Below are 55,627 nucleotides of genomic sequence, written 5' to 3' on the forward strand. Positions count from 1 at the left end.
CCATTGGCGATCAACTCACTTGCGTGTTCGTCGACCACGGCCTGCTGCGCCTGAACGAGGGCGACATGGTGATGGACATGTTTGTCGGCAAGCTGCACGCCAAGGTGATCCGGGTGGATGCCAGCGATCAGTTCCTGGGGCACCTGGCCGGCGTGAGCGAGCCGGAAGCCAAGCGCAAGATCATTGGCCGCGAGTTTGTGGAAGTCTTCAAGTCCGAAGCGGCCAAGCTCAAGGCCGGCGGTGGCGTGGCCATCAAGGGCGCCAAATGGCTGGCCCAGGGCACGATTTACCCCGATGTGATCGAGTCCGGCGGCGCCAAAAGCAAAAAAGCCGTCACCATCAAGAGCCACCACAACGTGGGCGGCCTGCCCGAGCAGCTGGGTCTGAAGCTGCTGGAGCCCCTGCGTGAGCTGTTCAAGGACGAAGTGCGCGAGCTGGGCGAGGCGCTGGGCCTGCCGCACGACATGGTCTACCGCCATCCTTTCCCGGGCCCCGGTCTGGGCGTGCGGATTCTGGGTGAAGTGAAAAAAGAATACGCCGACCTGCTGCGCCGCGCCGATGCCATCTTCATCGAGGAGCTGCGCAACTTCAAGGACGAAGCCAGCGGCAAAACCTGGTACGACCTCACCAGCCAGGCTTTCACGGTTTTTCTGCCCGTGAAAAGCGTGGGCGTGATGGGCGATGGACGCACCTACGACTACGTGGTGGCCTTGCGCGCCGTGCAAACCAGCGACTTCATGACTGCCGACTGGGCCGAATTACCGTATGCGCTGCTCAAGAAGGTGTCGGGCCGCATCATCAACGAGGTGCGCGGTATCAACCGCGTCACTTACGACGTGAGCAGCAAGCCGCCAGCCACGATTGAGTGGGAGTAAGACGCGAAGCGAAGGGCGAGGGCCCCGCGCTAGCGGGATCGACCAGCGTAGCGGCTGGCGAGCCAATTGCCCTCGATGGGCAATTGGTGAGTGCGCGCAGCGAAGGGCGAGGATCGCGCGAGGCGTCAGCTCGGCGAAGCGAAGCCGTCGAGCGCGATCACAGGGTGCGCCGCCGCTGCTTGCTGCGCAACGCGGACGCTCTGGCGCCCCCCCGCGCAGCGGGATCGACCAGCGCAGCGACTGGCGACTTCATGACCGCCGACATCAACCAAAGCGCAATCGATCGAGTCCAGTGAGGGCGGCGTGTTGCAGGAGCATGATGGTCTTTCCATCCTGGATGGCTCCCGACGCCACCATCCGCAATGCGTCGTTCAAAGGCAACTCCACCACCTCGATATCCTCGCCCTCGCTTTCGCGGCCACCGCCTGTGGCAACGCGGTCCCGATCTTCGTACTCTGCAACGAAGAAGTGCAGCTTCTCGGTGACCGATCCAGGGCTCATGTAGGCCTCAAACAGTTTGCGCGGTGATCGCACGACGAACCCGGTTTCCTCCTCGGCCTCGCGGCGGATGCAGGTATGAGGGTCGTCGCCATCCAGCAACCCGGCGCAGGCTTCGATCAGTTGGCCGTCGGCGCATCCATTGACATAGGCCGGAAACCTGAATTGCCGGGTCAGCACGACCGAACCGCGTGCCACATTGAACAGCAGCAGCACGGCGCCGTTGCCCCGGTCGTAGGTCTCGCGATGCAGCAGTTGCCAGCGACCGTCTCGTCGCAAGTACTCAAAGCTTGTCTTCTTGAGGACAAACCAGTCGTCCGACAACAAGCGCTGCTCAACAATGCGAATGCGCTCGCTCGATCCAGCCGTCACAGCGTCGCTCACGGCGCCTCCAGCGCCGAGGCCCTGACGAACTGGGGAAGCTGGCTGACGTCGCTGTAGACGGGTAGGCCTAGTTCGCGGGCTCGCGACACGTCCAGATCGGCGCCGCGCGACTCGCCGGAGATGCGCAGCACGGCATCGCAGCGCTGCAGCAGCCGATGAGCAACGGGATACTGGTACGCACTGAACACCGAGTCACCGTGGGAACGGCCTCCGGCGGCGTGAATGATAGGCAGTGCCATCCACTCGCCCACCATCGGCAAGTGACCGCGCTCGTAAATCGGCAGGGCCTGGCTTTCCAGTCGAGCACGATTGGCTGCAATCTTTTCGGGGTCACCCCCCGTACCAGAGAGGTAGGGGCCGGCAATCAGTACGAGCAGCGGTCTCGTTGCGGCAAGGGATGTGATTTTTGGCATGGTCATATCGTGCAATATCGCGTAACATCATGCAATATCGTGAATTGTAAAACGTTCACTCATGAACCACAATCCCCCTGCATGGGCCGGTTTACCGAGGGTCGATAATCCGACGACCTCCGTTATGACTGTTGCTAGCCATCCTTTATTCAGACCATGCTGACCGTTCAGCGCAAGCAACTCATCCTGGCCCGCCTAAGCTCTGAAGGGCAAGTGATCGCCAAGGATCTGGCTCGCGAGTTCGAGACGTCAGAGGACACCATTCGTCGCGACCTGCGCGAGTTGGCGCAGTCCGGCAAGCTGCAGCGTGTCCATGGCGGCGCGCTGCCGTCCTCTTCGGCTGTGGGCGATTTGCGAGCGCGCGAGCAGGTATCCATCGAGGACAAGATCGAGCTAGGTCGCACGGGAGCAGCGATGATCCGGCCGGGCCAGGTCGTCATCCTCGATGGCGGCACCACCTCCATCCAGGTGGTGCGTCACTTGGCACCGAACCTGCGCGCCACTATCGTCACGCACAGCCCGAACGTTGCGGTGGAGGCCGCCGCCCACCTGCATGTCGACATCATCGTTCTAGGGGGAAGGCTGTTCCGTCATTCGATGGTCAACGTCGGTGCCGCGCTTATCGAAGCCGCCTCGCGCCTGCGGGCTGACCTCTATTTCATGGGCGTGACTGGCGTGCATCCTGACGCCGGACTGAGCACGGGGGACGCCGAGGAGGCTGCGGTGAAGCGTGCCCTGCATGAACGCGCTGCCGAAACAATCGTGCTGGCTTCGGCCGAGAAGCTTATGGCTGCATCGGCCTTCGCGATAGCCTCGCTGAATGAATTGAGCATGCTGGTCGTTCCGGCCAATACCCCCGAACGCATGTTGCGCACCTTTCGGGCGGCCGGCGTCAAGGTACGGCGAGCCTGATGGTCCAACGTTCGTATGTGGCCCGCACAGCGCTGACGATCCCGGCTGTTTGAAGCGGCCGGTTTTGGCCGATACTTCAGGCTATGTACCTTCCACCCCAATTCAAAGGCCAGACTCGCGAACACGCGGTTCCGCTCATCCAGGCCCATCCTTTCGCCAGCCTGATCAGTGTGGACAGCGCAGGTCTTCCTTACGTCACGCACCTGCCACTGCACCTGGAAGAGCGCGGCGATCAACTCGTGCTGCTGGGGCATGTGGCCAAACCCAATGCGCATTGGCGTTATCTGCAGGCGCGACCGCAAGCCGTGGCCACTTTCCTCGGGCCCCATGCCTATTTGTCGCCCAAGGTCTATCCCGACCTGGCGCGGGTGCCGAGCTGGAACTATCTGGCGGTGCACTGCACGGTTGAGGCGACGCTGATTGAAGATCCGCTGGCCAAAGACCGCCTGCTGAAAAAACTGATCGGCGACCACGAGCCGCCCTACGCCGAACAATGGCGGGGCTTGGGTGAGGAGTTTGCCCACAAGATGCTGGCCGGCATTGTGGGCTTTGAGCTGCTGGTCACGGATCTGCAATGCAAAATCAAGGTTAACCAGCACCGACCCGAATCGCATGCCGCCATGAAAGCCGTGTATGCGGCTGGCAATGAAAATGAGCAGGCGCTGGCGGGCTGGATGGATCGGCTGGGCATGACGTCGCCAGCGGGCGAGCGCAAGGAGAGCTGAGGTGCGCGCAGTTTTTGGCGTGTTGAGCCTGCTGATCGTGGCACTGGCGATCGGCGTGCTGGTAAAAAAGCAGCTTGCCGCCTCGTCAGCGCCCGCAGGGCTGCCGGCGGCTACCAGTGCGCCATCGAATTCTGGCTCCGGCGCCAGCCTTGGCCCGCAGCAGCAAAGCAACCAGGCCCAGCAGCAAATCAAGCAAACGCTGGAGGGCACCCTGCAGCAGGCCCGCCCCATGCCCGATGAAAAGTAAGTCAGTCAAATATGGCCCTGGCCCACGTTATAACTGCGTAGGTAGCTATTAAATTGATAGCAAATATGGATGACACCGACTTCATGCAACTGGCGCTGGCACAGGCCCGCGCGGCCATTGCCGTGGGCGAGGTCCCGGTCGGTGCCGTGGTGGTTCATCAGGGGCGGGTCATCGCCACCGGCCGCAATGCCCCGATCGACGGCCACGACCCGACCGCGCACGCGGAGATTGTGGCCCTGCGCGCCGCCGCCCAGGCGCTGGGCAATTACCGGCTCGACGACTGCGAGCTGTTTGTCACGCTGGAGCCCTGCGCCATGTGCAGCGGCGCCGTGCTGCATGCACGGCTCAAGCGCGTGGTGTTTGGCGCGGCTGATCCCAAAACCGGCGCCGCTGGCTCGGTCCTCAACCTGTTTGACCAGACGCAGCTGAACCACCAGACCCAGCTGCGGGGTGGGGTGCTGGCGCAGGAATGCAGCAGCTTGCTGCAGGATTTCTTTCGCCAGCGCCGGGCTGAGCAGCGTGAGGAAAGCCGGCTGGCCCATCCTTTGCGCGACGATGCCTTGCGCACGCCCGATGCCGCGTTCGAAGGCCTGCCGGGCTACCCGTGGCAGCCGAACTACCTGAGCGATTTGCCCGCGCTGGCCGGCTTGCGCATGCACTACCTCGACGAGGGTACTTCGACAGACTCAGTACGAACGGATCAGTTGACCTACCTCTGCCTGCATGGCAACCCGAGCTGGAGCTACCTGTATCGCAAGATGGTGCCGGTGTTTCTGGCCGCCGGGCACCGGGTGGTCGCACCCGACCTGATCGGCTTTGGCAAGAGCGACAAACCCAAAAAGGACAGCTTTCACAGCTTCAGCGGGCACCGCCGGATACTGCTCGAGCTGGTCGAGCGGCTCGATTTGCAAAACATCGTGCTGGTGGTGCAGGACTGGGGCGGCCTGCTGGGCCTGACGCTGCCCATGGCGGCGCCTGAACGCTACAAGGGCCTGTTGGTCATGAACACCATGCTGGGCACGGGCGATGCGCCTTTGCCGGCAGGCTTTCTGGCCTGGCGCGAGATGTGCGCGAAAAACCCGGAGTTCGATGTCGCCCGCCTGATCGCCCGCGGCAACCCGCAGCTGAGTGCGCAGGAGTGCGCCGCCTACAGCGCACCTTTTCCCGACAAGGGCCACCGCGCGGCGCTGCGCGCTTTTCCGCCCATGGTGCCGGCGTTTGAAGATTCGGACGGCGCGGCCCTCTCGCGCCAGGCGCGTGATTTCTGGCGTGAGCGCTGGGCTGGCCAGACCCTGATGGCGATTGGTGCGCAAGACCCGGTGCTGGGTCCGCCCGTCATGCAGGCGCTGCAAAAAACCATCAAAAATTGCCCCGAGCCCCTGGTGCTCGCGCAGGCCGGGCATTTTGTGCCCGAGCAGGGCGAGCCTATTGCCCAGCGCGCGGTGCATTTTTTCAAGTAACGGGGATGCGATACTCCCAGCCGTGAAAAAACATATCTACATTTACTCACCCTCCAGCGCTGTGCGCGACAAAGCCAGCTTCAAGCGCGGCCTGGCACGCCTCAAAGCCCTGGGACATGAAGTCGAAGTCGACGAGGCCGCTCTGGCCAGCCACCAGCGCTTTGCCGGAGACGACGAAACCCGGCTGGCGGCCATCCACCGCGCGGCCGCCAGCGGCGCCGATGTGGCGCTGATTTCGCGCGGCGGCTATGGGCTCACGCGCATCCTGCCCGAGATCAACTACAAGGCGGTGGCCAAAGCCATCAGCAAGGGCACCCAGTTTGTGGGCTTGAGCGACTTCACCGCGTTTCAAAGTGCCTTGCTGGCCAAAACCGGTGCGGTGACCTGGGCCGGCCCGGCGCTCGGTGAAGACTTTGGTGTGGAAGGCACGCCCGACGACATCATGGAAGCCTGTTTTGACGACCTGATCACCGGGCAGGGCGAGGGCGCCGGCTGGCAGCTGCCCAAAAACGCTATCAATTCAGTAGCTAACAGTCCAAATAAAACGGGGGCTACAGGCCATTTCAGCATCAAAAATGCCGTGCTGTGGGGCGGCAACCTGTCGGTACTGGCAAGCTTGGTTGGCACGCCTTATCTGCCGGCGGTCAAGGGCGGAATCCTGTTCCTGGAAGATGTGAACGAGCACCCTTACCGGGTGGAACGCATGCTGGCGCAACTGCTGCATGCCGGCGTGCTGGCACAGCAAAAGGCCGTGGTGCTGGGGCAGTTCACCAACTACAAGCTGGTGCCGCACGACAAGGGCTTCAAGCTGGCGGCGGTGGTGGCCTGGCTGCAAAGCCGGGTCAAGGCGCGAGTGCTGACCGGTTTGCCGTATGGCCATGTAGCCACCAAGGTGCTGCTGCCGGTGGGGGCCCCCATCGCACTGGCGGTGGAGGGCAGGGATGCTTTTCTGCTATGGGGCCACCAGCACTAAGAGCCTGTGGACTGAGCTTCAGGGCTTCAGGCCATCAGCTTGCTGGGCCGCGAGTTCAGGCCGGCGGGCAGCAAACCCGTGAACATGCGGCTCATGCGCTCAACCTTTTCGCGGGCCACGGTTTCGCCGTGGAGGGCGGCCAGCACCGCCATCACGTCACCGCGGGCGTACCACAGGCCTTGCACGTCCTGTGCGTAGCGAACGCGCCGGGTGATCCTGGGGTAGTTCTTTTCAGCGATCTCACCCAGCTCTTCGAGCATGGTCTGGCGGATTTCCTCGGTGCGGTCTTCCAGAATGGATGGCGTGACCTCACCTGAGCCAAGCAGGGCCATGAAACTGCTTCGTAAATTGGGTTTCAACCAGCGCATAGGGCTACAGGCTTTCTTTCGGGTATGGGCGAGAGTTCACGCGGGAGGACTTCTTCTGTTAGATTAAGACGCTGCCTTGGCTGAGGCAAGCAATTCGATGCAGTTTTTCGTGAAATGGTTAACGGAAAACAACAGTCAAATCAAGGGCTTAGTAACCAGATGTCATGTTAATTCTGCGTTTGAACGATGTTTAATTCTTTTGACTCCATTTTTAATCAACCGTTAGTCAAAAGTCGCCATATGCTCAAACACCATGCTGATATGACTTTTCCGGCTTTCTAACCGGCCCATGGTTTTGGGTTTGGCGCTCAGCAGTCTTGGCTTCTTTTCATTCCCACTTTCTCAATTTACCCAGCCTGGTGATTAGCCAGTCTCATGATCATGACCAACTATCCTTCGCACTACATCAACGGCCAGTGGGTTGCCGCGCAGTCTTCCGAAACCCTGCCCGTGCACGACTCCAGCACCGAAGCGCTCATGGCCACCGTGCCCTCGGGCACCGCGGCTGAAGCCGAAGCCGCCGTGCTGGCGGCCCGCGCCGCGTTTGACGGCTGGGCGGCACTGCCCGTGGAGACCCGCGCGGCTTACCTCGACAAGGTTGCTGCCGGGCTGAAGGCCAGAACCGAAGACATGGCAGTGGCCATTGCCCGCGAAGTCGGCATGCCGCTGAAGCTGGCGCGCATCGTGCAGGTCGGCGGGCCGACCTGGCAATGGAGCAACTTTGCCAAAGTGGCACGCCATTTTGAGTGGGAGAAAAAGGTCGGCAACTCCTTGGTGGTGCGCGAGCCGATTGGCGTGGTGGGCTGCATCACGCCGTGGAACTTTCCGCTCAGCCAGATCACCCTCAAGATTGCGCCCGCCATGGTGGCCGGTTGCACCGTGGTACTCAAACCCAGCGAAATTGCGCCGGTCAATGCCATGATCCTGGCCGAAATCATTCACGAGGCCGGCGTGCCGCCCGGCGTGTTCAACCTGGTCAACGGCGTGGGTCCGGTGGTCGGCGAGGTGCTGGCCACGCACCCTGAAGTCGACATGGTGAGCTTTACCGGTTCTACCCGTGCCGGCAAACGTGTCGGCGAGCTGGCCAGCCAGTCCGTCAAGCGCGTGGCGCTGGAGCTCGGGGGCAAGTCGGCCAGCGTGATTCTGGACGACGCCAATTTTGAAGCCGCCGTCAAAGGCACGGTGTCGGCCTGCATGCTCAACAGCGGCCAGACCTGCTCGGCCCACACCCGCATGCTGGTGCCGGCCAGCCGCTACGAAGAGGTCAAGGCGCTGGCGCAGGCAGCGATTGCCAAGTTCAGCATAGGTCCCAGCCTGGAGGAAAGCAGCAAGCTGGGCCCGCTGGTCAGTGCCGCCCAGCGCGATCGCGTGCTCGATTTCATCCGCACCGGCATTGCAGAAGGTGCCGATGTGATTGCCGGCGGCGCCGAGAAGCCGGCCATGGACAAGGGCTACTTTGTGCAGCCCACCATTTTGGGCATCAAGGCCACGGATACGCTGGCCCAGGAAGAAATCTTCGGGCCAGTGCTGGTCGTCATCACCTACCAAGACGAAGACGAAGCGGTGGCGATCGCCAACAGCACCATCTACGGCCTGGGCGGCGGCGTCTGGAGCGGCAGTGACGAGCGCGCGATGAAAGTGGCCCGCCGCCTTCGCACCGGGCAGGTTGACATCAATGGCGGGCCTTTCAACGGCAACGCGCCGTTTGGCGGCTACAAGCAATCGGGCAACGGGCGCGAAAACGGCGTGTACGGCTTCGAAGAGTTTCTGGAATTCAAGTCGCTCCAGCTCAAGCCCGCGGCGGTCTGAAGCCTGCACAAACATCGCCTGACGCCTGAAGCGGCTGGATGCCGCCCGGCATTGGCTTGAACCATGGTGACAAGCTACTTTTGAACTCATTTTTAACCCTTGAAAACAGGGTGACGTGTGATTTAATGACTGAAAAGATTTACACGCCAGAGAAAGTTCAATGACTGCAGTTACCGTCGTTTTTGCCGACCTGACAGGGAGTACCGGTGTTTTTGAGTCACTGGGCAACACCAAGGCGACCCAGGCCATCACCCGGCTGACTCACTGGATAGGCACGGTCTGCACGGCCCGTGGCGGGCGCGTGGTGAAGTACCTTGGTGACGGCGTGCTGATGGTGTTCCCCCAAAACAGCGCAGCCGTCGATGCGGCGACCGAAATGCAGCGCGTGCACAGCGAGCGCATCAGCAACTGGCCCGAAAAACTCCAGATGCGGCTGCAGATCGGACTGGCACGCGGCAAGGTGGTGGAGCAGGACGGCGACTGCTTTGGCGATGCCGTCAACGTGGCATCGCGCCTGAGTGACATCTCCGGACCTGACCAGATCTTTGCGACCGATGTGGTGATCCAGCATCTGCCGGATAACAACCAGGTGCGCTTTCGCAGCCTGGGCCCCATGGACATCCGCGGTCGCAGCGAGCTGTGCGTGGTCTACCGCATCGAATGGCAATCCGAGATGTTGTCCGAATTTCTGACGGTCCCGGCGGGTTTGACCACCATGAGCCACCAACCCGATTCGCTGCTTCACGGCATTGAGCTGTCGTGGCTGGACATTCACTCCTCCTTCGAATCGTCCCAACTACCGATTTTTCTGGGCCGGATCAACCAGGCGCAATTCCTGGTGAACGATCCACGGGTGTCGCGCTTGCACGCCAAAATCCTGTGGCATGCCGGCCAGTTCAGCATCGAAGACGTCAGCAGCTATGGCACCTGGGTCCGCTTTACGAGCAGCGATACCATCATTGCCCTGCGCCGCGAACAATGCGTCTTGTACGAGCCGGGTGAAATTGCGCTGGGCGCCCCTTTCGACGACCTCGCTGCACCGACAGTGAGCTTCAAGTTCACCGGCGATGCCGTTCAGCTGAGCCGGGGCACTTCGGAGCTTTAGGGTCTGATTTGATCTGGCTAAAACGGTTTTCCTGGACCTTGCTGTTGCTGGCGGTACTGCTGGCAGCAGGGGCGGGTATTTATGTGGCGCGCGCTTTTCCGGCGCTCGACGGTGAGCTTACAGTTCCCGGCCTGTCCAGCCGGGTCACGGTGGCGCGCGACAGCGCCGATGTGACTCATATCCAGGCGCAATCGCCGCGCGATGCCTGGTTTTCGCTGGGCTATGTCCATGCCCAGGAGCGTGGCTGGCAACTCGAATTCAACCGCCGCCTCATGCATGGCGAGCTGTCCGAAGCGTTTGGCGAGGCCACGCTGGAAACCGACAAGCTCCTGCGCACGCTGGGCGTGGTGCAGGCGGCCGAGCGCCAATGGCAAAGCCTGCCCGCCGAGGGCAAGCAGGCCATGCAGGCCTACAGCGACGGCATCAACGCGTTTTACGCGCACGGCGCGCAGGCCTTGCCGCCCGAGTTTCACCTGCTGGGTGTCAAGCCGGGCGGCAGCTCGGGCCGGCCCTGGTCGCCACAAGACAGCCTGGGCTGGTCCCTGATGATGGCGCTGGATCTGAGTGGCAACTGGGGCACCGAGTTTGCCCGCCTGTCCGCCGCCAAAGTGCTGGGCACCGGGCAGCTCTGGCAGCTGTTTCCGCCTTACCCTGGCGAGCCGCCGGCCTCCAAAACCGACTTTGCCAGGCTCTATGCGGACCTGGGGGTTTACCGGAGCAGCCCGACAGATGCTACTAAAACAATAGCTACTCATGAAACTAAAACAAGGGCTGGTGGCATTTTTTACCATCAAGAAAAGCCGGAAACAGCCGATGGGTTGAGCGCAGACATCCAGGCCTGGACGCGGGATCTCGGACTGGTAGAAGGCAAGGGCTCCAACAACTGGGTGGTGGCGGGCAGCCACACCCAAAGCGGCAAACCCCTGCTGGCCAATGACCCGCACCTGGCCTTGTCGGCCCCTGCCATCTGGTACTTTGCGCGGCTGCAGGCGCCGGCGGCTGCGGGCTCCACCGGGCCCGCGCTGGATGTGATAGGCGCGACCTTGCCCGGCCTGCCGTTTGTGGTGCTGGGCCGCACCGGCAAGGTGGCCTGGGGCTTTACCAACACCAACCCCGACGTGCAGGACCTGTACCTGGAGCGGATCAACCCGGACAACCCGCAGCAGTACAGGGTTCCGGCACCAGCAGGGAAAGCCGGGAAGATAGGGGAGTTGGCCTGGGCCGACTTCAGCACCCGCAGCGAGCTCATCAAGGTCAAAGGCAAGCCCGATGTGACGCTGGCCGTGCGTGAAACCCGGCACGGCCCGGTGCTCAGCGACGCGCAAAAGCCGCAGGCCGAGCTGCTGGACACCCGCAAATATGCGCTGGCGCTGCGCTGGAGCGCGCTCGACGCCGACAACCAGACGGTGCTGGCCGGCCTGCGAAGCAACCAGGCCCGGTCGGTCGACGAACTGCTGGCCGCGTTTGCCACCTACCACTCACCCATGCAAAACGTGGTGATGGCGGATGCAGACGGCAAAACCGCGTACAAAGCGGTGGGCAAAGCGCCATTGCGCCGCCCAGACAACGACATTCGGGGCATCGCCCCGTCACCGGGCTGGGATGCCCGCTACGACTGGGCCGGCTGGATTTCCTACGCGCAGACGCCGCAGACCGATGCGCCGGCCATTGCCGGCAAAGGCTGGCTGTCCACGGCCAACCAGCGCATCACGCCACCCGGCTACGCCTACTTCATGGGGCAGGACTGGTATGTGCCTTACCGTTATGACCGGATTGAACAGCTGCTGGCCGCCACCCCCAAACATGACCTGGCATCCATGCAAAAAATCCAGGCGGACCAGCTGTCAACGGCCACCGTCCGGCTGCTGCCCTTCTTGCAAAAGGCCTTGTCGGACCCGGCGGCAACCCATCCACTGGCCAGCGATGCCAAGGCTGTGCTGGCCGGCTTTGACGGCACCATGCGCGCCGACAGCGCCGCGCCGCTGATCTTTGCCGCGTGGGTCGATGAACTGACGCGCGGCGTGATCGGCGGCAAGCTGGGCGAAGCGCGCTTCAAGGCGCTGTATGGCAAGCGCCACTTTCGCAGCGCGATCGAAGACATCCTGGAGCGCAACGACACCGCCTGGTGCGGCAGCAGCGGCTGCGCCGTGCCCGCCGGTGCCGCACTGGACCGCGCGCTCACGCGCCTGCAGGCGCAGTACGGCGCGAAGGTCAGCACGTGGCAGTGGGGCCAGGCGCATTACGCCCTGTCGGCACACCGGCCTTTGTCCAACGTGCCGCTGCTGGCGCGGTTGTTTGATGTCACCGCACCCACCGGCGGCGATGCCTTCACGGTCAATGTCGGCCAGTACTGGCCCAACGACGGGAAAGCCCCGTTTGCCAACCGCCACGCCGCATCCCTGCGCACGCTGTACGACCTGAGCAATCTTGAGAATTCCCGCTTCATCTACCAGACCGGGCAGAGCGGCCTGGTGTTTTCCAGCCGCTACCGCGACATGCGTGACGACTGGGCTAATGTTCAGTACCGGCCCTTGCGCCTGAACCCATCCGGCATGGCGCATCAGTTGACGCTGCTGCCCTGACGCCGAACACGGCCTCTACGTCTTGACCAGATATCGAGTGGGGCTCCACCATGCGCATCATCCCAGTGCCGGCGTCGTTGCGGAACTCCCAAGCTCACGGCGCCAGCGCCCGGTCCAGCGATGCCAGGAACTGCTCCGGAGCCTGGTACCCGATCACGCGGAAGGCCACCTCCCGGCCCTGCTTGTCGAAGAACACGATGCCCGGTGGGCCGAACAACGAGAACCGCTGCAGCAGCGCGCGATGGTCCTGGGTGTTGGCGGTGACGTCGGCGCGCAGCAGGACTGCATCCTTCAAGCGGGTCTGAACCCTCGGATCGGCGAAGGTAACGCGATCCATCTCCTTGCACGACACGCACCACTCGGCCCAGAAATCCAGCATCACGAACTGGCCCCGGGCCGCCGCCAGCCGGCTGTCCAGTTCGGCCAGGCTGTTCACGGGCTGGAACGTGAGTTCCCGTCGGTCTATGTTGGCGGTGCCACGGAAGCCGGCCAGCGGCTGCAGGATGTCCCGGTGCCCCGCCAAAGCGCCGACCAGCAACGCGATGCCTGTCACCAGTGCGAGTATGCCGACGCCCTTGAACAGCCGCCTGTGGCCCGGCGCGTCCGTCGGCAACGGGTCGAGGGCACGCAGGTAGATGGCCGATACAACCAGCAATGCCGCCCACAGCAGTTGCTGGACGAGAACGGGAATCACCGGTGAGACGAGATAAATCGCCACCGCCAGCATCACCACGCCGAAGAGCCGCTTGACCGACTCCATCCAGGCGCCGGCCTTCGGCAGCAGAGTGCCGGCCGTGGCGCCGACGATGAGCAGCGGAACACCCATGCCGATGGCCAGCGCGAACAAGGCCACGCCGCCCAGAGCGACATCGCGCGTCTGACTGATGTACAACAACGCGCCCGCCAGCGGGGCGGCGACACAGGGCCCGACGATCACCGCCGACAGCACCCCCATCAGAAACACGCCGGCCACCCGGCCGCCCTTGAGCCGGCTGCCCGCACGGGCCAGCCGGCTTTGCAGGAGTGTGGGCAACTGCAGTTCGTACAGGCCGAACATCGACAGTGCCAGCAGCACGAAGATCGCGGCGAAACCGCCCAGTACCCAGGGGTTTTGCAGGTAAGCGGACAACAGCGTGCCCGCGAGTCCCGCCGCCACGCCGGCCAGCGCATAGGTGATCGCCATCCCCAGCACGTAGACCGACGACAGGCCGAGGGCGTGGCGTCGCGTCATGTGCTGTCCCTGTCCGGCGATGATGCCGGACAGGATGGGGATCATCGGCAGCATGCAGGGCGTGAACGCCAGCAGCAGACCGAAGCCGAAGAAGGCTGCGACCAGCGCCCAAACACTGCCGCGCATGAACAGCTGGCGAATAGGCCCGTCGTCCGACAGACCGCCGGTCGGCAAGGCCGATGCATCGGCCACAGGCACCGGCGAAGGTTCAGCGGGCGAGGCCGTGCCGGGTAGCGCCACGGTGAGCGTCTTCTCGATCGGCGGGTAGCAAACGCCCAGCGGTTCATTGCAGCCTTGGTATGAGGTGCGCAACTGGATCTGGTTCTCTTGCCCATCCGATCGCTTCAGGTCGATGATTGCCTCGAACGGGCGGCGGAACACTTCAACCGTCCCGAACGTGGGATCGGCCTTGGGCTCCCCCTTGGGCAGCGTCACCTTGGCGATGGCGACCGTCGGTGGTTGGACAACGCTGAAGCTGATACGGTCGCGGTAGAGGTAGTAGTTCGGCGCCGGCGTCAATTCGGCGATCAGCCTGTTCGCATCGCTCGCTCGCACCGCGATCTGGAACGCCTGGTCCGGGGGCAGCAATTCGGGCTCCGAGCCGGAGCCCCCCAGCCACTTCCTGATCGAGTCGAGCGGTTCCGACGCAGCGGCCGAGAACCCGGGTTGCGGCGACACAGCGGGCGCGGGCGGGCCGGATTGGGCATAGGCCGCGGCAGCCGCGGCAAGCAGCAGTCCAAGGATGCACCGTGCGGCGCGGGCCGAGGTGCAACGCGACAATCCTGTTGTCATCGTTTTGCCGCTCTCTGCAGCTGCGTTTCCAACTCGGCGCGAGAGACGGCGCCGATCACTCGGCGCCCGTCCTCGAGAATCGTCGTTGGTGTGCCGGTGATACGGTGTCGCTTCGCGAAGTCGGCGATCTTCGCAATCGGGTTGTCGCAGTTCGCCGAAGCAGTGGGTGCAAGGCCGGTGTGCATAGCCTCGTTCCACGCCTTGGCCCGGTCTTTCGCGCACCAGATCGCCCTGGACTTGGCCACAGCATCGGGGTGGAGCTGCTCGATGGGATACAGGAAGACATACACCGTCAGGTTGTCCATACCCGCAAGCGTCTGCTCGAGCGCCTTGCAGAACGGACAGTCCGGATCCTCGAAAATGGCGATCCTGCGCGCACCGGTGCCCTTGACCCGCTTGAAGGCCCAATCGAGGGGGAGACTGTTGAAGGGGATCGCATTGATCTGTTCGAGCCGGACTTCGGTGAGGTTGCGGTTCGCTTTGGCGTCGATCAGCGGGCCGCCGAGGAGGTACCGGCCGTCCTCCGTGATGTAGAAGACCTGGCCGTCGATCGCGGCCTCGAGCACGCCCGGAACCGGTGTTTTCGTGATGCCCTGGATCGGGCTTTTCGGGAAGGCGCGCTGCAAGGTGGCGCGCACCGCGGCGTCGTCGCCGCGGGCCGCCATTGCCACCGTCGCCGCCGCGATGACCATCAGCAGACGCGCCATCATGGGCTACTCCTTGACGAGGTAGTTGCGCATCAAGCCGGAGTCTTCATGTTCCAGCATGTGGCAGTGGTAGGGGAACAGCCCGGGGTAGTCGGCGAAGCCCAGCAGGATGCGCACATGCTCCCCGGGCATCACCAGCACCGTGTCCTTCCACCCTTCGTCGACGAAGCCGGCCTTCACCGTGCCGTATTGCCGCGAGAACCCGCCAGCAACAAAGCGCCCGATGACGCGGAACTGCAAGCCATGCACATGCATCGAGTGGGGCATGGTCATGCCCATCATTCCGGTCGCGGCATCGTTGCGAAACTCCCAGACCTCGTGGGTGCCCAGCTTGACGGTTTCAAGCGGGCTCGCACCGAGCATGTCGAAGCTTTGGCCGTTGATGCCCCAGACCATCATGCCCATGGTGAGCTTGAACACCTTGGGGCGGTTGAAGTTGACGGCAACGCGCGCTTGCGGGCGCTGCAGCCGGGACAGGCGTTGCGGCGGCGCGGCGCGGCCTCTCGTGCCGCCTCCGAGCCGCAGCTTGAGCACTGGGAACGGCGCGCCATCGGGCAAGGCCGTTCCACCCATCATCCCGCCCATCATGGCCATCCCGTCGTCGAAGGCGAGGCTTTGCAGCGTCAGTTCGGTGCCCGCGGTCCAGCGGCCGAAATCCACCCACAGGTCGATGCGCTCGGCCGGCGAGAGCATGATGTAGTCGCGTTGCAGCGGTGCCGCCAGCAAGCCGCCATCGGTCGCGATCACCGTCAGCGGCGACTGGTCATGCCACGCCAGCTTGTACATGCGTGCATTCGAGGCATTGAGCAAGCGCAGGCGATGGGGGCGGCGCTCGACCTCCAGGCTCGCGCCCGGCCTACCGTTGACAAGGATCTGGTCTCCAAGCACGCCCATCATGCGGGCCATCATCTGGCCCATGCCGCCCATCATCCCGTGGTCCATCATCCCGCGTTGTTCAGGGTTCTGCGATGCCGCACCGGCCGCGCTCTCCGACAGGTAGACGAACTGGTTGTCGTCGTCGAAGCTGCGGTCCTGGATGACCAGCGGGAGATCATGCGGACCGGTGGGCAGATCGAGAGCAGCCTCCTCATCGTCGCTGACCAGAAACAGGCCCGCCAGGCCGAAGTAGACCTGCTTGCCCGTGCGGCCATGGGGGTGCGGGTGGAACCAGTAGCTGCCGGCCCGGTTCATGACTGTGAAGTCGTAGACGTAGCGCTCGCCCGGTGCGATCGCAAAGCGCGGATGGCCGTCCATGTCGTCCGGCAGGTGCTGCCCATGCCAATGAATGATGGTCGGCTCCGGCAGCTCGTTGATCAGGTCGATGCGCACGCGCTGGCCCCGGCGCACGCGGATGATGGGGCCCAGGTAGTTGCCGGCCCACGCATCGAGCGCGCTTGCGTCGCCGCGCAGCAGCTTGCCCTGGTAGCGCCATACCCGCGTCGGCTCACCCGGACGAATGGCGACCCGGTCCTGTACCGCGTGCAGTTCGATGTGCACATCGATGCCGGCAGCGGCGCGCTCCTCGCCGCCGGCCCTTGCGCCCAAGCCCGGCAGGCCCAGCGCGGCTGCGGCCGCAGCGACGGAGCGGATCAGGACGCGACGCCTTTGACGGTTGAAGCGGAAGACGTCCGATTTGGCCTTTAAGTCACTCACGGGTCTTTCCGTCCTTCGCGATCTGCGTCCAGCTTCGCCCCTGGTCCTTGCTGAGAAACACATGTCGCGTGAAGGTGGCGATGGCAATCTCGCTGCGTCGAACGGGGTTCTGCGCGATGTACGCCACGGCGTCCTTGGTCAGGGCCGGGAGCGGGACCTCTTCGGCCTTGGCCCCGGCTTTCAATGCGATCCTCACCAGCGCCGCCTTGCCTGCATGGGTGCTGAACCACAAATGCTGCCCGTCCAGATCGAAACTTGCGGCGAGCACCTGCTTGCCGCCGGCCAGCCGCTCGAAGCTCTCGGCCGAATTCCGGGACAGATAGAGCCCGTCGTCCGCGCCGGCGGCAACGAGTGCGGCGTCGGTGGGGTGCACGGCCAGGCTGTTGAGCTTGGGTCCCAGCCCCTTGGCGGCGGCGCGCGTCCACTTCAGGCCATCGTTTAGTGTGTAGTAGATGCCGGCCTGGCTCATGCGGGAGTTCGGCAGGTGGTTGAGCACGTACACCGCGTTGGTCGCGTAGCTGGTCGCCAGCGTATGAAAGTCCGACTCGCCCGTGAGCCCGAGCTGCTGCCAGGTCTTGCCGCCATCGCGGCTCTTGATCAGGCCAAAGGGACTGGTCAGCCCGGAATCCGGTGCCGGGTGCCCGCTGCTGTACAAGGCGTCGCGCGTGGCGGAGTAGCCCATGTAGTCGTGCGCCGGCCCGGCCGCCTTGGACCAGCGTCCGTTCTCGAAGACGGCCAGGCCATGGTGGCTGGGGATCAGGAGCTGTTTGCCGTCCGCGCTGTAGGACAAGCCGTGGACGTGCATCAGTGTGACAGGCTCGCCGGCGCGAACCGGGGACGACGCGAAGACGCCGAGCATCAGCGCGAGCAGGACGGTGTGAAGGGTGTTTTTGTTGAGTCGCATATTGATCCTTGTTGTTGATGAAAAGGTGGTAGCCGTCGGTTTGTTCGTCATTCCATCAGCCGCCACGGCGGCCAGCATGAACCATTGCTTTTGAATAATCACGGGCACTCCTTGTGAATGAATGCCGAGATCTCCTCCGGGCGTGCAAAGACAACGGCGGCGCGGTCTCCCTGCATGCCGGTGCCGACAATGACCGGCTTGCCGGTCGACGGGCCCTCGGGGCTGCCATCCGTCTTGAACCGCAAATTGAATTCCCACCAGATGCGGGTCTTGCCGTCGCCGGTGAGGACGCGGTAGGCATCACCGCAATAGCGGATCGCGGTCACCTGGCTGGACGCGTCGACACGCTTGAGGTTCGGCAGCCCGCTCTCCGGCGCCGAGGCGCGACCTTTGGATACGGCCTGGAGATACGCCAGCAGATCGTCGCGCGTGCCCGGGTCCGGGATGCCATCGAAGAGCATGGCGTTACCGGGAATCAACGCCGCCGGGTTCCGCAGCCACGCATCCAGGGTTTTCTCGTTCCAGACGAGTTTCGAGCGCTTCAGGGCGTCCGAATAGCGGCCAAACCCGGCGGCGGCGCCTGCCCGACGGCCCCACACCCCCGCAAGGCTAGGGCCGGTCAGGTGGCGCCCTGGCGCGAACGAATGACAGGCCATGCAGGAACGCGACACCCGCGCGCCGCGCTCGACATCTCCGGCCCCATGAGACGGGGCGATAAACGAAAAGCCCCCGGCGATCACCAGAAGAGCAATGCGGCCTAAGCTGGTGACAACCATTTGCAATCTCCTTGATCAGGCCCCAGGGTCCACGCCGATGAGCAGCGTTGACTCCCCGGCGTAGTGATGCGGGGGCACCTCGAGGTTGCTGGGAGCGGGCACGTTCTTGAAGACCCGGCCTGCAAGATCGAACTTCGATCCATGGCAGGGGCAATAGAAGCCGCCCGGCCATGAGGCGCCGATGTCGGCGGCACCCGGCTCTGGTCTGAAGGAAGGGATGCAACCCAGGTGGGTGCAGATCGCCACCAGCACGGCGATATCCGGCTTGACCGACCGCAGGTCGTTGCGGGCGTAGTCGGGCTGCTGCCCCCGACGGCTCGAATGCGGATCGCTGAGCAGGTCGTCGTGATTGCGCAAGGTTTCGAGCATGCCCGTGGTGCGGCGCAGCACCCACACCGGTTTGCCGCGCCACTCCACGGTCCTTAGCTCGCCCGGCTTGATGGGTCCAACGTCGACCTCCACAGGCGCGCCGAGCGCGCGTGCCCGCTCGCTGGGTGCCATGGAGACCACGAAGGGCACGCTCGTTGCGACAATGCCCGCGCCGCCAGCCGCACAAGCTGCCGTGAGCCACACGCGGCGTGCAGGGTCTGGGAGGGTTGCCGTGTGTGACATTTGAAGGCCTCGCCTGGATCCAGTGTGGGTGGAATGTGTGGGCCGCTAAGCCTTGTCCGGATCGGCCTCGCGGACCCCGGATTTCGCCTTGCTTTCGCCGGGCTTGGCGCTCTCATCCTTCTTGCTGCCATTCATGCCCTTCATCATGAAGAACATCGCCACGGGGCAAATGAGCGCCACCAGAATGGGTGCGCTGGCCAGAATGAGCGCCTGGGCCGCAGGCAGTGCGAAGTAGGCGACTGCGAGGCCAACGCCTAGCCAAAGCGCCATTTTCACCATTGTTTTCATATCGCACTTCATGTTTTTCTCCTTTGAAATTGGTTGGAGAGACCTTTAAGTTGGCGGAACAGGCAAGACCTCGGTCCCGGTGCGAAGATGCAGGAATCTGTCCACGGGGATCACCGCCACGACGCCTGAGCCGGGGATATCGGAACGTCCGATCTCCAACAGGGCGTCGAGCAGCGGCTCCACTTTCGATTCCTCCGTGAAGATCTCGACCTGGGTGTGGTCGCTGAGCAAGTCGCTGGTAAAGAAGTTCTTGTACTCGCCGAAGCCCTTGACCTTTGTCAGCGTGATTCCCCCGACGCCAATGCGCCTGAGTCTCGCTTCCAGCGACTTCACGGCCTCGGGCGGGACAATTGCCACGACATATTTGAAGTTCATGATTTCCTCGCTGTTTTCCGTAGTTCGATGGGCATACAGAATGGGCGGGAGGGCATTGCGGGCCAGCGGGTTGACACTCGCTGGCCCGAACACCAGCGTCCCGTGTGCCTGAAGACCGAAGTCACCAGCATGGGGGTTCGACGCATCGTCACGATAAATGGTTCCCCCTCGCAAGCGGGCTTAACCGATGTGTTGAAAAACCCGCTTCAGTGCATCGTCGGTCTGCTGCTGCAACGCCTGCATCAGGGACTTGGCATCCCGGTGCTTGAGCAGCGGCGCGGCCTGGCCGGACCAGAACGACATCAGGTCCGTTCTGCCCTGGGCGATGGCCGCCGGTTTCATCCGGCCCGTGAGCCAGTTTTGCACCGGGTAAGGGGCCAAGTGGTCTTCATGCGCTTTCAGCTCGTCCATGAAACGGTTCTGGATGCCGCGTGCCAGCCGCCCACTGAAAGCGCGGGTGAAGGCGGTGTGCCTGGCCTCGGGGCCAAGCAACTTTTGCCGGTGAATCTCGCTGGCCGAGGACTCTGCACATGCCAGAAAGGCCGTACCGATCTGCACGCCCTGAGCGCCCAGCGCCAGGGCCGCCGCGATGCCGCGCCCGTCGGCAATGCCGCCTGCCGCAATGACCGGGGCCTTGATGGCATCGACCACCTGCGGGATCAGCGCCAGCGTGCCGGTGAGCGAGCTTTCGGCCGAACGCAGAAAGGACACGCGGTGGCCGCCCGCCTCAAAGCCCGTGGCCACCACCATGTCCACGCCGGCCTGGTCCAGTGCCATGGCTTCTTCGGGCGTGGTGGCCGCACCCAGCGTCAGGATATCGAGCGCCTTGCAGCGGCGCAGGATGTCGGGCGACGGAATACCAAAGACAAAGCTGAAAACCGCTGGCCGGGCCGCCAGCATGCCTTCAATCTGCTCGTCATATCTCGGGCTGAAGCGTTCAGGCCGGGCCGGCAGCGGTTCACCCAGCTCCTTGTAATAAGGGGCCAGCAGCGCCAGGTGGCGCTCGAAGTCCTGGTCGGACAGGGGCGGCTCCTCGCTGTTCTCGTAGGGCACCCACAGGTTCAGGGCGAAAGGGCGCTTCGTTTTGGCGCGAATGGCCTGGGCGGTCTGCTCGATTTGCGGGCCCGTCAGGTGGTGCACCCCGAATGAGCCCAGCCCGCCACTTTCGCTCACGGCGGTGACCAGATCGACCGAGGACAGCCCGCCCCCGAAGGGGCCTTGCACAATCGGCGCTGTCAGGCCTAGCCTTTGGGTCAGGGCGGTGGTTTTCCAGCGGCTCATGCGAGCAGTCCTTCCGCCTTCATGGCCTCGCGCACGGCGGGACGAGCGGCAACGCGCGCCAGGTAGCCCTGCAAGTGCTTGAGGTCGGCCAGGTCCAGCGACACATGTTTGGCCCAGCCGGTCACCACAAACAGGTAGGCGTCGGCCACGGTGAAGGACTTGCCCAGCAGATAGTCTTTGGCCTGCAGCTGGGCGTTCACCCATTCGTACTTTTTGCGCAAGACGCTAGCCAGCGTCTTCTTGGCGCTGCTGTCCAGCTCCGGGTTGAACAGGGGCGTGAAGGTTTTGTGCAGCTCCGAGGTGATGTAGTTTTGCCACTCCATCACGCGGTAGCGGCCCATGCTGCCGGGGGCAGGGAGGAGGTCGGAACGGCCGGCCTTGTCGGCAATGTATTGCGCAACAATCGGGCCTTCCGTCAGGCGCTCACCGCTGTCGAGCTCCAGCACCGGCACGGCGCCTTTGGAGTTGATGGTGTAGTAGTCGAGCCCGTGCTCGGTCTTGTGGGTGCTGGTGTCGACTTTTTCAAGCTTGAACGACAGCTGGGCTTCCTTCAGAACGATGTGCGGAGCCAGTGAGCAGGCGCCAGGGGCAAAAAACAGCTTCATGAGATTCCTTTAGCGAGCTTGGTTGGAAAAGCCGTATGCTATTGATGATACTTGGCGAGATAAATACGAGTTTGTTCAGTTTATAAGTTACATGACGTAATGAAAACCCATGAGTCGCCAATTTGATGACCTCCAACTGGGAAGCATTGAGCTCTTTTGCCTGGCGGCAGAGCTGAGCAGCTTCACGGCGGCCGCCACCAGCGCGGGCCTCACGCCCGCTGCCGTGAGCCGCTCCGTATCGCGCCTGGAAGAAAGGCTCGGCGTGCGGCTCTTCACCCGTACCACCCGGCAGATCCGGCTGACAGAAGCAGGGCGCGCGTACTTCGAGCAGGCCCGGCAAGCCCTGGGGCAACTGGTGGAGGCCGAACGTGAAGCCACCGGCCAGCAGCAGCTGCCCGCCGGCGTGCTGCGCATCAGCCTGCCGACGCCTTATGGCCACTACCGCGTGCTGCCGCTGCTGCCAGCCTTTCGCGAGCGTTATCCGGCGGTGCAGGTCGAGGTCAACCTGAGCAACCGCAACGTCAACTTCGCCGACGAGGGCTACGACCTGGCGATCCGAGGTCGTATCCAGCCCGATTCGGGGCTGGTTGCGCGCAAGCTTGAAGATGCCGGCCTGGTTGTCGTGGCGGCGCCGTTTTACCTGCAGCGGGCCGGCCTGCCGGCCTCGCTGGAGGCCTTGCAGCAGCACGACTGCATCCAGTTTTTGTTGCCCAGCAGCGGCCAGAAGATTCCATGGCTGTTCAGCCACGACGGCCAGGCGCTGGATGTAGTCACCATCGGCGGGTATTGCTGCTCTGAAGACCTGTTGGGCTGCGTGACGCTGGCCCGGCATGGCGCCGGGCTGTTGCAAACCTACCGTTTTATCGTCGAAGAAGACTTGCGCCGCGGCAGTCTGCAAGAGGTTTTGCAGCCCTTTGCAGGGCGTTCAAGACCGTTTTCGCTGCTGTATCCGCATGGGCGGCATCTGCCGCTGCGGGTTCGGCTGTTTATTGATTTTCTGGTTGAGAAGCTCGCCCATTGATCGCTTTTCAACCCATGCCGGCGGTGCTTCTATGACGGTGCTTCTATGATCTGATTTCAAACCGACTGGAGATGTGTCATGCAAGGCTATCAACTGACGTTTTTCACACAGCAAGACCGTCGTATCCACGGCAAGCCACTGGCTGAATGGCTGCTGACGGCGGCCCGCGACATGGGCATTCGCGGCGGTACGGTGGTGGCTGCTTCACAAGGCCTGGGACACGACCGCCGCTTGCACTCGGCACATTTTGTGGATCTGGCCGACCAGCCCGTGGAAATTACCTTCGCGGTGTCGCAGGCGGAGTCGGATCAGTTGCTTGCGCTGATGGCGCAGCAGGAAGGGCGCGTTTTCTACGTCAAAGCGCCGGTGGAGTTCGGAAGCGTCGGCCAGGCAGCGGACTGACTGGGCGCTGCCTCGTTGCGCTGTCAAGGCAAGGCGAGGCGAGGCGAGGGTATCTACCCGCTATTCGGCCGCCTTGGTCTGCAGCCGAACGCATTCGGACGGCAGCTGGCCGGCCTCGCTCTCGTGGAGCCGGTGCATCAGCGTGGGGGCGAGTACTTTGAGGATTTGCACCGTCAGGGCACTGGTGAATTTATATTGCGCCGCCTTTGGCCCCGTCACATAAGCGACCACCGTGCCGAAATAACGATCACCAATGTAGAACACGAAGGCGCCCGAGCGGCTGACCACCCTTTCGGAAACCAGGCTGCCGCTCTTGGAGAAGGTCTTGTAACGGTTGTCGCCCGTGCCGGTCTTGCCTCCCACTGGAATCTGCGTGCCGTCCGGCAAGGTGAAGGCGCCCGCGATCCGCCTTGCCGTGCCCACCCGTACCACTTCGGCCAGGATCGATCGCACCAGTGGCGGGATCTCCGGCGCCAGCACGCGCTCGCCGGTGGCCGCAGCACGGGTGAGCACGGTCTCGTACGGCGTGTTGGCGCCGAAATGCAAACGATCGATGCGCACGGTCGGCAAACGCACACCGTCGTTCTCGATAATCCCCATCAGTTCAGCCAGCGCCGCCGGGCGGTCAGCCGAGGCGCCGATGGCAGTGCCGTATGACGGCACGAGCGAATCGAACGGATAGCCGAGTCGCCTCCATGCCTTGTGGATTTCCTGGAACCCTTCGACTTCCAGCAACTGCTTGATGCGCTTGTCCTGAGCGTTCTTGTCCCGGATCCTGAACAGCCATTTATAGACTTCCAGCCGCTCGGCCGTGCTTGCCTCCAAGGTCTGCGCAAGCGTTGCATCGGGATGCTTGCGCAGGTAGCCAGCTACCCATAGCTCAAGCGGGTGCATGCCGGCCAGATAGCCGCGATCGGGCAGATCGAAGCGTTGCGGTGAATACTCGTTGTAGAGCTTGGTCAGCGTCTCCTCGTCCAGACCGGCCGAGGGCAGATACGTGCTGACGAATTTGGCGAATTGGGCTGGGCTGGCTTCAGGCGTGATGGTCCGAAAAATCGCTGCGAGACGCTTGGGGCTAGGGTGGATGCCCTTGATCAGCGCCTCCTCCGCGTCCTGCGCGCTCTTGCCGCGATGTTTGCGGTAGAAGTTCGTGACGAAGACGCGCCCTTCGCGGTCGGCGAAGCGCTGCAGGTATTCCTTGCGGCGGGGGTCTTTGACGTTTTCCAGCAGTTGCGCGCTTGAACCAGGCGCCTGGTACATGTAGTAGTGCACGATATCGCGCATGAGGCGCACGAATACCAGATTGACTGAATGCCGCAATCCTTCGCGCACCGTGAAGATGCGATAGTCCTCGGATTTCTCGAAGTTTTCAAAATGCTGAACACCGCCGCCGGTGAAGAACTTCTCACCCGTGTTGCCGGAATACCGGCGTTCGAGCGACGCTTCGAGCATCGCCGACAGGCTGCGGTCCGGCGCCTGAGCCAGATAATCGAGCGCCCAGCGCCTGATCGGGTCTTGCCGCTGCGCATTGACCTGCCTGAGCGCCTGCGAATCGAGGTCGGCATACTGGCGGTGCAGATCGCCGATGATCTCCAGATAAGTAATCAGCGTGCGCAACTTCGCCGTCGAGCCCAGATCGAGCTTGACACCTTCGTTGATATCGAACGGCTGGTCGAAGTTATCGGCCTGCACGCGAACGCGATTGCCACCCGGTGTGCGCTCAAACAGCGTAAAGCTGTACGTCAGGCCGCGCGGGTCACCATGCTGGAGAAGCTGGGAACCGATCAGGCCGGCCACCTTGGCATAGGCTGGATCACGCAGCTTGAGCAACTCGGACGTCACTTCCTGCTGCAGCCGGGAGTTCAGCGTACTGCCCACCGTAAGGTCGAGATGGTCGAGGTCATACATGCGCGGCACGCCCAGCAGTGATGCCAGGGTGAGCCGCACGGCGTTCACCCCCTTGCGCTCGACCGGCGGGGGCGGGGGCAGGGGCACGCTCTCTTTTTGCGGCTTGAGCGATTGCGCCAGCGCTGCGTCGCGCAGTGCCGGCGAGATCACCCCGGCGCTCACCAACAGGCGCAAGTAGGAGTTGGTAAGCGATTCCAGTTCCTCCATGTGGGCCAGGTAGTACGACGGGCTGCGCTGCGAAATCAACAGGCTCAGCGCCTCCTTGTAAGCCAGCGCACGAACCTTGAACGGCGCCTGTGAGTTATCGGCCAGCAGGCTGTTGATTTGCTTGAAATCCCGGCCATACCAGGCCCACAGGCCGTCGCCCACGCCGTTGATTTCACCAAAACCGGCGCGCGCGCCAAGCGGCACGGTGTTCATGTAGTCAACCACCAGTTGCCGGCGCACCGCCGTCGTGTCTTCGCCGTTCAGATATGCACGCACCGAGGCCGAGGCCATCTGACGCAATTTTTCCAAGGCCGAGGCGGTACGTCCTTCCGGCGAGTGCCGGTACTTCTCCATCTGGGTGGCCAGCGTACTGCCGCCGGGCGATTCATAGCCGGGGTTGATCCAATGCACGCCGCGATCCCACACTGCATGTGCAAAACGCCCCCATTCGACCGCAGGGTTGCGCCGCCGCTGGTTCGGATCGAGCAAGGTGTGGTTCTCAATGTACAGGAGCGAGCCGACCAGCAGGGATGGCACTTCCTCGAAACCGGGGTAGACCCGCTCCGGGTAGCGGGCGGCAAAGATCGGCACGCCATTGCAGTCGAGCACACTGAGACCGGCCTGATCTTTTTCCGGGTAGGGCATGTACAGGCCGCGGTCTAGCACCTCGCCCATGCGCGGCGACAGGCGGGCCTGTTCTGCCACGATGTAATGCCGCGCGCTCAGCCGCTCCAGGTAGGTAGGCAATTGGGTAAAGCCCAGACGCTGGTCATAAGGGCCGGTCTCTGGATAGCGGATCGACGGACTCGGGCCTGGTTCGATGCGATAGGTCAGCTCATGTCCGAGGCGCGCAAGATAACGGGCCTGCAGCCGCGAGGTGCGCATTTCGTCAGCGCCGAAATATGCACCTCCCGCAATCAATAGCAGGAATGCGACGAGAATGCCGAACTTGAAAGACCGCAAGAGTTTCTCTCCAGTGGCTCGTCTGGCCGGCCCGGACTGATAAAGAAAGGTGCGGCCAAGTACTCTATATGCTAGCGCATTCCTTGAATATCGAGATCATTCGGTAGTGTTGGCAGCGGCCACACCCGTGTTGATTCATTTTTGAAAACCGGGCCGATCTGAATACGTTTCACGGGGGCATTTGTGCCGGGAAATCAAGGAAGCCTCCAGCATTGCCGCTTCACCACAGCCCGCAATGACACGTCGGGCTGCGTCGCGCCTCAGATAAAGTATCCAACGATGATCAACCCGCTCAGGATGGTCCCGCCGACGATGATCGTGACGAGTACGTCAGCCGTCATGCGAAGGCCGCCGATGATGCGATTGAGCGCGAGGCCTAGCATCAGGAATACGATCAGGTTCAACAGGCCGTGGGTCACCCAATGGTGGCCAGTGATCGCGGCCAGCCCGTCATGGACGACCCCGCTGCTTTCCTTGAGAACGACGAGCAGCGCGCTGAGAATGCTCGTGACGGCATAGGAGACACCGAATCCGGCCGCACTCGCGCCAATGTCTTCGCCTGTATCAACATTTTCGGCCGTGCCCATGGCAGCTTGTTTAGGTGACATTTTTCAACTCCTTATATTTGCTTGGCCAGCAGGGCAACCTTGACCCCCATGCTGACAAGGGCGCCGGCCCCCTCCATTGCGAGGGACATGAGAACCACCAGTGCGGCGGTCCAGAGAACCACTTTTCGCGTTGATTGCTTCTTCACCACGTCGCCATACGCAGCGATGGGCAGAAAAGTGGCGAGCAGTAAAAGCATGAGGAACACGTGCTCTTTCGTTTCCATGAAGAAGGAATGTGCGAAGGGCCAGGGCCCCGCTTTGATGATGGCTTTGTCGCCGCCGTAGAAAACCACGTACCAGTAGCCACCGACGATGTAGGTCAGCCACATCAGGACAGCTACCAAAATGCTCGCATTGCGGATACGGGCATAGTTTGCGTCGCTGGCATTGAGCGATTCGACGAACACCCAAACCGAGAAGATGATCGCGAGAACGCCGAACGTGGGATGGAGCATCAATATCAATTCTTTGGACATGACATGTCTCCTTCAGGTTGTATCGATGGCGTGGCAGCGCCTATGACGGAATTGCAGAACGAATGAGGCCGCGACTCCGAAAAGCACCTTGGAGATCAGGCTCACCCCGTAAGGAACGAGACTGACGAACGTGGGATTTAACGCAGGCAATATGACGAAGAAGTTCGTTGCCCAGACAGCGGCCAGCATGCTGGTCACGGCGACAGGCTCGAATGCCGTACCGCTCACACGCGGCATCAGCAAGCGCAGCAGCGCGGTGATCGCGATCCCGAGCAGGACTGCAAGGCCCATGTGAATCGCGATGCCGAACGGTACAAACAGAGACTTTTCTGCAAATGTCGGGAAAAGCGAATTGGTAATACCACGCGCAACGGCGGCGGTCTCACCGCCGGAAAGGTGCCCGTAAAGTGCGATCCAGGCCACTTCGGCAGCACCGCCGGCGAGACCCGCCAGGGCCCCCATTGACCACGTCCCGGGGGCAAGTCGATACCGAAGCTTTGGGGCTTGCACGAAAATCATGGCCATGATCTCCATCAGAGTAAATCTGCATCTCCCATAGAGCCGATCGAGGAAGCACAGTGCAATTTTCCCCCAAAAAGCGGTCAAACACTTTGACTTGCATCAATTGCCGTGCTCAATTTTTCATCCAGCCATGTCAGAACACGCTGCGCCATGCTTGCAGATGGCCAATCCAGGCAGTTATTCATTGCGAGCGTCCACTCTGGGGCGTGATCTGCCCATGGGCTACAGACTGAATACGACCAACAGCTGGCATTGCCATTGCCATTGCCGCCAATCGGCTTATTTGACCAGCAGTACCGGGACGTCGCAGTCGCTGAGCACGCGCTGGGCCACGCTGCCCATGAGAACGCGACCGATAGGGCCGTAGCCATGGGTGCCCATGACAATCAGGTGCGCCTTTTCACGCTGGGCAGCGCGCACCACTTCGGCCGCCGGTGGGCCGACGACCCAGGACGTACGAAACTGCAAGTTGTGACGCTTGAGGAAGCGCTCGATGGGGTCCAACACCCTCTTAGCCTCACCGCGATGGTAAGCGTTGACAGTGGCGGCGCCAATCATGGTCTTGACGCGCCCGGAAACTGGCGGCTGGGCATTCAGCACGACCACTTCGTCCTCGGGACCAGCCAGGCTCTCGTGGGTAACCAGAAAGGCCAAGGCCTTCTTGGTGAACTTGCTGCCGTCAGCGGCGAACAGGACTTTCATTTTTTCTCCTTGGTATGAACTGGTTCAGCGCAACACCAGCACGGGAATGCTGCTGTGGGTCAGGACATGTTGGGTTTCGCTCCCCAGCAGCACGCGCTTGATGCCTTTGTGGCCGTGGGAGGCCATGACGACGAGGTCGCATTTGTGCTTCTTCGCGGCGGCCATGATGGACTCGGCCACCAAGTCTGCATGTGCGATCACAGCCTTGGTCTTCACGCCTTCAGCCTGGGCTGCCTGCCGCACCGCATCGACCACGGCCTGGCCCTTGTCGGCCCACTGCTTTTCGATGCGGCCGACGTCCTGGGACGAGACCGAAATGCCGCCCTCGAAGTAGCTTACCGGGTAGCGCGGCACGACGTAGAGCGCCACCAAGTCGGCATTAATAGCGGCGGCCAGCTCGATCGCGCTGTGAACGGCTTTCTTTGAGAGCACGGATCCATCGGTGGCGACAAGGATGCGTTGGTACATGGCTGGTTTTCTCTCGTGTGATGACTGCCAGTCTAGGGGAGCGGCGGCAGCCCGGGATTGATCCAGGTCAACTGCGCGGCAGGCGAATTCCATGGCGGGCGACGACATGAGCGATGCATCACGGCCCGTCCCATCTTCTTCCCGCAGGACTGCCCAGCAGGCCCGGCACTTTGCACCTGTTCCCGCCTGCGCCTGCAAGACAGCGGCGACATGCCCGCCGCTTTCGCCAGTTTCAGGAAGACCCTGGCCGGCTTGGGCTGTAAGATCACTACATCGCTCCAAAAGAAAGAACCGTGCCGTTTTCTCTTCTTGAACACGCAAACGAGGCTGCGCCACCGCCGAGTTCGGTGGCGCTCGCCCTGGCGGTGGCGGCCGCACTGGTGCTATTGGCATGCCTGTTTCTGGCCGTGGGCTGGCGCTCCGGCCCGGCGTTTGCAACGGCCGTGGCGCTGGCGGCCGGCACTGCGGCGCTCGCGCTCGTCCATGCCGGCCGCGAAGCTGTCCAACGCCGCACAGACAGGCGCGCACTGGCCGGTGTTGCCGCTCGATTCGCCGGCTTGCTCGACTCGGCCATGGACGCGATCATCACGGTGGACGAAGAGCAGCGCATTGTTCTGTACAACCGGGCGGCCGAAAAAATCTTCGGTTGGCCGACGGCACAAATGCTGGGCCAGCCCCTGGCCCGGCTCATTCCCAAGCGCTTCCAGGCCGTCCATGAGAACCACGTCAAGCGCTTCGGCTCCACCGGCGTCACTTCGCGGCGCATGGGCGGCTCCTCGGTGGTTCACGGCTGCCGCGCCAACGGCGAGGAGTTCCAGATGGACGCATCGATCTCCCAGCTCGATACATCCCACGGCAAACTGTTCACCGTGATCCTTCGCGACGTGACCGAGCGGGTGCGTGCCCAGGAAGAACTGAGCGCTTTCGCCTCCGAAGCCCATGCCATCCGGGAAAGCGAGAAAACCCGCATCGCGCGGGAACTGCATGACGAACTGGCGCAGTCACTCACTGCACTCAAGATGGACACGATATGGGTACGCGACAACCTGCCGGACGGCGCGCAGGCCGTTGCGGCCAAACTCAGTGAAATGCTCGCCATGCTCGACACCACCGTGGCCGCCACGCGGCGCATTTCGGCCGACCTGCGGCCGTTGCTGCTCGACGACCTGGGCCTGGTGCCGGCCATCGAGTGGCTGGTCCACAACTTCAGCCAGCGCACGGGCGTGGTCTGCACACTCTCTGCTGACGAGGAGCTGGAACTTCAGGAGCCCTATGCCACGGCGGTGTTTCGCATCGTTCAGGAATCGCTGGCCAACGTGGCCAAGCACGCCCAGGCGTCACAAGTCGAGGTAAAGATCAACCGGACACCGGATGCAGTCATGCTGCGGGTCCGTGACAACGGCAGAGGCTTTGCAGTTACCGCGCCGCGCAAGCCCCATTCCCTAGGCCTGATGGGCCTGCGCGAGCGGGCGCAGTTGCTAAAGGGGACCATTGACATCGACAGCCAACTGGGGCAGGGGACGCGCATCGATGTGCGGATTCCCGTGCATGAAGAGGGAGCAACGGATTGATCAGGATCGTGATTGCCGATGACCACGCTATCGTGCGCGAAGGTCTAAAACGCATTGTCTCTTCGGTGGCCGACATGGAAGTGGCCGGCGAAGCGGCTGACGGCAACGAAGTCATGCAGCGGGTGCGTGAAGTCACATTCGACGTGCTGATGCTGGACTTGTCCATGCCGGGGCGCAGCGGCATGGAACTGATCAAGCTGGTTCGCGCCGAGAAGCCGAGGCTGCGCATTCTCGTGCTGAGCATGCACCAGGAACTGCAGTACGCCGTGCGCGCCATCAAGTCCGGGGCCAGCGGCTATCTGACCAAGGAAAGCGCTCCCGCGCAACTGGAGCAGGCCATCCGCAAAATCGCCGCGGGTGGCGCCTTTATCAGCGCAGAAGTTGCCGAGCAACTGGCCCTGGGCGCCATGCCTGGCAGTGAGGCATCGCCGCATGAGAGCCTGTCCAACCGCGAATTCGAGGTGTTTCACCTGCTGGTGACCGGCGTATCGGTCACGGACATCGCAGCTCGACTCAACCTCTCGGTCAAGACCGTCAGCACCCACAAGGCCAACTTGATGCAGAAAATGGGACTGCAAAACCAGAGCGAGTTGATCCGCTACGCACTCAAGCACGGCTTGACCGACCCGCTGGAGCCCTAAGTCTGCCCCAAGGCGTTTTGTGCTCAGCGGGCGGATCCCTCGGACCTGAAATCCACGGACGTGCCGGCCGATTTTGCCGAGACCGTGATGGCGATCAGCGGCAAACCGGCCATTATCCTGCCTTACACGGCTGTGCCGCCGGTAATGGGAGAGACTGTGGTGATAGCCTGGAAGGCGACACGGTCAACGGCACGTTTTTCGGCGAAGGTGTCCCCGCGCATCAGCCAGGCTTGCTCCGCAGGTCCTCCCGGCGCGACCGGCACGACCAGCACCCCGAAGGATTTCGCGAGCGCGGGGGGCATCTCCTGCAGCTGCGCCCCCAGGTAAGCCCGCCGTACTCGGCCCTGTGGGCGCAAGGGCCGTGCAATGTCAACGGCGAGGTTGATTGGCATGGAAAATGACACATTCATGTAGCCACCACTGCCGCTGCAGATCAGTGAGTTAAGACCGGCCACCTCGCCGCTGGCGTTGAAAAGCGGGCTGCCTGAGCTGCTGGGATTAATGGCGACGTCAGTTTGTATGAAGGCGGTTTTTCGCACTGACAATGCCTGCGCTCACCGATAATGCCTGCGCTCACCGATCCGGGAAAACCAAACGGCGAACCGATGGCTGCGACCCGACAGGACATGCGCGCTGCTGATGACATAGCCATCGGACGTGAAGATGAACCCGGAAGCAAGATCGCGTACCTCGCTGCGCGCCAAGCCTGCCGATAGCGGCCACGCCAGCCGGTCACCGAAGCTGTCTGAGGGTGCGAATTCGGGTTCCGGATCGTCGCTGCCACTGCGTGCCCACGAACTGATTGTGCTGATTTCCACGACGCTGGCACTGCGGTTGGCCACGGTGGCACCGAGTGACTCAAGGGTGCAGTGCGCCACAGGGCCCGCGTGAACGCTTTCCGATGTTGCCGCAGCACACGCTTTTACGGCTGGAGCGATCGCGCAGGGCCGCCGCGGCCAGGAACGCCACAACAAACAAGTGTTGTGCCTTCATGGCGCTTCATTCAGTGCAGCGCGCTTAGCTGCACCGTCGGCCACGCAAACTCGCGGCCGACCACGGTGCGGGCATAGAGATAGTTGTCGCGTGCCCGTTTACTCAGGTTGGCGAGGTCGACATGGCCTTGCGGATCGCAGGGGAAGGCGTAGCCCCGGCCGCTGCAAAACAGTGATTGGAACCGCAGCTCGTAGTGGGTAGGCATCGAGTGGTTCATTTCATGTCTCCAGATAACGCGATGCGTCGTCGGCGAGAACAACTCTCACAGGAGCATGGCGTTCAGGCATGCCTTTACTATGGCCGCGATCGCGCCGAACCGACATCGGCAGTGGCTGAATCCATCCCTCAGACAAGTCCGGATCGGCGCTTCCATTGCGCCGACAGTGCCTAGGAGTTATCCGAGCCGGCCATGGGTTCCGACAACGGTCAGGTCGGCGTTCCAGCGCTCGGCTGAGCCAGCCACCGCTTCGCCCAGCCGCTCATCGAAGCGGTCGTACAGCGTGCTGTCGGCCCTCCACGCCGGCGGCCTGCGAGATCGCCATCGCGTCGTCGCGCACTTTGGTCCCGGCTTCCCGCATGACCCTGATGAGTTCGCCCAAATAGCCGCCGTATGGGGCATCGCCGCGGAGGGAGGTAAGTTCGTCCAGCACATGGACCAGTCGTACCCAGCCGCCGGAATTTCGGGCCACCTGAAGGGCTGCAAGAAGGGCCTTGTTGGACGTCTGACTGCCATCCACGGGAACCAGAATTCGCTTGTACATGATGCTGCTCCTGGGCTAATTGCTGAAATTGCTGAAATTGATGAAGTGTTGTACCTGCGCGCCCCGGTGTTGTTGATATCGATCAAGCGCGCAGTGAGCATGGGCACGTCGCGCGCTTTACCATCACGGACACCGCATCGCAGCTGGCTGTGTGGTGAAACCGGGGGCACACAGGGCCGATCCGGTCTGAAAGCTTGGCTCGCCGGCTCGGATAACTCCTAGGCACTGTCGGCGCAATGGAAGCGCCGATCCGGACTTGTCTGAGGGGTGGATTCAGCCGGCGCCGATGTCGGTTCGGCGCGATCGCGGCCATAGTAAAGGCATGCCTGAACGCCATGCCCCTGTGAGAGTTTTTCTCGCTGACGACTCGGCCCTGATCCGGGAGCGCGTGGCCGCCATGCTCGATGCCAGTGCGGTGAACATCGTCGGCCAGGCCGAAACGCCGCAGGGATCGATCGATGGCATCCTGTCCGCCCAGCCCGATGTAGTGGTGCTTGACACTCAACTGCAAGGAGGCACCGGCCTGCAGGTTCTGCGCGCTGTCCGCCAGGCCGCGCCAAGGATCGCTTTCGTGATTTTCAGCAACAACTCGGGCCCAGCCTACCGCAAGCGCTACCTCGGCGAGGGCGCCGAACGTTTCCTCGACAAGAACACCGAATTCGATCAACTCACGCAGGCCGTTGTGAAAGCTTCACAGCACGCCACCCAGTGAATGCCACCGCCGCAAGGAGAAGTCCATGTCTACCGCCACACTCGAAACTCCCGTCAGTCCGGTCCGGTTCATGCCCGTGCGCCAGACCATGGGCAGCGCGCCGGTCCCGCCGTTAAAGACGCTGTGCTCCACATGCCACCTGCGCGATCTGTGCCTGCCTTGCGGCATGACTGGTAGCGACGTAGAGCGGCTGGACAGCCTGATGTTCGGTCGGCGCAAGGTCAAGGCCGGCCAGACGCTCTACCGCGAGGGCGACAGTTTCCTGTTCGTCTATGCCGTGCGCAGCGGCACTTTCAAGTCCAGCCTCACGCTGGCGGATGGCCGAGAGCAAGTCAGCGGCTTTCACATGGCGGGGGAGCTGATGGGCCTGGACGGCGTTGCCCACGGCAAACACGCCAGCAGCGCAACGGCCCTGGAGGATAACGAGGTCTGTGCCATTCCTTATGCTCACCTCACCGAACTGGCGGCGGGCAACTCCAGCATGCAGAACCTTGTCAGCCGCCTGATGAGCCGCGAGATTGTGCGCGAGCACAGCCTCATGATGTTGCTGGGCAGCATGAACGCCGAGGAGCGGCTGGCGGCCTTCTTGCTAAACCTGTCGCAACGCCTGAGGGCCCGCGGCTACTCGGCCGGTGAATTCCACCTGAGGATGTCCCGCGCCGAAATCGGAAGCTACCTGGGCATGAAGCTGGAAACCGTCAGCCGCACCTTTTCGGCTTTCCAGCGGCAGCACCTGCTCGAAGTGGACAAGCGCCACATCCGCATCATCGACCTGGACGGCCTGACGCGCGCCTTCGAGATGCGCGTGCATTGAGAGACGCATCGGCATGAAACACAAATCGGTGCGGCCTTTTTTGTTCTTCACCTTAACTTTTAAGATTGGATTGATCATGTCACACCTTCGTCACACCATACTGACCGTCGCTTTTGCTGCAGCCTCCACCGGCTCATTGGCCCAAACCGCTGGGGAACACACGCAACATCACCCGAACACTGCTGTCGTCAGCCAAGCTTCTACCAAGCAAGCCGCTCCGCCAGCCAGGCCAGGCAGCGTCGACCACATGGCTGCCATGGACAGCCAGATGAAAGCCATGCGCGAGATGCACGAAAAGATGGTCAACGCCAAAACGCCGGAAGAGCGCAACGCGCTGATGGCCGAGCACATGAAAGCCATGCAGGAGGGCATGGCAATGATGAACATGATGGGCGGCCCAGGCATGAGCGGCATGCAGGGCGGCAAACCCATGTCGGGCACCATGAACGAGCGCCAGCAGATGATGGAAAAGCGCATGGACATGATGCAGTCCATGATGCAGATGATGATGGACTGCCTGCCAGCTCCGGCCACCAAATGAAGGCGGGGTCACCATGAACCAGACTCTCCTGCCACCCCTTCGCGCAGGCATTGCGCTGGCCATCACGGTCGGGGTGTTTTATGCCCTGTGCGCGCTGGCCTGGGCGCTGGCACCCGGCCCGTTCCTGGGGCTCATCAACAACCTGTTCCACGGCATGGACTTCAGCCCCTTGGTGCAACAGCGGCCCTTCGCCTGGGCCGGGTTCCTGGCGGTGCTTTTTGTGCTCAGTGCGTGGGCCCTGCTTGCCGGAGCGTTCTTCGCCTGGGTGCTCAACCACCTGACGCGTTGATCGCCTTGCATTTCCGGAGAAACAAATGAACCACGACCAGGACCATGACCGGCATGACGTTGAGCCCCGGGGCTTCTGGCGTTCGCGCTACGCCATCGGCCTGCTCGCGCTGGGCGCCATTGCCGCGTATTTCCTGCTGAGAGAACACCGTGCCCACGTGTTCGGGGCGCTGCCGTATTTGCTGCTGCTGGCGTGCCCGCTGATACACCTCTTCATGCATCACGGGCATGGTCATCACCGACCCGGAGCCGGGCCAGGAAAACCAGACCAACCGAATCAGGGAGAACCATCATGAGCCACGATCAACCGGCCTACGGGCTGTGGCTGCTGGTCATCCTCAACTCGGCCATCTTCATCCTGTTTGCCTTCAGCTTCTTCAAGCCGGCCACGACGCGCGACTGGCGAAGCTTCGGGGCATTTTCGGCATTCATCGTGGCCCTGTTTGTCGAGATGTACGGATTCCCGCTGACCCTCTACCTGTTGTCGGGCTGGCTCCAGACCAGGTACCCGAATCTCGACATCCTGTCCCATGACGCTGGTCACCTGTGGTCGACGCTGCTGGGCGCGAAAGGTGATCCGCACTTCGGACCGCTGCACATCGCCAGCTATGTCTTTCTCGGAGGCGGTTTCTGGCTGCTGTCCAGCGCATGGAATGTGCTGTATCACGCCCAGCGCCGCGGCGCACTGGCGACCACCGGCCCGTACGCACGAATCCGGCATCCGCAGTACCTTGCCTTTGTGTTGATCATGCTGGGCTTTCTGTTCCAGTGGCCCACCTTGCTCACGCTGGTGATGTTCCCGATTCTGCTGGCCATGTACGGGCGTCTGGCGATCACTGAAGAAGCGGAAATGCGTGCGCAATTCGGCGATGCCTATGAGAGCTACGCCCGGCGGACACCCCGGTTCTTTCCTCGTTGGGGTCAAACTTCAACCGCAGGCTGAGCCTGTGACAACCAAAGGGTCTATATGGCTTACGAATACATGATGGGCATGCACGCCCTGTGGTGGTTTTTCTGGATTGCGGTGGTGATTGCCTTGGTCTTCTGGGGCCGGGGCGGATCACCCATGCGCCGGGGAAGGGGGCGTGAGACGCCCCACGAGGTGCTGCGCCGTCGCCTGGCGAACGGCGAAATCAGCACGGAAGAATATGAAAAACGCAAGGTGATTCTGGATCAGGATACCGGTCAGGCGATGTGATGAGTTTCAGGTATTGACATGAATTCTCACACGCAATCCCAACGTTCGCCGGAACCCATGCCTCCTGAACCAGCAGATAGCAGGCGCACTGCTGTGCGCCATGCGCATGGGGCAGGAGCCGCTGCCTCAACACCCCTGACAGACCCGGTTTGTGGCATGCCTGTTACCGAGCGGTCCGCGCATTGGCACGAGCATGACGGCCGGCTCTATTACTTCTGCAGCGCGTACTGCAAGAACAAGTTCAGTGCGGACCCGGCTCGATTCGTCTCCTCGAAGTCGGCGCCTGAACAGGAGACGCCGGCCCCCGCTGGCACGATTTACACCTGCCCGATGCACCCGGAGGTACGCCAGGACCATCCCGGCAATTGCCCAAAGTGCGGGATGACGCTTGAAGCCTTGTTGCCCGAACCCGAGGACGGCGAGAACGCGGAGCTCGTCGATTTCCAGCGGCGCTTCTGGTGGACGCTGCCGCTGACCGGGGTTGTGACGCTGATGGCGATGTTCGGCCACAGGCTGAACTGGTTTGACATGGCTGTGCAAAGCTGGATCGAGTTTGTCCTGTCCCTGCCTATCGTGCTGTGGGCCGGCTGGCCGTTCTTCCAGCGTGGCTGGCAGTCGGTAGTGAATAGCAGTCCCAACATGTGGACGCTGATCGGCCTGGGAACCGGTGCCGCCTTCGCCTACAGCGTGGTCGCGACCGTCGCACCCCAGGTGTTTCCGGCCTCGTTCGTGTCCATGGGCCGGGTTGCCGTGTATTTTGAAGCGGCTGCCGTGATCATCTCGCTGACGCTGCTGGGCCAGGTGCTGGAGCTCAAGGCCCGCTCGCAAACCTCGGCCGCGATCAGGTCCCTGCTGGGCCTGGCACCCAAGACCGCCCGGCGCATCCGGATCGACGGGAGCGAGGAGGATGTGCCCTTGAACCACGTCCATGTCGGCGACCTGCTGCGCGTCCGACCCGGCGAGAAAGTGCCCGTCGATGGCGTGGTGGTCGAAGGCGGCAGTGCGGTGGACGAGTCGATGCTCACCGGCGAGCCGATGCCGGTCACCAAGCGTGTGGGTGACAAGGTCATCGGTGCAACCCTCAACACCAGCGGAGCCATGGTGATGCGGTCCGAGCGGGTGGGCGCGGCCACCATGCTGGCGCAAATCGTCCATATGGTCGCGCAGGCCCAGCGTTCCAAAGCCCCGATGCAGCGCATGGCCGACGTGGTGGCCGGCTATTTCGTGGTCTCGGTGGTGGTGGTTGCACTGCTCACGTTCTTCGGCTGGGGGCTGTTCGGGCCCGAGCCGCGCTGGGTCTTCGGCCTGATCAACGCCGTCGCGGTGCTGATCATCGCCTGCCCGTGCGCCCTGGGCCTGGCCACGCCGATGTCCATCATGGTGGCCACGGGTCTTGGCGCGACGCGGGGCGTGCTGTTCCGCGATGCGGCGGCCATCGAGAACCTGCGCAAGATCGATACGCTCATCATCGACAAGACCGGCACCCTGACCGAGGGACGCCCGCGGTTCGACCGCGCCATCCCGGCCCCCGGAATTGATGCTGAAGAAGTGCTGCGCCTCGCAGCGAGCCTGGACCAGGGCAGCGAGCACCCGCTGGCCGACGCCATCGTGACTGCGGCCCGCGAGCGTGGCTTGGCGCTGGACAAGGCGGACAACTTTGAATCCAGCTCCGGAATTGGGGTGCGCGGGCAGGTGACCGGGCGTCAAATGGCGCTCGGCAATACCGTCCTGATGCAGCAAATGGGTATCCCGGTTGATAGCCTGGTGCCGCAGGCCGAGGCCATGCGCGCAGAAGGTGCCAGCGTCATGCACCTCGCCGCCGATGGACGCCTGATCGGTCTGCTGGCCGTTTCCGATCCGGTCAAGTCCAGCACGCCCGAGGCCTTGGCAGCGTTGAAAGCGGCCGGACTGCGCATCGTGATGGCCACCGGCGACGGCCTGACCACGGCCAGAGCTGTCGGCGTGCGCCTGGGCATTGACGAGGTGCATGGCGAGGTCAAGCCGGCCGACAAATTGCGGCTGGTCGAACGCCTGCAGAAGGAAGGCCGGGTGGTGGCGATGGCGGGGGACGGCATCAACGATGCGCCTGCGCTGGCCCAGGCCGATGTCGGCGTGGCCATGGGAACCGGCACCGACGTGGCGATGAACAGCGCACAGGTCACGCTGGTCAAGGGTGATTTGCGCGGAATCGCCATCGCGCGTTCGCTGTCGGAAGCCACCGTGGGCAACATGAAGCAGAACCTGATGTTTGCCTTCCTGTACAACGCGGCGGGTATTCCCATCGCTGCCGGTGTGCTGTACCCGATGACCGGCTGGCTGCTGTCGCCGATGATCGCCGCGCTGGCCATGAGTTTCAGCTCGGTCTCAGTGATCGGCAACGCGCTGCGCCTGCGGCGGAGCCGGTTGTGAGTCCGCGCTTTCAGTTCCATCGGGAGGCAACAGCCGGTATTGCGGCCAGCCCCCAGGACCTGTTTGCCTTTCTGGATGATCACCGGCGGCTGGCGGCGCACATGGAAAAGCCGTCGCTGATGATGGCCGGCTCCGCGATGAAAATCACGACCGATAGCCAGCAGGGCCAGGCCGTCGGCTCATGGATACGCCTGGAAGGACGGGTTCTGGGCATTGCGCTAAGTGTTGAAGAGGTGGTGAGCGAGTACACCCCCCTGTCCTGAAAACCTGGGAAACCCGGGGCGAACCGCACTTGCTGATGATTGGCCCGTACCGGATGGGTTTTGAACTGGCGCCCAGGGAAGGGAAGACCCGGCTGCGCGTCTGGATCGACTACAACCTGCCGTCCGGTTTTCCGGGACGCTGGCTCGGCAGACTGCTGGGCACCGTTTACGCGGACTGGTGCGTGACGCGCATGGTGAAGGATTCGGCGAGCGCTGCGTCGTTCAAGACGGTATGAACAAGGAGCACAACATGGCAATCGTTTCTTTGGCATGGCGTTGCATTCCCGCGAAGAACCTGCTCGTCCTGTTGCTTTTGCTGCCCTTGACGGCTGCGGCGTTCAGCGCGTTTGCGCAAGATGGTGCGCCGGCAGCAACCCAGACATCGGTCCAGCAAGGTGTGACGGTGAAGGTCACGCCCAGGGTGGTCGGCGCCGGCAACGCGCGCTGGCAATTCGCCATCGTGCTCGACACCCACAGCAGCGACCTCAACGATGACCTCGTGACGACCGCAACGCTGGTCACAGCCGATGGCCGCGAGATCAGGCCGCTGGCCTGGACGGGGGCTGCGCCCGGCGGACATCATCGTGAGGGTCTGCTCGAGTTTGCGATGACCGCGCCCTGGCCCACGGCGATTGAGCTGAAGCTGGCGCGCCAGGGCGAAGCTGCACCACGGGTCTTCCGCTGGCAGTTTTGAACTCCGGCTCACTCACCCCAGCGTCATGAGGACGGCGGCCGCCGAGCCGGCAGCAATCGAAAGGCCATAACTGGCTGCGACAGGGTGACCGAGCGGCATCCCGCCGATCACGGCGGCAATGCAGGCCTTCGCCACCATGTTGGCTGCGGTCGCGAGGCCCACGGCAGCCACGGTGGCGGTCACCGCCAGGCTGCCTGCCGCCTGCATTTTCATCACGCTGATGATGACGGCGTCGACATCGGCCAGCCCCGACAGTGTGGCCAGCGCATACAGGCCGGGGTTGCCCAACCACGCTTTGCTGGCCTGGGTCAGCACCGCCATCAGGCCGAGAAACGCGCCGAAGCCGAGCGCGGTGCTCAGGCCGAAGGGCGCGATAGGATCGCCCTCCGACGCGACAGCGCCAGACGTGCCGCGCTTTCGCTGCCACGCGGCCAGGCCGAGAAGGGCGGCGCCTGCAGCCACCATGGGAACCCCGAGCGGCCGCCCGAGTGCAGGCTGGAGCGTGAACACGATCACCGTTATGCGCAGGAACATCATGCCGCACGCGGCCAATGTGCAGGCCGCTGCGGCATCGGTGAGCGCCGGTTCCGCCCGGGCACGCCTGGCGAGCATGAGCGTGGCTGCGGTCGAGGAGGCCAGGCCGCCGAGCAAGCCGGTCCAGAAGATTCCGCGCTGGGGGCCGGTGAACCGCATCGCGACATGGCCGCACAGGGACATGCCGGCAATCAGGACCACCGCCCACCACAGACGATAAGGGTTCAGCGCGGCATAGGGGCCGTAGCCGGCATCCGGCAGCAGCGGCAGGATGACGACCGACAGCACGAGCAGCTGTAGCGCCGCGCCGAGTTCGCTGTGCTCCACGAGCCGCAGCCAGCGGTGCAGCGTGGGCTTGAGATCGAGCAGCACCGCGATGACGACTGCCGTGCCGACCGTGATGGCAGCATGGTCTGCGCCGGCCAGCGCACCGAGCGAGTACGTCAGCAGCGCGGCGACAGCGGTGGTCGCGCTCAAGCTGCCATGGGCATGAACGTTCTCGCGATAGGACACTACGGCGAGGATGGCCAGGGGGCTAAGGTCTCGCTCAGGACGCCGAGCACGCCGCCCAGCAGGCCGAACAGCGCGAACGTTCGCAATCCTGCGACGCGGCTCCCCTCAGCGCGCTCGCGCTCGCGCCAGCCGCGTTCGAGGCCGATCAAAGCGCCGGCCGCAAGTGCGCAGCCAGGGCTGACACGGTGGACATGACGGGGGATAGGAGTTCCAAGGGAAGGATCCGGTTGATCGTCGCGGAGTCGATATTGTCAGACAGATCGAACAAACGCCCGGTGCTGTTAATTCATGGGGCGCCCCCGGCGCCAGCTCGTCGCCCCACTGCGCGACCCACCAGTTTGCGCAGTTCGCTGAACCACAGCACGACGCTGCCCATCGCCGCGCAGACCAGCCACTGATGGAGCGTCAGCGGCACGGTGCCGAAGGCGAGATTGAGAACGTCGAGGTTGACAACCGCCGCCTGCAGCAGCGCCGACAGGGCAACCGCGCCCCACAGCCAGGGGTTGACGAACAGGCGGGTGAACGCGCTCGTGGTGTCGGAGCGGGCGTTGAAGCAGTTGAACAGGTGGGCGAACACCAGCACCGTGAAGCCCGCGGTGCGTGCGGTGGCGAGGTCTTGTGTGCCTTCGATCAGCCCTCCCGGCAGGTACATGTCCATGGTCAGCAGGGTCACCATGGCCACCACCACACCGATCTGGAGCACCCCCGCCCACATGCGGGCGTCGATCACCCGCGCACTCAGCCGGCGCGGCTTGCGGGCCATGACGCCGTCGGTTGGCGGGTCCACGCCCATCGCCAGTGCCGGCCAGGAGTCGGTGATCAGATTGAGCCACAGGATCTGTGTGGCCAGCAGCGGCAGCACCACCGCGCCGCCGCCGGCGGTCTGCGTGCCCGTCAGTCCGATCACGCCTGCCCCGACCACACCGAGGAACACCGTCAGCACCTCGCCCATGTTCGAGGACAACAGGTAACGCAGGAACTTGCGGATGTTGTCGAAGATGCCGCGACCTTCGCGCACCGCCTCAATGATGGTCGCGAAGTTGTCGTCGGCAAGGATCATCTTGGCCGCCTCCTTGGTTACCTCGGTTCCGGTCATGCCCATCGCGATGCCGATGTCCGCCGATTTGAGCGCCGGCGCGTCGTTGACGCCGTCGCCCGTCATCGCGACGATGTCTCCACGGGCCTGCAGCGCGTCGACGATGCGCAGCTTGTGCGCGGGCGCGACCCGGGCGTAGACCGACGTCTTGCGCACCGCCTCCGCGAACCCCGCATCGTCGAGCGCATCGAGCTCGGCGCCCGTCAGTGCCGCGGCGCCGGCATCGACGATGCCCAGGTCTGCGGCAATGCGGGCCGCGGTGCGCGGGTGGTCGCCGGTGATCATGATGATCCGGATGCCGGCGCGCTGCGCTTCGGCAATGGCCTGCGCAGCCTCCTCACGCGGCGGGTCTATCATGCCCACGGTGCCGACGAAGATGAGGTCGCGCTCCAGGGTGTCCGTGGCCTGCGGGTCCTCGTCCGGGCCGAGGGGGCGGTAGGCCACGGCCAGCGTGCGCAGCGCGGCATCGGACAGCGTGTCGACGTCGGCCAGAATCTTCGCCCGCAGCGCGTCGTCGAGTTCGACCGACTCCATCCCCACCCGTGCCCGGCTGCACCTCCCCAGCAGGACGTCCGGCGCGCCCTTGGTGACCACGACGACCGCGTCGCCGCGTTCGTGATCGAGCGCTATCGTCGACATCATCTTGCGCTCGGACGTGAACGGGATGTCGCCAATGCGCTCGAAACGCTGCTCGCGCCGCGCGCGCATTTCGGCATGGCCCAGCTTGCGCTCGGCCACCAGAAAGGCCGCTTCGGTGGGGTCGCCGTGGATCTCCCAGGCACCGTCCTCGCTTTGGCGCAGGTCTGCGTTGCCGGCCAGGCTGCCTCCGCTGAGCACCACCACGTGCTCGGCATGCAGCGCACCGGCGCCGAGCCTGGCGCCCTCGTGTTCCACCTGGCCGTGGGGAGCGTATCCCACCCCGGTGATACGGGTTCCGCCGGAAGCGGTCATGACCCGTTCGATGGTCATCTCCGAGCGGGTCAGCGTGCCGGTCTTGTCCGAGCAGATGACCGAGGCGCAGCCCAGCGTTTCCACTGACGAGAGGCTCTTGACGATCGCGTGGTGCCTGGCCATCCGCTGAACCCCCAGGGCGAGCACCACCGACAGGATCGCCGGCAGCCCTTCGGGCACGGCCGCCACGGCCAGGGCGACACCCAGCAGCAACACATCAATGACATCGGCCGCGTTGTGGATTTCCGACAGCAGCAGAACGGTTGCGACCACCACCAGGGCAATGATGATCACCGCGATGCCCAGCATGCGCCCGATGCGGGCGACTTCCTTTTGCAATGGCGTCTGTTCCTGGGTGGTCGCCTTGAGCATTTCGGCGATGGCGCCCACCTGCGTGTCCATGCCGGTCGCCGTCACCACGGCCCGGCCGCTGCCCTGCGCGATGGCGGTGCCCTTGAAGACCATATCGAGCCGGTCGCCGAGGGTGGCCGGTTCGCGCAAGGTGGCCGCATCCTTGAGCACCGCCTCGCTCTCGCCCGTCAGCGAGGCTTCCTGTACACGCAGCGATGTGGCCAGCACCAGGCGCCCATCCGCTCCGACGGCGTCACCTTCGCCGAGCACCAGCAAGTCCCCGGGCACCAGTTCGGCACTCGGCACCCGCAGCACCTGCCCGTCACGCACGACCGCCGAGGTCACCGCGGTCATCCGGGCCAGCGCAGCCACGGCATCCTGGGCCTTCGCTTCCTGCACATAACCCAGAACGCCGTTGAGGACGACGATGGCCGCGATCACGATCGCGTCGACGGGCCAGCCGACCCAGCCGTCGATCGCCCAGGCGATGAGCGAGATGGCAATGGCGGCCAGCAACAGGTAGATCAGCGGATCCTGGAAGTGTGCCAGGATGCGGCGCCAGGCGGGTGCGCGTGGGGCTGCGCGCAATTCGTTGGGGCCGCTTTCCGAAAGCCGACGTGCGGCTTCCTGCGACGTCAGCCCGCTGTCGAGGTTTGCCCAGAAAGCCCCGGCTACTTCGTCAGCGTCCCGGACGGACGGGTCCTCAAATTTGCCGGTCTGCTCCATCACCCGATTTGAGCTCCCGGTGCGTGTTACGGGCATGGCCCGACTTTGGTTCATTGGTGAACCTCAGTGACATGCATCACTGCGCTTTTAGTCCCAGTCGCCGCAGCTTTCCCAGCCACCGCTCCCCATCGTCTGCCTTGAAATTGCCCACCATCCCGATCAGCGTCTCATGCATCGGTGCTATGCCGGCAAAACCCAGAATGTTGCGTTCCAGCGACTTGACGCTGTGTGCGCGGAAGTACCAGCGGTAGAGCAGGGCGGGCATGCCCATCGTGACCACGACGCGGGCCGAGCGGCCTGTCAGCCCCTTTTTCGAGAAGGCGGTGCTGCCGCCCTCGCGTTCAAAGGCAAAGCCGGGCCGGACCACCTGTTCCAGAAAACCCTTCAGGAGCGCGGGCATGTCTCCTTGCCACAGCGGGAAGAACAGCACGATGTGCTGGGCCCAGCGGATGTCGTCCTGCGCCTGCTGTAGTCCATCGGGTGGCCCGTCTTCCTCCCAGGCTTTCTGGCTGCGCAGCAACGGAAAGTCGAGTTCCGCCACATTGAGCGAGCGCACGCTGTGGCCGCCTTCATGCGCGCCGCTGGTGTAGGCCGCGGCCAGCGCATGGCACAGGTGGTGAGCGGACGCGTCGGGGTGACCCTGGATCAGCAGGACCTGTTTGGACGTCACGGCGGCTTGCCCTGTGTACTGTGGTTTGAGACGGCGAGCACGGCCCTGACCAGCAGCGGCGCAAGGCGGATGGCATTGGAGGCGTGAGAAATCGTATCGCAGGTCACCACGCGTGTCACGCCCGCGTCCTGTAGCCGTTGCAGTGCGCCGCTGTCAAAAAGGGCATGCACCCCGATGCACAGGGGTGCGGGCATGCCGGCTTGCATCAAGGTCGCGGCGGCGGCCAGGAGTGTCTGGCCGGTGGAGATGATGTCGTCCAGCAGCACCGGCGTCCTGCCGAGCCAGGGGCCATCATCGGCCAGCGTGACGCGTACATCGCGGTCGCCCAGGCGGGTCTTGCTCAGCACCGTCCAGGGGGCATCCGTCAGCCTGGCCACCTCGGCAACCCATTGCGCGCTTTCCTGGTCAGGCCCGATCACTAGCGGGCGGTCGACGTGACTTCGCAGCCAGCGCGCGATCATGGGTGCTGCCGCGACCGCCTGCGTGCGAATCGGATAGATCTCGCCCAGATTGCGCCAGCGATGCAGGTGCGGGTCGACCGTGACCAGGAAATCAATCGATGCCGACAGCAGCCGTGCATAGCTACGCGAAGTGATCGCCTCGCCCGGGTTAAAGCGGTGGTCCTGCCGCATGTAGGCCAGGTAGGGCGCCACCAGGCCGACTTGCGCTGCACCCAGGTCGCGTGCCGCATCGGCGGCAAACAGTAGGGGCAGGGTCTTGCCGTCGGGCTGGTGCAGGCTGCCGGCCAGCACGACGCAGCGGCCCTGCACCGGCGCGTCAATGCGCACCAGGGTTTCCCCATCGGGAAAGCGGTGCTGCCACAGCGCGCTCCAGTCGCAGCACAGCAGGCGAGCCAGCCTGCCCGCGAGCCGGGCCTCACCGGGAAGGGCGACGATCAGCATCAGGCATCCTCCTGCACATGCACCGTCTCGGCCTGCGAGGCCACATATTCCAGCGCATAGGCCAGCTCACCCGGCGTGGCGGCGTGCAGCGTGAACAGCGGCTGGCCGCGCTCGACGAACTCACCCGGCCGAACATGCAGGTCGATGCCCGCGCAAGCCGCCTCCGGAGCACCGGCCAGTTTGGCGATGCGGGCCAGGCGCCGGTTGTCGATGGCGAGAACGCTGCCGCTACGTAGCGCATACACCGCCTGCAGGTGGGCAGCTACGGGCGGCTCGCGAAGGCCGCCCTGAGCCGCGCAGATATCCTGGAACTTGCGCCAGGCCCGCCCATCGGCCAGGACGGCGCTGGCCAGCGCCAGTCCGCCACCGGCCGGCGTGGCGCCACCGAACTCGAGAATTTCGCCGGCCAACAGCAGCGAGCGCTTGGTCAGGTCGGCCGGCGCGTCGGCCTGGTTGCGCAGCACGGCCAGTACGTCGCGTGCCTCCAGCGCGGGGCCGATGCCCCGGCCCACCGGGGCCAGGCCGTCAGTCTGCACCACGCGCACCTGCAGTCCCAGGGTCTGGCCCACCTGGTTAAGCAGCCGGCCCAGCAACTCCGCTGCTTGCACGCTACGAACCTTGGCGGTGGGCCCCACGGGCATGTCGATCAGCACGTGGGTAGAGCCCGCGGCCACCTTCTTGGACAGAATAGAAGCCACCAGCTGACCCTGGCTGTCCAGGTCCAGCGGGCGTTCCACCCGTATCAGGATGTCGTCCGCCGGGCTCAGGCGCACCGCGCCACCCCAGACAATGCAGCCGCCGGTGCGTTCCACCACCCGGCGGATCTGCGCCACATCCAGGTCCACCGGCGCCAGTGTTTCCATGGTTTCGGCCGTACCGGCGGGGGAGGTGATGGCGCGCGATGAGGTTTTGGGCATTCGTAGCCCGCAAGCCGCCACGATGGGCACAATCACCATGGTTGTGCGGTTGCCCGGCAGCCCTCCCACGCTGTGCTTGTCCATGACCAGGCCTTCGCCCCAGTCAATCCGCTCGCCGACGGCGACCATCGCGCGGGTAAGCGAGACGGTTTCTTCCAGGTCCAGTCGGTCGCCGGCACAGGCGGTGACAAAGGCCGCCAATTGCAGGTCCGAATAGCGACCGGCGGCCACATCTTCAATCACGTCCGTGATGGCCGCCTGGGTGAGGTGCCGTCCATAGACCTTGGCGCGCACATGACCCAGCGATTCGAGCGGCGAGGGGTGGCGCAGCGAGACCATGTCGCCCTCTTGCGCCTTGAGCAGACGCCACGCCGCTTCGGACAGGCCGGCCTCGTCGGGCGCGAGAAAGTCGCCAGACACCACGTTCAGCGTGGCGACAATGATGCGCTCACCCAGCGCCAGCTCCACCCGCGATTGCGCCTCGAAGCCTTCCGAGTGGCAGACACGGCAGTCGCGGTGCATGAACAGCACCGGCTCCTGGTAGGTGTCGATACCCAGCCGCCGCAGGCGCAGCTTGCTGGGCGTGGGATGATTTGGCAGGGTTTGCATGGCTGGAGGGCGTTCCAGCCACTGTAGCGTAGGCGAGTATGTCCCGCCTTGACAAAACTCAAGGCGGGCACTGGCTTTAGCGAGGTGGGGGTTGCGAAAGCATCAACGGAACACGTTGCCAGGCATGGCGAGAACAAAAGCAAGCTCGTCGCCGTCAAGCGGATCGGTGGTTGTGCGCAGGCGCTCAAGCACAGGGAGATCGGCCTCGGATGGATCGCCCCGGCGGGCCAGCAGGCGCTCGCGCAGCACCGGCAGCGGCGCCTTGCAGTCGATGATGAAGAACCGCACGTCGAGCGAGCGTGCGAGCGCGAAGGCCTGGGCCCGTTCCATGCGGCGCAGGAACGCGGCGTCGAGGATCACCGGGTAGCCTGCCTGCAGCGCGATGCGCGCCGTCCCGAACAGGTGCTCGTAGGTGCGCGTGGTGGTGTCGGCGCCGTACAGGTTTAGCCCGCTGGCGCGCGAATCCTCGAGCATGCCGAGCCCGAACAGGCGCTTGCGCTCGACATCCGAACGCAGCCGGATCGCGCCTTCCTGCTCCAGAAGGCGTTGCGCAGCGAAGGTCTTGCCCGAACCCGGCAGGCCGTGGGTAATAAAGAGCTGCGCGTCGCGCCGGTAGATCCAGGCCAGCGCCGTCTGCAGATAGCGCCGGGCGCCGTCCTGCGCATGGCGCAAGAGTTCCACCTGTGCCCGCACCAGCGAGCGGTAGACGATCGAAAAACGCAGCGCCGGCAGGCCCGCATGGTCGCCAGTGCGATCGAGCCACTCGTTGATGAATCGGAACGCGAAGTCGCGCCGGCCCTGGGCGATAAAGTCCATGATGACGAACGCCGCGTCGTCAAGCATGTCAATCCAGCGCAGCGCCGGGTCGAACTCGATGCAGTCGAAGACCACCACGTCGCTATTGAGGCTCACCACATTGGCGAGGTGCAGGTCGCCATGGCATTCGCGCACGCGGCCGTTCTCCTTGCGGGACATCCACAATGGCGCCAGCGCGGTGGCCTCGGCTTCGAGCCAAGCCCGCAGCGCGGCCAGCTCGGTCTTGCTCGCCAGCGATCGCACGCCTTCGAGCGCCGCCATGACACCGGCGCGCCGACGTTCGGCGCTGGCGAAATCGCTCGCAGCTTCGGCGTGCGGCGCGCGCGCATGAAAGTCGGCAAGCAGTGCGGCCAGCCGGTCGACGTCGTCGGCGCGCAGAGTGCCTGCGGCGAGTCGCTCGCTGAACAGCGAACCCGGTGCGAAGCGTCGCATGCGCACCGCATACTCCAACACCGGCCCCGGACCGTCGAGCACAGGCGCCTGCGGCGTACCGGTGATACGCGTGATGCCCAGGTACAGCGATGGCGCCAGCCGCCGATTCAGCCGCAACTCCTCTTCGCAGAAATGACCTCGCGCTTGCAGCGTGCCGTAATCGACAAATGGTAGCCGCACTGGCTTCTTGATCTTGTAGGCGGTGTCGCCGGCCAGCAGCACCCACGAGACGTGGGTTTCTAACAGTGCCGCATGCAGTGCCGTTGAGAGGATGTTGACCAGTGCGGCAGCCTCTCCCATTGGTTTGCCGCCATCAGGCTGGGTGCCGCCAACTTCCGGACCGGGCGCAGCGTTCACGGGAAGCTCTCTCTCAGCGAGCGGCGGGGAAGAAAACGGAAATACACTACGGTGCTCAACAAGACGGCAAAGAAGCACCAGACCGAAATGAACCAGGTGGTGTAGAAGCCGTAGGCGACGGCAAAGGACAACAGAGTCAGGGCGCCGAAGATCTTCGCTTTCGGGTGCGTGGACAGCATGAGGCCGAGCGTGGTGGACACTAGGTACAGGGTCGACACCATAGCCAGAAAATGCGGCGGCGAGACGTACTGGATGTGTTGCCCCACCAGCTGCGAGCTCACCGGGTAGTCGACCAGGTGGTACAGCAGGAAGGCGCCCACCGCGACCCCGGTACCCACCAGCGCGATCAGCGCCCGCCGGCGTGGCCCCGGTGGTTCGATCAACAGCACCGCGACAGGGATATAGATCGGCCACAACACATGGGACATGACCTTGGGAAGGGTGTGACTCATTTCGATGCCTTTCCCATAGGTTTGCCCATGTGGTCGTCATGTGGTTGCGAACGGATATTCCTCACCTACAGCATAAGAGCATAAGCGTCTGCCGGTCCATGCCATTGATGCAGATCAACGGGCAAGCCGCACAGCTTTTGCGCCGACCTGTCTTGCGAAGCGGGCAAAAGCATAGATGGGAGCGCATACGCTGGTGCGAGGGGATATGGCTGCATGACTTCCTGACGTGGGGTTGAGATATCTCAAGTGCACGCATTCATCCGGGATACAGAATTTAACCGTCCGCCCGGGTGGCCGGCGGCGGGCACTCTCCTGGACCGGCCTTGAAGGAACCCACCATGTACCACAGAATTCTCGTTCCTCTCGATGGCAGCGTTACGGCCGAACGTGGCTTGCGTGAAGCCATCGGCCTTGCCGCCGAGCAAAGGGCACAGTTATCCCTGCTGCATGTAGCGGACAATTTTCCGATGCTTGTGGAGATGTCGTCAGTGACCAGCTACCAGGAGATGCTGAATGACCTTCGCCGGTACGGAGAAGACGTGCTCACCAAGGCCAAGCGAGCCGCAGCCGATGCCGGTGTGCAGGCGGACACCTTGCTGCGCGAGGTGACGCAGGGGCGTATTGCCGATGTCATCATCGACGAAGCCAAAAAGGCCGGGTGCGGCCTGATCGTAATGGGCACCCATGGCCGCCGCGGCTTCAGCCGCCTGACCTTGGGCAGCGAGGCCGAACGGGTGGTGCGCAGCAGCACGATGCCCGTGCTGCTGGTGCGGCTGGACGAGGCGAACTCCTGAACCGGGCCGCGCCGCATGCCGGCGTTTGGTCGGGTTCGGGCGTACAGGGGTGGCATTCGCCGGCTGCGTTAATGTGGATCAAGCCGCCGTTCTCACTTGATGGGCAAAGTGGATCATATGGGTAAACGGCGATTTCTTCTGTTGCTTTTCCGCACGGCACTTAGTGGCTGCTCATCGCTGCTGCCACGGGGTCAGTAGCGACACGTCCTCGCCGTTCACGAGCTTCGAGCAAGCCCAGGCGGCGGCAGAGAAAATCGTCGCCCTCCAAACCCGTAGGTCCGACCTCAAGGCTTTTGGCTTTGACCGGCGGGCCGCCAACAATGTGGCCCTGATTCCCTACCCCGATATCGTGGCGCGGCTCGCGCCGCATCCCGGTGTTCCGCTCACGGAACTGTATCCTGGGGTGCGACATGCATTCTTGCGCAATCCGCCTACCGTTACCTGCTTTATTCCGAACGCTAGGATGGGTTCCGGGAGGGAAACATGTGGGCGCAACGCAACCGCAGCAATCGCGCGGCTCGCCAAAAGTACAACAGCCCATCGCTCACTGCGGATGGGCTGCTGCTGTCGACAGGGGCGATCAGTGGAAAACGACTATCGCACCGTCAGTTTCTTGGAAGCAGCGGTAGCCTTTTTCGGCAGCTCCAGCGTCAGCACGCCCTCGGCGTATGTTGCCTGGGCCTTGGCATCGTCCACGTCCTGGGGCAGGCTGAAGGTGCGCGACACGCTGCCATAGTAGCGCTCGCTGCGCAGCACTTTGTCATCGCTTCCCTTGGTTTCCTTTTCCTGCTTGACCTCGGCGTCGATCTGCACGAAGTTGCCGTCGATGCGCACGTTGATGTCTTCTTTTTTGACACCAGGCAGGTCGACTTTGGCCACGTAGCTGCCATTTTTTTCAGAGATGTCCAGGCGCATTTGGAGGGCCTGGGGATTGAGCTCGAACTGAACCGGAGCGAAGAATCGGCGCAGGGCTGATTCGAAGGTGTCGCTGAAGCCGGGTTCGAGTACACGCAGATGAGTTGTCATGATGGTCTCCTGGGTTGGTTGAAGAAACGACGGGAAAATGTGTCCGGTTACGGCTAGGTGCCGACCTCGAGCTTGTCCACCACGCGCGAAACCCCCTGTGCCGCGAAGGCGATGCCAATGGCTGCCTTATGCTCCGCCAGCGAGTGCACCTTGCCCCTGCTCGTGACGACGCCACCAGTGACCTCGATGTCGATGTGCTTGGCTTCGCGCGCTGCCTGTCGCGTGAGCGCCGCGGTGATCTCGGCGCCGATATCCTTGGAGCTGGCACGGGGCTTGATGGTGATGCGGTTGGTCAGACCGCGTACGCCAACGAGCGGGCGGATGCTCTGCTCGGCGCTGGCAAGCTGGTAGCCCCAGTCGACCTCGCCGGTCAGGGTTACCCAGCCGTCTTCGATCTCGACTTTTACCCGCTCGTCAGGAACGAGTGAGCTCCAACGCAAGGCAGAGGCTGCGGCTTGCGCGATTTCGGAATCGCTGCGTTTGTGCTCGGCAGCGAGTTTGACATCCAGCTCAATGTCGGAGTCCGTCTTCATATTTTGGTTCTCCTTGAATTGAAGTAACACGCGCCGCGAGATGCGATGCAGATTCAACTCTATGCAGTTGACCCGGGCATGTCTTTGATATTTCGCAAGTAAAGGTGCTGCGCACGCCTTGCCTGCGGCTTGATCTGGCTTGACGGAAGGGGGACGGCCGAGCTGCAAAATGCCTATGAAAGAAATCATTCCATAGAGGTTATATATGCCTCGACACTCCACTCGGCTCCACGGCAACGCCTTTGAAAGCAGCGATATCAGCTTGTACGTAGAGTGCCGGATCGGGGGGGCACGGGAGCATGTCCAGCGTGAGAGCCGAACCAACAAAAGGAGTCAACTCCTACGTTGTCTTGCCAGTTCGCGCCTAGGTGTTCGGCATCAGGCGTCCAAGGCCAGCCTCGCAATCGCGGCCGTTCTTGATCTATGTCATTCAAGGCCGGGGGGTGATGGATCATGATACAAGCATCGTAGTCCCGATCGACTGTGTTGATGCCTTGAGGGAATCTGCCATGCTGCACCTCGCGTCCAACATCATTTGCGCCGAACATCGCGCCCTGTCGGCCATGCTTCGCTCGATTGTTTTGCTGCTATCCGAGCACCGTCGCCGCAGTACTCTGCCCGACTTCAGTGTACTGCGCGCCATGCTGTTTTATGTCGACGAGTTTCCAGAGCGCCTCCATCACCCCAAGGAAAGCGCGTTGCTGTTTCCGAAACTTCGCGCGCGCAGCGCCGAAGCAGCCGAGGTGCTGGACCGCCTGGACCATGAGCATGCGTGCGGTGAACGATCCATCCGTGACCTCGAACATGATTTGCTCGGCTTCGAGATGATGGGCGAGACTTCGCAGGGAGAAGAACGGCGCCGGCGCTTCGAAACATCCATGCAGAAGTATGTCGACTTCTATCTTGAGCACATGCGTATTGAGGAAACACAGGTGTTGCCGCTGGCCGAACGTGTTCTTACCGAGGCGGACTGGGCGGAACTCGACGCGGCCTTCCAGCAAAACCGTGATCCGCTCGTCGGTCACGAACCCGATGGGGAATACCGGCCTCTCTTCAAGAAGATCCGGAAGCTGGCGGTGCCGATCGGGTTGGGGGCCGCGCTGGAGGTCATGGCCGTGACGGGGCACCACGCGCCGCGCAAGACGCAGTGACTCTTGCCTGAGGGTTGGCCGGGATTCTTCTGATCCAGATCAAACCGGCGGGCCACAGGACGCTGCACACTCTGTTTCATGATTACTGTTTCGCCCGACCTGCTGCGCCGATTCGACATTCCCGGTCCTCGGTACACCTCCTACCCGACGGCCGACCGCTTCGTCGAAGCGTTCACGGCAGCCGACTACGAGCAGGCGTTGGCCCAGCGTCGGACTGGACCGGCAGCTCTGGCGCTGCCGCTATCGCTGTATGTGCACATCCCGTTTTGCGAATCGCTGTGCTACTACTGCGCCTGCAACAAGATCATCACAAAGCAGCACAGCCGGGCGGCGGCTTACCTGCGCTACCTCCAGCGCGAGGTGGACCTGCACGTGGCCCAACTCGGCCCTGGCCAGACGGTCTCGCAGTTGCATCTGGGCGGTGGCACCCCTACCTTTCTGTCCGACGATGAGCTCAAGGAACTGATGACCATGCTGCAGCGTAGCTTCGAGCTGGCACCAGGCAGCGAATGCTCGATCGAAATTGATCCGCGCATGGTAGACGGCGTGCGCCTGGCCGCGCTGGCCGAACTGGGCTTCAACCGGATCAGCCTCGGGGTGCAGGACTTTGATCCCGAGGTGCAGAAAGCCGTGCACCGCATCCAGCCGGCCGACCGGGTATTCAGGCTGATGGAGCAGGCGAGGGCGATCGGCTTTGACTCGGTCAACGTGGACCTGATCTACGGCCTGCCGCGGCAGACGCCGGAATCGTTCGCGCGCACGCTGGCCCAGGTGCAACAGCTGCGGCCCGACCGCATTGCGCTGTACGCCTATGCGCATCTGCCGGAGCGTTTCAAGCCGCAGCGGCGCATCGTGTCGGCAGAGTTGCCCGGCGCTGCGGTCAAGGTGGTCATGCTGTCGCAGTCGCTCTCGGCGTTCCTGAGCGCCGGCTATACCTACGTCGGCATGGACCACTTCGCGCTGCCCAACGACGCACTGGCCGTGGCCAAGCGCCAGGGGCGGCTGCATCGTAATTTCCAGGGCTACAACACTCAGCCCGACTACGACCTGATTGGCCTGGGCATCTCGGCCATCGGCTGCATTGGCGCCACTTACAGCCAGAACGCCAAGACGATGGGGGAATATTGCGATCATCTGGACCAAGGGCGATTGCCCGTGGCGCGTGGGCTGGCGCTGAGCCGGGACGACCTGGCCCGCCAGGCCGTGATCATGGCGCTGATGTGCCAGGGCCAGGTATTGTTTGAATCGATCGAGTTGGCCTGGCTGCTGGACTTCCGACGCTACTTCGCCACCGAGCTCGAGCAGTTGCGCAAACTGGCCGAAGCGGGCCTGGTGCTGCTGGACGAAGCTGGCATCCAGGTCACGGCCAGCGGCTGGTTCTTCGTGCGCGCCGTGGCCATGGTGTTTGACCGCTACCTGCAGGCCGACCGCGACCGCGCGAAGTTCTCACGCATTATTTGAAGCAGGCGACCAGCCATGTCTACCACGCTCGCTGACGTGACGCCCGTCAGGTAAGGGTGACCGACTCCAGATAGCCGGGCATGTGGCAGCTCCAGTGCAGTTCTCGCTCGATGCGTTGGCGCATGGCGTCGGCGGCCGCGGGCTCTCCATGGGTGATGAAGGTCTGCTTCGGCGGGAACTTGAAGCCACTCAGCCAGCTAATGATCTCAGCCGCGTCGGCATGGGCCGACAGGTGGTTGAGCATGGCCACTTCGGCCCGCACGGGGATGTCTTCACCATGGATGCGCACCGTGGGTGCGCCGCTGGCGATCGTGGCACCGCGTGTGCCGCCGGCCTGGAAGCCGGCGAACAGGATGGTGTTTCGCTTGTCCGGTGCAAAGGCCTTGAGGTGATGCACCACACGGCCGCCAGTAGCCATGCCACTGGCGGCAATGATGACCATCGGGCCGCGCCGGGCATTGAGCAGGCGCGATTCCTCCGGCGTTTCCACAACGTGTGCCGTAAGCGCCATCGCTTCGCATTGCGCCGCCGTTAGCCGCAGTTCGGCCCTATGCTTCAGGTATACCTGCATGGCGCTGGCCGCCATCGGACTGTTCAGGTAGACAGGCAGGTTGTGGATCACGCCCCGCGCCTTGAGCAGGTGGATGCAATACAGCAGGCTCTGGGCCCGTCCCACGGCAAAAGCCGGGATCACCAGCACGCCGCCGCGCGCGGCCGTGCGGTTGATCACGTTAGCCAACTCCAGCAGCACGTCGCTGCTCTGATGCAGCCGGTCACCGTAAGTCGATTCGACTACCAGGTAGTCGGCGCCGTCCACCACGGAGGGTGCCGTCAGTACCATGTCGTTCGGTCGCCCGATGTCGCCTGAGAACAAAATCGAGCGTGAGCCGTTGTCCAGCCGCACGAACGACGATCCCGGCATGTGGCCCGACGGTGCGAGGCTGGCATGCAGGCCCGGCGCTGGTTGCCAGTTCTTGTCGTAGACCACGGAATGGAACAGACTGAGGCAGCGCTCGGCATCGTGGCGCGTGTACAGCGGCAGCGCCGGCGTGTGTTTTGATATTTTGTGGCGGTTAGCGAACTCGGCTTCTTCCTCCAGCAGGTGGCCGCAATCGGGCAGCAAGATACGGCACAGGTCCAGCGTGGCGGGCGTGCAGTAGACCTTGCCGTGAAAGCCTTGACGCACCAGCAACGGCAGGTAGCCGCTGTGGTCGATGTGGGCATGGGTCAGGATCACGGCATCGATGGCGGCCGGATTCACTGGCAGCGGCGTCCAGTTACGCAAACGCAACAGCTTGTAGCCCTGGAACAAGCCACAATCAACCAATACCTTGGTCTTGTCGTGCTGGACGAGGTACTTGGAGCCGGTTACCGTGTCGGTGGCACCAAGAAACTGAAGTTGCATTTGGTTCCTGTTACATGTCAGATACTTGAGCAGTCAGTTTCTGGCAGATGGCCTTCGGCAAGGTTGATCTTGATCAAGTGTCATGCATTGAGGAGAAAGCGCCTCCCGGGTAGCTGCCGGCTTTATCAGCCTGACGATGGCGGTGAGATGAACCTGCGCTTCACAGTTTGAGAAGACAAAGTAACTGCTGTCTG

61 protein-coding genes (1 of these 61 only partly in view) are annotated in these 55,627 nt (G+C 63.4%); 27 read left to right on the forward strand and 34 right to left on the reverse strand.

Going from position 1 to position 55,627, the window contains the following annotated elements; genetic code table 11:
- On the forward strand, nt 1-875 hold the 3' portion of the coding sequence (gene guaA, locus V6M61_RS02140; protein WP_332774994.1) for a glutamine-hydrolyzing GMP synthase. The gene continues 748 nt to the left of window position 1, outside the view; 875 of the gene's 1,623 nt are visible here — the last part of the coding sequence; its start codon lies off the left edge, out of view; it ends in the stop codon at nt 873-875.
- Nucleotides 876-1,139: 264 nt separating this feature from the next.
- Here guaA and V6M61_RS02145 read toward each other — a convergent pair whose 3' ends face one another.
- Nucleotides 1,140-1,757: an NUDIX domain-containing protein gene (locus tag V6M61_RS02145; RefSeq protein ID WP_332774909.1), complete on the reverse strand. Its 618-nt coding sequence runs from the start codon at nt 1,755-1,757 to the stop codon at nt 1,140-1,142.
- Nucleotides 1,754-2,170 carry a DUF4406 domain-containing protein gene (locus tag V6M61_RS02150; RefSeq protein WP_332774910.1) on the reverse strand — a complete coding sequence of 139 codons (417 nt, stop codon included), beginning with the start codon at nt 2,168-2,170 and terminating at the stop codon, nt 1,754-1,756. Before V6M61_RS02150 ends, V6M61_RS02145 begins: the two co-directional genes overlap by 4 nt.
- A gap of 156 nt (nt 2,171-2,326) precedes the next feature.
- Between V6M61_RS02150 and V6M61_RS02155 the strand changes: the two genes are divergently transcribed.
- The 5 genes from V6M61_RS02155 (at nt 2,327) to V6M61_RS02175 (ending at nt 6,487) form a co-directional block, all read left to right on the forward strand.
- Nucleotides 2,327-3,082, forward strand: coding sequence for a DeoR/GlpR family DNA-binding transcription regulator (locus V6M61_RS02155; RefSeq protein ID WP_332774911.1), 756 nt, complete (start codon nt 2,327-2,329; stop codon nt 3,080-3,082).
- 83 nt (nt 3,083-3,165) lie between these two features.
- Nucleotides 3,166-3,807, forward strand: a complete 642-nt coding sequence (locus tag V6M61_RS02160) for an FMN-binding negative transcriptional regulator (RefSeq protein ID WP_332774912.1) — start codon at nt 3,166-3,168, stop codon at nt 3,805-3,807.
- Between the two features lies 1 nt (nt 3,808).
- Nucleotides 3,809-4,054, forward strand: coding sequence for a hypothetical protein (locus tag V6M61_RS02165; RefSeq protein ID WP_332774913.1), 246 nt, complete (start codon nt 3,809-3,811; stop codon nt 4,052-4,054).
- Between the two features lie 65 nt (nt 4,055-4,119).
- On the forward strand, nt 4,120-5,514 hold the full coding sequence (gene tadA, locus V6M61_RS02170; protein ID WP_332774914.1) for a tRNA adenosine(34) deaminase TadA: 1,395 nt from the start codon (nt 4,120-4,122) through the stop codon (nt 5,512-5,514).
- 22 nt (nt 5,515-5,536) lie between these two features.
- Nucleotides 5,537-6,487, forward strand: coding sequence for an LD-carboxypeptidase (locus V6M61_RS02175; protein WP_332774915.1), 951 nt, complete (start codon nt 5,537-5,539; stop codon nt 6,485-6,487).
- A 26-nt stretch (nt 6,488-6,513) separates the two neighbouring features.
- Here the strand turns inward: V6M61_RS02175 and V6M61_RS02180 are convergent, their stop codons facing one another.
- Complete coding sequence (locus V6M61_RS02180; protein WP_332774916.1) at nt 6,514-6,819, reverse strand: hypothetical protein; 306 nt, start codon at nt 6,817-6,819, stop codon at nt 6,514-6,516.
- A 417-nt stretch (nt 6,820-7,236) separates the two neighbouring features.
- Here V6M61_RS02180 and V6M61_RS02185 point away from each other — a divergent pair, with 417 nt between their 5' ends.
- The 3 genes from V6M61_RS02185 (at nt 7,237) to V6M61_RS02195 (ending at nt 12,351) form a co-directional block, all read left to right on the forward strand.
- Nucleotides 7,237-8,664 (forward strand): aldehyde dehydrogenase family protein, encoded by a 1,428-nt coding sequence (locus tag V6M61_RS02185; RefSeq protein WP_332774995.1) that lies wholly within the window; start codon nt 7,237-7,239, stop codon nt 8,662-8,664.
- Nucleotides 8,665-8,824: 160 nt separating this feature from the next.
- Entirely contained in the window at nt 8,825-9,769 is a 945-nt protein-coding gene (locus tag V6M61_RS02190) for an adenylate/guanylate cyclase domain-containing protein (RefSeq protein WP_332774917.1), read from the forward strand.
- An 8-nt stretch (nt 9,770-9,777) separates the two neighbouring features.
- Nucleotides 9,778-12,351 carry a penicillin acylase family protein gene (locus V6M61_RS02195; protein WP_332774918.1) on the forward strand — a complete coding sequence of 858 codons (2,574 nt, stop codon included), beginning with the start codon at nt 9,778-9,780 and terminating at the stop codon, nt 12,349-12,351.
- Between the two features lie 94 nt (nt 12,352-12,445).
- On the opposite strand, the gene dsbD is transcribed toward V6M61_RS02195, so the two are convergent.
- The 10 genes from dsbD to gstA all read right to left on the reverse strand — a co-directional run bounded on the left by dsbD (nt 12,446) and on the right by gstA (nt 21,575).
- Entirely contained in the window at nt 12,446-14,374 is a 1,929-nt protein-coding gene (dsbD, locus tag V6M61_RS02200) for a protein-disulfide reductase DsbD (RefSeq protein ID WP_332774919.1), read from the reverse strand.
- Nucleotides 14,371-15,084, reverse strand: coding sequence for a DsbC family protein (locus tag V6M61_RS02205; protein WP_332774920.1), 714 nt, complete (start codon nt 15,082-15,084; stop codon nt 14,371-14,373). The genes dsbD and V6M61_RS02205 overlap by 4 nt, the downstream gene beginning before the upstream one ends.
- 3 nt (nt 15,085-15,087) lie before the next feature.
- Complete coding sequence (locus tag V6M61_RS02210; RefSeq protein WP_332774921.1) at nt 15,088-16,734, reverse strand: multicopper oxidase family protein; 1,647 nt, start codon at nt 16,732-16,734, stop codon at nt 15,088-15,090.
- Entirely contained in the window at nt 16,727-17,740 is a 1,014-nt protein-coding gene (locus V6M61_RS02215; protein WP_332774922.1) for a F510_1955 family glycosylhydrolase, read from the reverse strand. The genes V6M61_RS02210 and V6M61_RS02215 overlap by 8 nt, the downstream gene beginning before the upstream one ends.
- The gene (locus V6M61_RS02220) at nt 17,737-18,414 is read right to left on the reverse strand and encodes a c-type cytochrome (RefSeq protein ID WP_332774923.1); all 678 of its coding nucleotides are present in this window, start codon (nt 18,412-18,414) and stop codon (nt 17,737-17,739) included. Before V6M61_RS02220 ends, V6M61_RS02215 begins: the two co-directional genes overlap by 4 nt.
- 15 nt (nt 18,415-18,429) lie before the next feature.
- Complete coding sequence (petA, locus tag V6M61_RS02225) at nt 18,430-19,026, reverse strand: ubiquinol-cytochrome c reductase iron-sulfur subunit (protein ID WP_332774924.1); 597 nt, start codon at nt 19,024-19,026, stop codon at nt 18,430-18,432.
- A gap of 45 nt (nt 19,027-19,071) precedes the next feature.
- The gene (locus V6M61_RS02230) at nt 19,072-19,326 is read right to left on the reverse strand and encodes a DUF2933 domain-containing protein (protein WP_332774925.1); all 255 of its coding nucleotides are present in this window, start codon (nt 19,324-19,326) and stop codon (nt 19,072-19,074) included.
- A 33-nt stretch (nt 19,327-19,359) separates the two neighbouring features.
- Nucleotides 19,360-19,689 carry a P-II family nitrogen regulator gene (locus V6M61_RS02235; protein ID WP_332774926.1) on the reverse strand — a complete coding sequence of 110 codons (330 nt, stop codon included), beginning with the start codon at nt 19,687-19,689 and terminating at the stop codon, nt 19,360-19,362.
- Nucleotides 19,690-19,869: 180 nt separating this feature from the next.
- The gene (locus V6M61_RS02240) at nt 19,870-20,970 is read right to left on the reverse strand and encodes an NAD(P)H-dependent flavin oxidoreductase (RefSeq protein WP_332774927.1); all 1,101 of its coding nucleotides are present in this window, start codon (nt 20,968-20,970) and stop codon (nt 19,870-19,872) included.
- Entirely contained in the window at nt 20,967-21,575 is a 609-nt protein-coding gene (gene gstA, locus V6M61_RS02245; protein ID WP_332774928.1) for a glutathione transferase GstA, read from the reverse strand. The genes V6M61_RS02240 and gstA overlap by 4 nt, the downstream gene beginning before the upstream one ends.
- A gap of 109 nt (nt 21,576-21,684) precedes the next feature.
- Here gstA and V6M61_RS02250 point away from each other — a divergent pair, with 109 nt between their 5' ends.
- Together V6M61_RS02250 and V6M61_RS02255 are read left to right on the forward strand one after the other, a co-directional pair.
- On the forward strand, nt 21,685-22,596 hold the full coding sequence (locus V6M61_RS02250; protein WP_332774929.1) for a LysR family transcriptional regulator: 912 nt from the start codon (nt 21,685-21,687) through the stop codon (nt 22,594-22,596).
- A 78-nt stretch (nt 22,597-22,674) separates the two neighbouring features.
- Entirely contained in the window at nt 22,675-22,998 is a 324-nt protein-coding gene (locus V6M61_RS02255) for a DUF190 domain-containing protein (RefSeq protein ID WP_332774930.1), read from the forward strand.
- 60 nt (nt 22,999-23,058) lie between these two features.
- Here V6M61_RS02255 and V6M61_RS02260 read toward each other — a convergent pair whose 3' ends face one another.
- From V6M61_RS02260 to V6M61_RS02285, 6 genes are all read right to left on the reverse strand, one after another.
- On the reverse strand, nt 23,059-26,076 hold the full coding sequence (locus V6M61_RS02260; protein ID WP_332774931.1) for a transglycosylase domain-containing protein: 3,018 nt from the start codon (nt 26,074-26,076) through the stop codon (nt 23,059-23,061).
- Nucleotides 26,077-26,336: 260 nt separating this feature from the next.
- The gene (locus V6M61_RS02265) at nt 26,337-26,684 is read right to left on the reverse strand and encodes a hypothetical protein (protein WP_332774932.1); all 348 of its coding nucleotides are present in this window, start codon (nt 26,682-26,684) and stop codon (nt 26,337-26,339) included.
- 11 nt (nt 26,685-26,695) lie between these two features.
- Complete coding sequence (locus V6M61_RS02270; RefSeq protein WP_332774933.1) at nt 26,696-27,160, reverse strand: hypothetical protein; 465 nt, start codon at nt 27,158-27,160, stop codon at nt 26,696-26,698.
- Nucleotides 27,161-27,172: 12 nt separating this feature from the next.
- A complete protein-coding gene (locus V6M61_RS02275) occupies nt 27,173-27,694 on the reverse strand; it encodes a hypothetical protein (protein ID WP_332774934.1) in 522 nt (173 codons plus the stop codon).
- A gap of 267 nt (nt 27,695-27,961) precedes the next feature.
- Nucleotides 27,962-28,384 carry a universal stress protein gene (locus V6M61_RS02280; protein ID WP_332774935.1) on the reverse strand — a complete coding sequence of 141 codons (423 nt, stop codon included), beginning with the start codon at nt 28,382-28,384 and terminating at the stop codon, nt 27,962-27,964.
- 24 nt (nt 28,385-28,408) lie between these two features.
- Complete coding sequence (locus V6M61_RS02285; RefSeq protein ID WP_332774936.1) at nt 28,409-28,852, reverse strand: universal stress protein; 444 nt, start codon at nt 28,850-28,852, stop codon at nt 28,409-28,411.
- 293 nt (nt 28,853-29,145) lie between these two features.
- Here V6M61_RS02285 and V6M61_RS02290 point away from each other — a divergent pair, with 293 nt between their 5' ends.
- Both V6M61_RS02290 and V6M61_RS02295 read left to right on the forward strand, forming a co-directional pair.
- Nucleotides 29,146-30,423 carry a PAS domain-containing sensor histidine kinase gene (locus V6M61_RS02290; protein ID WP_332774937.1) on the forward strand — a complete coding sequence of 426 codons (1,278 nt, stop codon included), beginning with the start codon at nt 29,146-29,148 and terminating at the stop codon, nt 30,421-30,423.
- Entirely contained in the window at nt 30,420-31,064 is a 645-nt protein-coding gene (locus V6M61_RS02295; RefSeq protein WP_332774938.1) for a response regulator transcription factor, read from the forward strand. Before V6M61_RS02290 ends, V6M61_RS02295 begins: the two co-directional genes overlap by 4 nt.
- Nucleotides 31,065-31,186: 122 nt before the next feature.
- Here V6M61_RS02295 and V6M61_RS02300 read toward each other — a convergent pair whose 3' ends face one another.
- From V6M61_RS02300 to V6M61_RS02315, 4 genes are all read right to left on the reverse strand, one after another.
- Nucleotides 31,187-31,456: a hypothetical protein gene (locus V6M61_RS02300; protein WP_332774939.1), complete on the reverse strand. Its 270-nt coding sequence runs from the start codon at nt 31,454-31,456 to the stop codon at nt 31,187-31,189.
- A 162-nt stretch (nt 31,457-31,618) separates the two neighbouring features.
- Complete coding sequence (locus V6M61_RS02305) at nt 31,619-31,906, reverse strand: hypothetical protein (RefSeq protein WP_332774940.1); 288 nt, start codon at nt 31,904-31,906, stop codon at nt 31,619-31,621.
- Nucleotides 31,907-32,067: 161 nt separating this feature from the next.
- Nucleotides 32,068-32,274, reverse strand: a complete 207-nt coding sequence (locus tag V6M61_RS02310; RefSeq protein ID WP_332774941.1) for a hypothetical protein — start codon at nt 32,272-32,274, stop codon at nt 32,068-32,070.
- Between the two features lie 262 nt (nt 32,275-32,536).
- On the reverse strand, nt 32,537-32,818 hold the full coding sequence (locus tag V6M61_RS02315) for a universal stress protein (RefSeq protein ID WP_332774942.1): 282 nt from the start codon (nt 32,816-32,818) through the stop codon (nt 32,537-32,539).
- A 343-nt stretch (nt 32,819-33,161) separates the two neighbouring features.
- Here V6M61_RS02315 and V6M61_RS02320 point away from each other — a divergent pair, with 343 nt between their 5' ends.
- The 11 genes from V6M61_RS02320 (at nt 33,162) to V6M61_RS02370 (ending at nt 39,737) form a co-directional block, all read left to right on the forward strand.
- The gene (locus V6M61_RS02320) at nt 33,162-33,530 is read left to right on the forward strand and encodes a response regulator (RefSeq protein WP_332774943.1); all 369 of its coding nucleotides are present in this window, start codon (nt 33,162-33,164) and stop codon (nt 33,528-33,530) included.
- Between the two features lie 25 nt (nt 33,531-33,555).
- Nucleotides 33,556-34,344: a helix-turn-helix domain-containing protein gene (locus V6M61_RS02325; RefSeq protein WP_332774944.1), complete on the forward strand. Its 789-nt coding sequence runs from the start codon at nt 33,556-33,558 to the stop codon at nt 34,342-34,344.
- 76 nt (nt 34,345-34,420) lie between these two features.
- Nucleotides 34,421-34,885 carry a hypothetical protein gene (locus V6M61_RS02330; protein WP_332774945.1) on the forward strand — a complete coding sequence of 155 codons (465 nt, stop codon included), beginning with the start codon at nt 34,421-34,423 and terminating at the stop codon, nt 34,883-34,885.
- A 13-nt stretch (nt 34,886-34,898) separates the two neighbouring features.
- Complete coding sequence (locus V6M61_RS02335) at nt 34,899-35,174, forward strand: DUF5676 family membrane protein (RefSeq protein ID WP_332774946.1); 276 nt, start codon at nt 34,899-34,901, stop codon at nt 35,172-35,174.
- 25 nt (nt 35,175-35,199) lie between these two features.
- Nucleotides 35,200-35,469, forward strand: coding sequence for a DUF2933 domain-containing protein (locus tag V6M61_RS02340; RefSeq protein WP_332774947.1), 270 nt, complete (start codon nt 35,200-35,202; stop codon nt 35,467-35,469).
- Nucleotides 35,466-36,116: a methyltransferase family protein gene (locus V6M61_RS02345; protein WP_332774948.1), complete on the forward strand. Its 651-nt coding sequence runs from the start codon at nt 35,466-35,468 to the stop codon at nt 36,114-36,116. Before V6M61_RS02340 ends, V6M61_RS02345 begins: the two co-directional genes overlap by 4 nt.
- 24 nt (nt 36,117-36,140) lie before the next feature.
- Nucleotides 36,141-36,371, forward strand: a complete 231-nt coding sequence (locus V6M61_RS02350; RefSeq protein ID WP_332774949.1) for an SHOCT domain-containing protein — start codon at nt 36,141-36,143, stop codon at nt 36,369-36,371.
- A gap of 18 nt (nt 36,372-36,389) precedes the next feature.
- On the forward strand, nt 36,390-38,780 hold the full coding sequence (locus V6M61_RS02355) for a heavy metal translocating P-type ATPase (RefSeq protein ID WP_332774950.1): 2,391 nt from the start codon (nt 36,390-36,392) through the stop codon (nt 38,778-38,780).
- Nucleotides 38,777-39,043 (forward strand): hypothetical protein, encoded by a 267-nt coding sequence (locus V6M61_RS02360; protein ID WP_332774951.1) that lies wholly within the window; start codon nt 38,777-38,779, stop codon nt 39,041-39,043. Before V6M61_RS02355 ends, V6M61_RS02360 begins: the two co-directional genes overlap by 4 nt.
- Before the next feature lie 29 nt (nt 39,044-39,072).
- Nucleotides 39,073-39,279 carry a hypothetical protein gene (locus V6M61_RS02365; protein ID WP_332774952.1) on the forward strand — a complete coding sequence of 69 codons (207 nt, stop codon included), beginning with the start codon at nt 39,073-39,075 and terminating at the stop codon, nt 39,277-39,279.
- A gap of 14 nt (nt 39,280-39,293) precedes the next feature.
- The gene (locus V6M61_RS02370; RefSeq protein ID WP_332774953.1) at nt 39,294-39,737 is read left to right on the forward strand and encodes a hypothetical protein; all 444 of its coding nucleotides are present in this window, start codon (nt 39,294-39,296) and stop codon (nt 39,735-39,737) included.
- A 12-nt stretch (nt 39,738-39,749) separates the two neighbouring features.
- Here the strand turns inward: V6M61_RS02370 and V6M61_RS02375 are convergent, their stop codons facing one another.
- The 8 genes from V6M61_RS02375 to V6M61_RS02410 all read right to left on the reverse strand — a co-directional run bounded on the left by V6M61_RS02375 (nt 39,750) and on the right by V6M61_RS02410 (nt 49,063).
- Nucleotides 39,750-40,748: an MgtC/SapB family protein gene (locus V6M61_RS02375; RefSeq protein WP_332774954.1), complete on the reverse strand. Its 999-nt coding sequence runs from the start codon at nt 40,746-40,748 to the stop codon at nt 39,750-39,752.
- A 35-nt stretch (nt 40,749-40,783) separates the two neighbouring features.
- Nucleotides 40,784-40,933 (reverse strand): MgtC/SapB family protein, encoded by a 150-nt coding sequence (locus V6M61_RS02380; protein ID WP_332774955.1) that lies wholly within the window; start codon nt 40,931-40,933, stop codon nt 40,784-40,786.
- 137 nt (nt 40,934-41,070) lie between these two features.
- Nucleotides 41,071-43,908: a cation-translocating P-type ATPase gene (locus tag V6M61_RS02385; RefSeq protein ID WP_332774956.1), complete on the reverse strand. Its 2,838-nt coding sequence runs from the start codon at nt 43,906-43,908 to the stop codon at nt 41,071-41,073.
- 76 nt (nt 43,909-43,984) lie between these two features.
- Nucleotides 43,985-44,578 (reverse strand): NAD(P)H-dependent oxidoreductase, encoded by a 594-nt coding sequence (locus V6M61_RS02390; protein WP_332774957.1) that lies wholly within the window; start codon nt 44,576-44,578, stop codon nt 43,985-43,987.
- Nucleotides 44,575-45,480 (reverse strand): ribose-phosphate pyrophosphokinase, encoded by a 906-nt coding sequence (locus V6M61_RS02395; protein WP_332774958.1) that lies wholly within the window; start codon nt 45,478-45,480, stop codon nt 44,575-44,577. Before V6M61_RS02395 ends, V6M61_RS02390 begins: the two co-directional genes overlap by 4 nt.
- Nucleotides 45,480-47,006 (reverse strand): thymidine phosphorylase family protein, encoded by a 1,527-nt coding sequence (locus V6M61_RS02400; RefSeq protein WP_332774959.1) that lies wholly within the window; start codon nt 47,004-47,006, stop codon nt 45,480-45,482. Before V6M61_RS02400 ends, V6M61_RS02395 begins: the two co-directional genes overlap by 1 nt.
- A 102-nt stretch (nt 47,007-47,108) precedes the next feature.
- The gene (locus V6M61_RS02405) at nt 47,109-48,611 is read right to left on the reverse strand and encodes a bifunctional aminoglycoside phosphotransferase/ATP-binding protein (RefSeq protein ID WP_332774960.1); all 1,503 of its coding nucleotides are present in this window, start codon (nt 48,609-48,611) and stop codon (nt 47,109-47,111) included.
- The gene (locus tag V6M61_RS02410; protein ID WP_332774961.1) at nt 48,608-49,063 is read right to left on the reverse strand and encodes a DUF6629 family protein; all 456 of its coding nucleotides are present in this window, start codon (nt 49,061-49,063) and stop codon (nt 48,608-48,610) included. Before V6M61_RS02410 ends, V6M61_RS02405 begins: the two co-directional genes overlap by 4 nt.
- A gap of 338 nt (nt 49,064-49,401) precedes the next feature.
- Here V6M61_RS02410 and V6M61_RS02415 point away from each other — a divergent pair, with 338 nt between their 5' ends.
- The gene (locus V6M61_RS02415; RefSeq protein ID WP_332774962.1) at nt 49,402-49,857 is read left to right on the forward strand and encodes a universal stress protein; all 456 of its coding nucleotides are present in this window, start codon (nt 49,402-49,404) and stop codon (nt 49,855-49,857) included.
- Between the two features lie 594 nt (nt 49,858-50,451).
- Here the strand turns inward: V6M61_RS02415 and V6M61_RS02420 are convergent.
- Nucleotides 50,452-50,883 carry an Hsp20/alpha crystallin family protein gene (locus tag V6M61_RS02420; protein WP_332774963.1) on the reverse strand — a complete coding sequence of 144 codons (432 nt, stop codon included), beginning with the start codon at nt 50,881-50,883 and terminating at the stop codon, nt 50,452-50,454.
- A gap of 53 nt (nt 50,884-50,936) precedes the next feature.
- A complete protein-coding gene (locus tag V6M61_RS02425) occupies nt 50,937-51,416 on the reverse strand; it encodes a BON domain-containing protein (protein ID WP_332774964.1) in 480 nt (159 codons plus the stop codon).
- 509 nt (nt 51,417-51,925) lie between these two features.
- On the opposite strand from V6M61_RS02425, the gene V6M61_RS02430 reads away from it, so the two are divergent.
- The gene (locus V6M61_RS02430) at nt 51,926-52,567 is read left to right on the forward strand and encodes a hemerythrin domain-containing protein (RefSeq protein ID WP_332774965.1); all 642 of its coding nucleotides are present in this window, start codon (nt 51,926-51,928) and stop codon (nt 52,565-52,567) included.
- 78 nt (nt 52,568-52,645) lie between these two features.
- The gene (hemN, locus tag V6M61_RS02435) at nt 52,646-54,028 is read left to right on the forward strand and encodes an oxygen-independent coproporphyrinogen III oxidase (RefSeq protein WP_332774966.1); all 1,383 of its coding nucleotides are present in this window, start codon (nt 52,646-52,648) and stop codon (nt 54,026-54,028) included.
- A 46-nt stretch (nt 54,029-54,074) separates the two neighbouring features.
- Here hemN and V6M61_RS02440 read toward each other — a convergent pair whose 3' ends face one another.
- Complete coding sequence (locus tag V6M61_RS02440; protein ID WP_332774967.1) at nt 54,075-55,433, reverse strand: MBL fold metallo-hydrolase; 1,359 nt, start codon at nt 55,431-55,433, stop codon at nt 54,075-54,077.
- Nucleotides 55,434-55,627: the final 194 nt, after the last annotated feature.

Origin of the sequence: Polaromonas sp. (genome assembly GCF_036676035.1) — a bacterium.
In the GTDB taxonomy this organism is placed as follows: Bacteria; Pseudomonadota; Gammaproteobacteria; order Burkholderiales; family Burkholderiaceae_C; genus Polaromonas.

Coding starts and splice junctions, on each gene's coding strand:
- V6M61_RS02395 (WP_332774958.1), bottom strand. CDS start 45,480: ATGCTGATCGTCGCCCTTCCCGGTGAGGCCCGGCTCGCGGGCAGGCTG.
- V6M61_RS02220 (WP_332774923.1), bottom strand. CDS start 18,414: ATGGTTGTCACCAGCTTAGGCCGCATTGCTCTTCTGGTGATCGCCGGG.
- V6M61_RS02185 (WP_332774995.1), top strand. CDS start 7,237: ATGACCAACTATCCTTCGCACTACATCAACGGCCAGTGGGTTGCCGCG.
- V6M61_RS02415 (WP_332774962.1), top strand. CDS start 49,402: ATGTACCACAGAATTCTCGTTCCTCTCGATGGCAGCGTTACGGCCGAA.
- V6M61_RS02270 (WP_332774933.1), bottom strand. CDS start 27,160: ATGTCCAAAGAATTGATATTGATGCTCCATCCCACGTTCGGCGTTCTC.
- V6M61_RS02330 (WP_332774945.1), top strand. CDS start 34,421: ATGTCACACCTTCGTCACACCATACTGACCGTCGCTTTTGCTGCAGCC.
- gstA (WP_332774928.1), bottom strand. CDS start 21,575: ATGAAGCTGTTTTTTGCCCCTGGCGCCTGCTCACTGGCTCCGCACATC.
- V6M61_RS02350 (WP_332774949.1), top strand. CDS start 36,141: ATGGCTTACGAATACATGATGGGCATGCACGCCCTGTGGTGGTTTTTC.
- V6M61_RS02355 (WP_332774950.1), top strand. CDS start 36,390: ATGAATTCTCACACGCAATCCCAACGTTCGCCGGAACCCATGCCTCCT.
- hemN (WP_332774966.1), top strand. CDS start 52,646: ATGATTACTGTTTCGCCCGACCTGCTGCGCCGATTCGACATTCCCGGT.
- petA (WP_332774924.1), bottom strand. CDS start 19,026: ATGTCACACACGGCAACCCTCCCAGACCCTGCACGCCGCGTGTGGCTC.
- V6M61_RS02325 (WP_332774944.1), top strand. CDS start 33,556: ATGTCTACCGCCACACTCGAAACTCCCGTCAGTCCGGTCCGGTTCATG.
- V6M61_RS02345 (WP_332774948.1), top strand. CDS start 35,466: ATGAGCCACGATCAACCGGCCTACGGGCTGTGGCTGCTGGTCATCCTC.
- V6M61_RS02205 (WP_332774920.1), bottom strand. CDS start 15,084: ATGATGGCGCGTCTGCTGATGGTCATCGCGGCGGCGACGGTGGCAATG.
- V6M61_RS02440 (WP_332774967.1), bottom strand. CDS start 55,433: ATGCAACTTCAGTTTCTTGGTGCCACCGACACGGTAACCGGCTCCAAG.
- V6M61_RS02310 (WP_332774941.1), bottom strand. CDS start 32,274: ATGAACCACTCGATGCCTACCCACTACGAGCTGCGGTTCCAATCACTG.
- V6M61_RS02250 (WP_332774929.1), top strand. CDS start 21,685: ATGAGTCGCCAATTTGATGACCTCCAACTGGGAAGCATTGAGCTCTTT.
- V6M61_RS02180 (WP_332774916.1), bottom strand. CDS start 6,819: ATGGCCCTGCTTGGCTCAGGTGAGGTCACGCCATCCATTCTGGAAGAC.
- V6M61_RS02335 (WP_332774946.1), top strand. CDS start 34,899: ATGAACCAGACTCTCCTGCCACCCCTTCGCGCAGGCATTGCGCTGGCC.
- V6M61_RS02385 (WP_332774956.1), bottom strand. CDS start 43,908: ATGGAGCAGACCGGCAAATTTGAGGACCCGTCCGTCCGGGACGCTGAC.
- V6M61_RS02300 (WP_332774939.1), bottom strand. CDS start 31,456: ATGCCAATCAACCTCGCCGTTGACATTGCACGGCCCTTGCGCCCACAG.
- V6M61_RS02150 (WP_332774910.1), bottom strand. CDS start 2,170: ATGCCAAAAATCACATCCCTTGCCGCAACGAGACCGCTGCTCGTACTG.
- V6M61_RS02430 (WP_332774965.1), top strand. CDS start 51,926: ATGCTGCACCTCGCGTCCAACATCATTTGCGCCGAACATCGCGCCCTG.
- V6M61_RS02230 (WP_332774925.1), bottom strand. CDS start 19,326: ATGAAGTGCGATATGAAAACAATGGTGAAAATGGCGCTTTGGCTAGGC.
- V6M61_RS02425 (WP_332774964.1), bottom strand. CDS start 51,416: ATGAAGACGGACTCCGACATTGAGCTGGATGTCAAACTCGCTGCCGAG.
- V6M61_RS02420 (WP_332774963.1), bottom strand. CDS start 50,883: ATGACAACTCATCTGCGTGTACTCGAACCCGGCTTCAGCGACACCTTC.
- V6M61_RS02410 (WP_332774961.1), bottom strand. CDS start 49,063: ATGAGTCACACCCTTCCCAAGGTCATGTCCCATGTGTTGTGGCCGATC.
- V6M61_RS02315 (WP_332774942.1), bottom strand. CDS start 32,818: ATGTACAAGCGAATTCTGGTTCCCGTGGATGGCAGTCAGACGTCCAAC.
- V6M61_RS02280 (WP_332774935.1), bottom strand. CDS start 28,384: ATGAAAGTCCTGTTCGCCGCTGACGGCAGCAAGTTCACCAAGAAGGCC.
- V6M61_RS02240 (WP_332774927.1), bottom strand. CDS start 20,970: ATGAGCCGCTGGAAAACCACCGCCCTGACCCAAAGGCTAGGCCTGACA.
- dsbD (WP_332774919.1), bottom strand. CDS start 14,374: ATGACAACAGGATTGTCGCGTTGCACCTCGGCCCGCGCCGCACGGTGC.
- V6M61_RS02265 (WP_332774932.1), bottom strand. CDS start 26,684: ATGTCACCTAAACAAGCTGCCATGGGCACGGCCGAAAATGTTGATACA.
- V6M61_RS02155 (WP_332774911.1), top strand. CDS start 2,327: ATGCTGACCGTTCAGCGCAAGCAACTCATCCTGGCCCGCCTAAGCTCT.
- V6M61_RS02160 (WP_332774912.1), top strand. CDS start 3,166: ATGTACCTTCCACCCCAATTCAAAGGCCAGACTCGCGAACACGCGGTT.
- V6M61_RS02235 (WP_332774926.1), bottom strand. CDS start 19,689: ATGAACTTCAAATATGTCGTGGCAATTGTCCCGCCCGAGGCCGTGAAG.
- V6M61_RS02370 (WP_332774953.1), top strand. CDS start 39,294: ATGGCAATCGTTTCTTTGGCATGGCGTTGCATTCCCGCGAAGAACCTG.
- V6M61_RS02190 (WP_332774917.1), top strand. CDS start 8,825: ATGACTGCAGTTACCGTCGTTTTTGCCGACCTGACAGGGAGTACCGGT.
- V6M61_RS02340 (WP_332774947.1), top strand. CDS start 35,200: ATGAACCACGACCAGGACCATGACCGGCATGACGTTGAGCCCCGGGGC.
- V6M61_RS02275 (WP_332774934.1), bottom strand. CDS start 27,694: ATGGAGATCATGGCCATGATTTTCGTGCAAGCCCCAAAGCTTCGGTAT.
- V6M61_RS02400 (WP_332774959.1), bottom strand. CDS start 47,006: ATGCAAACCCTGCCAAATCATCCCACGCCCAGCAAGCTGCGCCTGCGG.
- V6M61_RS02255 (WP_332774930.1), top strand. CDS start 22,675: ATGCAAGGCTATCAACTGACGTTTTTCACACAGCAAGACCGTCGTATC.
- V6M61_RS02285 (WP_332774936.1), bottom strand. CDS start 28,852: ATGTACCAACGCATCCTTGTCGCCACCGATGGATCCGTGCTCTCAAAG.
- tadA (WP_332774914.1), top strand. CDS start 4,120: ATGGATGACACCGACTTCATGCAACTGGCGCTGGCACAGGCCCGCGCG.